The following is a 57,671-nucleotide window of genomic DNA, read 5'->3' on the forward strand; positions in this document are numbered from 1 at the left end:
CTTGGCGAAGTAGATTATCCGCATGCTATTACGCTGCGTACTTCCATTATAGGTCATGAGCTGGTAGGTAATAGAAGCTTAATCAATTGGTTTTTAAGTGCAGAAGGGCAGGTGAAAGGCTTTGAAAAAGCTATTTATTCAGGATTTCCGACAGTAGAGCTTGCAAGAATAATAAGGGATTTTGTATTACCGAATAAAGAACTGCATGGGCTTTATCATCTTGCATCAAAACCGATTAATAAGTTAGAATTGTTAAAATTAGTAGCGGAAATATATAATAAAGAAATCGATATTATTCCATCGGATGAGCTTGTGATAGATCGTTCTCTAGATGCTACTAGTTTTAACGAAGTGATGGGGTATACTCCGCCTGATTGGCGTGAGCTTGTAAAGCGTATGTGTGAGTTTGGGTAGTAAGGCCGTCATTGCGAATAGGCATTGCCGGCGGGGTACTAGAGGTTGTCATTGCGAAGCCACGAAGTGGCTGCGGCAATCTCATTAAATATCCTGAGATTGCCGCGTCGCTTCGCTCCTCGCAATGACGAGGTAAATAATAACAAAATAGGTACTAAATAAATAATGTTTGTAGATAAAACTTTAATGATTACAGGAGGCACCGGTTCGTTTGGTAATGCGGTGCTTTCTCGTTTTCTTAAATCCGATATTATTAATGATATTAAGGAAATTAGAATTTTTAGTAGAGATGAAAAAAAGCAAGAGGATATGCGTATTGCTTTAAATAACTCAAAACTTAAATTCTATATCGGGGATGTACGTAATTATAAAAGTATTGATGAGGCAATGCATGGTGTAGATTATGTATTTCATGCCTCCGCTTTAAAGCAAGTTCCGACTTGTGAGTTTTATCCTATGGAAGCAATCAATACTAACGTCTTAGGTGCTGAAAATGTTTTAAATGCTGCTATTAATAACAAAGTTACAAAAGTTATTGTACTGAGTACCGATAAGGCTGTATATCCAATTAATGCAATGGGATTATCTAAAGCATTAATGGAAAAGTTAGCAGTAGCAAAAGCTCGTATGCGTAGTCAAGGTGAGACCGTGCTTTGTGTCACTAGATACGGTAACGTTATGGCTTCCCGTGGTTCGGTAATTCCTCTTTTTGTCAATCAAATAAAACAAGGTAAGGAATTAACCATTACAGAACCGTCAATGACACGTTTTTTAATGTCGCTTATAGATTCCGTAGATTTAGTTTTATATGCGTTTGAGCATGGTCGTCAGGGTGATATTTTTGTACAAAAATCTCCGGCAAGTACAATCGAGGTACTTGCGAGAGCGTTACAAGAAATATTCGGTAGCAAAAATGAAATACGCTTTATCGGTACACGTCACGGAGAGAAGCATTATGAATCATTAGTATCATCGGAAGAAATGGCAAAAGCTGATGATTTAGGTGGTTATTACCGTATTCCTATGGATGGACGTGATCTTAATTATGCAAAATATTTTGTTGAAGGTGAAAAGAAAGTAGCTCTTTTAGAGGATTACAATTCTCATAATACAAAACGTTTAAATTTAGAAGAAGTAAAAGAGCTGTTACTAAATCTTGATTACGTACAAGAGGAGCTAAAAAATGCTTAAAGTAATGACGATTGTCGGTACTCGTCCTGAACTTATTAAACTATGCTGCGTGATTTCTGAGTTTGATAAATATACTAATCACATTCTAGTTCACACCGGTCAAAATTATGCATATGAATTAAATCAAGTTTTTTTTGATGATATGGGAATTAGAAAACCTGATTATTTCTTAGAAGTAGCGGCAGATAATACGGCAAAATCTATCGGACTTATTATCGAAAAAGTTGACGCAGTCCTTGAGAAAGAAAAGCCCGGTGCCGTTTTGTTTTACGGTGATACTAATTCGTGTTTATCGGCGATTGCTGCTAAACGCCGTAAAATTCCGATTTTTCATATGGAAGCAGGAAATCGTTGTTTTGATCAAAGAGTACCCGAAGAAATAAACCGTAAAATCATTGATCATATTAGCGACGTTAACATTACGTTAACCGAGCATGCAAGACGTTATTTAATTTCTGAAGGTTTACCGCCTGAGCTTATTTTTAAATCAGGCTCGCATATGCCTGAAGTTCTTGACCGTTTTATGCCTAAAATATTAAAGTCGGATATTTTAGATAAATTATCGTTAAAAGCAAAGCAGTATTTCTTAATTAGCTCACATCGTGAGGAAAATGTCGACGTCAAAAGTAATCTGAAAGAATTATTAAGTAGTTTACAAACGCTTATTAAAGAGTATAATTTCCCCGTAATCTTCTCAACACACCCAAGGACTAAAAAAAGACTTGAGGATTTAGAAGGGTTTAAGGAGCTTGGTGATAAAATAAGATTTTTGCCGGCTTTTGGTTTTACGGATTACGTCAAACTTCAGATGAATGCGTTTTGTATTTTATCCGATAGCGGCACTATTACTGAAGAAGCATCTATACTTAATTTACCTGCTTTAAATATTAGAGAAGCACATGAGCGTCCTGAAGGTATGGACGCCGGAACGCTTATTATGTCGGGCTTTAAGGCTGAACGGGTACTACAATCGGTGAAAGCTATTACGGAAGAACACGAGAATACTAAAAATACGCAAGAAATATACTCAAATGATTTGGAGAATTGGAATGTAAAACGAGGAGCGAGCACGCACAGCCTATACTTAATAGATGAGCATGCGAGTCCTCCGAAGTTTTGCAGAGACAATTCTTCAAAGCAGAAGAGTATTGTGTCGGATTATGCTGAAGCGGGTCTTGTATCAAAGAAAATATTGCGTATAGTTTTAAGTTATGTGGATTATGTTAACCGTACGGTGTGGTTTAAGAAGTAATCTTATTCATTATTATCACATATCAAAAACATGAAATTCTTTAAATTAATAAAACCTAACACTTTATTTTTAAGTGTTTTTTTACTAATAACTCTTATATCTTCTTTTTGCTATTCCAAAGAAAATTCTTATAAAAAAATAGTTTTTCTTGTTAGTACAGAGACATTCGGCGGCAAAGGCGTATACGCAATGTATAATGAGATGAAAAAAATAGGTCATGATGTCAAAATTGTAATAGTACCTCATCCTCATCCCAATATTCAAGGAGGAATAGATACCGAGTTTATTAGTAAATTTGATACACAAGATGTGATATATCCATGCGGTAAGTATGCTTCTTATTCAAATGTTAATACAAAATGTGAAATTTCTGAATTAAAAAATTATCAGCCGGATTTTATCTTTACGCAAAACCCTTACGAAAATTTTCAAGGCTATATATCAGAACCTTTTACGGCTGCTAATTTGTATAAGAGTTTTAGAGGAACTAAAACAAAAATTATGTATATAGTCTATGGTCCGCATATCTTTCATCAAAAAAATATTGATGATGATAAGTTATCAAGTTTCATAGAGACGGTATTTGTTGATTCAGAAAGTACAAAGGATATCTTTATTAGTAATTATAAATTTCCTAAGGATAGAGTTATTGTTTCAGGTTATCAACCATACTATGAAGTAAGAAATTATAATATTAAAGAAAAACCAAACTCGGAAACCATTTTATGGCTTCCTAGATGGGAATTATCGTTTAAAAATAGAGATTTATATGAAGGAGGTTCTACTTTCTTAAATTATCACTATTTTTTCTATAATTATGCATTACAACATCCTGATATTCATTTTATTATAAGACCGCATGTTACACTATTTACCTATGCGGTCGGTAAAAATTACTTAAGCCAAAGTGATATGGATAATATATTAAGTAGATTTAACTCTTTAAAGAATGTTACTGTTTCTGCACATGCATTCAGGTCGTTACTGGATGATATAATGGTGTCGGATATTGTAATAAGTGACGGTACTTCATCTCTTGCTGAAGTAGTAGTTGCCGATAAGCCTATAATTTACTTAAGTAATGGTTGGAATAATGAATTTAATAGCAATGCTCTATCTAAAGAATTAAAAAAATATATGTATTTTGCTTATGAGCCGCAAGATATTATTAACTATATAGAATTTATTAAGCAAAATCATTATTTACCTTATCATGAAAATAGTAGTGGCAGAAATCAATTTAAAAAGATGCTTGATCCTGTAGAAAACCCTGCTGCATTTATCGCCGAATATTTATTAAAGTTATAATAGTTTAAATAATTTATGTTAGAAGAAATTTATAATGATGGAGAAAGATTAATTCCTGGGGAAACTCATGATGTTTTAGAGGTAATTCGTCATAAAAGTAGTTATAAATTTTTTAAAAAAATTATAGAAGCCGATATACTTAATAGCCCATTAATGCTAAATCAAAAAATAAAAATTCTAGATATAGGTTGTGGAACAGGACACGGCACTTTCATGCTTAGCGATATATTAGGAGTAGAAATTACCGCAATAGATATCAGTAAAGAATCTATAATTTATGCTGAACAAAATTATAGAGCATCTAATATAAAATATATTAAATCTGATTTAGTTAGTTTTATTAAAAAGGCAGAAGAATATGATTATATTGTATCACGACATGCACTTGAGCATATTGAAGATGGGTTAAATCTAGCACTTAATCTTAAATGTAAAAAACGATTAATAGTAAATGTACCTTTTAATGAACCGGAAGGGAATATATATCATTTAGTTAATTGGATTACTGAAAAAGACTTTGAATCATATCAGAACAAAGAATTTTTATATGAAGGATTAGACGGTGTAACTAACGACACACATTCTGAAAAAAATCCTCCTAATTCTATAATCTGTATATCCAGTAACTCAGATTTAAAGCCTATAAAACAATTATTTAACTATCCAATCTCAGCTTGGGCTCCAGAATTTTTAGAAAAGCTAGGTTTGCAATTCCAAGATATATTAAAACAATTGCTGCAAACTAGAGATGCATTTAAAAATAGCGAAGAGAAAAACTTAAACTATGAAATTAAATTAAATAATACTGTAACAGAGCTAAATAATGCTTTAGAAGAAATAAAAATTCTTAAAAATAAACTAATTATTAGTGAAGAAGAAAAATCTATTTTTCTAAAGCTCTATAGAAAATTTAAACAATAAAGGCATTGCTAACTAAAGAGAGATGTCATACCGTGATTTGGGAACTAGATCTAGGAAAATAACTTAAAATACTAATAAATTTAGTATTTTTAACTGGCTCTAGTTCATAAATCACGGGATGACATCGAGCTTTTTATTATTATCTTTCTTTAGTTAGTAATGCCACAATAAAACTAAAATTTTATAAATTATTTCTAAAAGTTATGATAACTAAAAAAGATAAACCTTTAAATATTTATTGTCCTTTAGTTTCCATTATTATACCTGTCTATAATGGGGCTAATTATATGCGTGAAGCGATAGATAGTGCTTTAGCCCAAACATATGAAAATATTGAAATTGTAGTTGTTAATGATGGCTCTAAAGATAATGGAGAGACAGAAAATGTAGCATTATCATACGGTGATAAAATACGCTATTTTCATAAAGAAAACGGTGGTTGTGGTTCGGCTTTAAATTATGGTATAAAAAACATGAAAGGGGAGTATTTTTCATGGCTTAGCCATGATGATATATATTATCCTAATAAAATCGAGCATCAAGTTAACATATTAAATAAATTAGATAATAAAGATACTATCATTTATGGCGGTTATGAATTAATTGATGAAAAAGGAAATTCTCTACGTGATATTAAACCGGATAGTGTGCTACCTATAGATAAACTTAATATTTCTTTATTACCTTTATTACGAGGATTAATACATGGTTGTTCATTATTAATTCCTGCTAAATATTTTCATGAAATCGGTATATTTAATGAAGCTTTACCGACAACGCAAGATTATGATTTATGGTTTAAAATTTTCCGTGTTGCTCCTATTCATTTTGACGAGTCTATCCTAATTAAATCTCGTTTTCATTCAGAGCAAGGTAGTAAAAAAATATCAAATCATAACGAAGAATGTAATGTATTATGGTCATCGTTTCTTCACGAGTTAACAGAAGAAGAAATGATCAAAATGGAAGGTTCAACTTATTTATTTTTAACTCGTACCGCTACTTTTTTATCAAATAATACTACATATAAAAAAGCTTGTGATTTAGCAAATACTATGGCTAAGCAAGTACTACATGATACTAAAGTTAGTGTTATTATACCGGTATATAATAGAATAAATTGGGCAATTGAAGCTATAGAAAGTGTAGTTATTCAAACACACAAAAATTTTGAGATACTTATAATAGATGATGGATCGACTGATGATATATCAGAATTAACTTCAATATGCAAAAAAGATAAAAGAATAAGATATTTTCATAAAAAAAATGAAGGACCTGCTGCTGCACGTAACTTAGGTATTAAAAATGCTATAGGAAAATATATTGCTTTCCTTGATTCGGACGATTTATTTTATAAGGATAAAATAGAAATCCAATTAAAGTTTATGGAAGAAAATAATTTTATATTTTCTCATACTTCATATCAAAAAATAAATGAAAAAGGAAAATATATAGAATCTGTTCATTCTGGGTTTTTTAGTGGAAATGTTTTTCCTCAAGTTATACAAACTTGTCCAATAGCAATGCCGACAGTTATGGGAACTTTGACATTATTCCAAGAAAATTTATTTCCTGAAAATATAAGAAGCGGTGAAGATTGTTGTTTATGGATATCTATTGCTAGTAAAAACTCAATAGGCGGTATAGACAAAGAATTGTCTAAAGTACGAATTAGCGGTGGTACTAATACGTTTATGGACCCAAATAAATATTCAGTAGGTTTAATAAATATTACTTCTTATGTTCTTAATAATCCTTATTTAAGTAAATTTAGTCCGTTTACTATTAATTTGTTATTAGCGGCTGTTACACAATTAAGATTATTAGAAAATAAAAATAAAGACTATAAAAAAAGTAATATTTCTTTTTTCAACAATAATTATGTAATTCAAAAAATACGAACCTATTGCTTTGTAACAAAAATTTTGATTTTGTTAACTATTACTTCTATAAGGCAAGAAGGAATACGTGCAACAATCTCTAGAATACGTAGATGGCTTAGAAAGCATATATAAATAACTATTCCTCAAGTATCTTAACTTTTGAGCCGTCGCCGATTTTAGTCATACCTTCGGTAACGACTAAGTCGCCTTCTTTAATATCATTAGAGGTAATTTCAATTAGACCTTCTGTACGTGTGCCGATTTTTACATATAATTGTTTTACTGTATCACCGTCTATTTTATAAATAAAGTTACCTTGATTATTTCGTTGAATACAACTTTCAGGAACAGTTAGATTTTTGTGAGGATTAATTATAAGCCTAACATCTACAAAGCTATTATGCAGGATTTTTGTCCCCATAGGTAAAATAATTTTAGCTGTTAAAGTACCATTATCTGATAAGTAATGCGATACTGCCCCGATTGTACTTTTAATTTTTCCTGCAATTAAAACTTCAGTATCAACTCCAACTTTTCCGCTTAAAGACTCCGGCAATTCAATAAAAATACTTCGTGAGTTTTCTGTTCCGGTAATGCTAAAAAGATAGTCGCCTATTTTTACTTCATCACCGACCATAGACTTAATTACGCCTATTTTACCGGAGTAGGGTGCAGTAATTATCATGTCGTTATATGTTTTTAGAGCTTTGGAATAATTAAATTTAGCATCTTCAAGTTCGCTTTTTGACCTTTTATATTCCTCGTTGCTTACAAATTTTTTAGCAAATAAAGCTTCTTTTCTATTATAATCTTCTTGTTTTGTATTTAATAAAGCTGCTGCTCTAGATTTAGTGGTTTCTGCTATGTTTTTATCTATAACTAGCAATATATCTCCTTTTTTTACTATTTCTCCTTGATGTGCTGAGACTTTTTCAACTACTCCAGTGGCATTAGCATAATAATCACGGCTATTATCATTCTGGCATTGCCCTACAATATTAAATATGTCGTAAAGCTCGGCAATTTGTACTTTAGTTGCTTTTACTCCTGTAATTTTTTCTTCTTCCTTTTTACTTGCCATAGTAGAAAGGGAAATAAGTAAGGTAAAAAGAACAATAAGTTTTGCGGGCATAATATTTATACTCTAAGGTGAAATTCATCCACGCAACAATACCTCCAAGTTATGATAAAGTATGCTTTTTAAGTTCCTCATCCGTTAACCATTTATATTCTTTTTCTAGAATTTCAAATCTGATTTTTTCTAATTGTTCATCAAGATCAGGTTCAGGAACGATAGCAGAACCCATAAATTCAAATCCTTGATAGTTAATTTTTAGTTTCTTACAAATTTCTTGTAATGATAGTAAATTTTCTTCTATATCATCAATAAATATTATTGATTGCGGATAATAATCTGTTTTGCGTAATACATATTCAAGTACGCTTCCTTTATCATATTCCGCAGTATAAATTATGCCATCTTTTAATGTAGGTTTACCGTAACCGATATTAAAATCCTCGATTGTTATTTCATCTTCTAAAGGTGAAAATTCTTGAAAATTTACCTTTAATTCAGTGAGTTCACGAATTCTCCATTCGATCATATCTTCAATTACGCCGAATTTACCGGTAGGAAGTTTAGTAAGCCCCATTGCCGGAATATTTTTTTCTTTAAGTAGAGTAAATATTTTTAAAATATCTAAATTAACGAACCTAGATTTTTTTCCTTTAAGAATAACGCTAAGTAATAATTCACATTCTTTTCTAGTAAGTCTTTTTTCAATGTTCTTCATTAATTCTTTTCTATAATCATGTGTTAACCTAGATTCATCACTATCCATTACAATTACTTCATCTACATCAAAAAGCACCAAGCTAGTATTATCGGCTTGTTTTACCGCTTCTATAACTTCTTTAAAATCATGAACTTTATTTATTTTACTATACATATTCTTTATTTTTTTGTTTAATGCTATACAGCAAAAAGCATTATGATATTGACGCTAAATTTAAAAGTGAGCTTAACGGAGCGTATATTAATACGTGAGTATAAGCGAATCTTGCAAAATTTGGTGTCAAGAGCTTAATGTTTGAAGCTGTATTACTTCTTCTAAGGAATTTGTCATTACCTTTAAATCTTCTTCTCTAGATAAATTATGGTGACCGTCTTTAATTAGCTTCATTACTATTTGTTTACTTGTTATTTTTTCTAATAGTTTTACTGAAACATTATAAGGCACGTCTTCATCTAACATTCCATGAATTAGATGTACCGGTATATTTATATCAATCTGTTTCTTTGTCAATAATAAATGTTTTTTTGCATCTTCTATCAGTTTATAGCTTATAGGATATTTATGCTCACAATTTTTACCTCTTACTTCTAATATTCCCTCTTTTTGCATCTTATTTTGATCGTCTAGAGATATATTTTGCCAAATATCTTCAGTAAAATCGGAAGCGGGAGCTAAACACACAAGCCCTTTTATTTTATCAGGGAATTTTAAAGCTGCAAGAAGTGCTAGCCATCCTCCCATGCTCGAACCTACTAATATTGCCTCCGTATCAATTAATTTGTCTAAAATTAGTGATACTCCTTCTAACCAATCACTAATTGTTTGCTCCTCAAATTGTCCCGATGCGTTTCCATGGCCGAAATTATCAAAAACAATAAAATTATAATTGTTTTTTTTACAATAATCTATTAAATAGATAGCCTTAGTTGATTGCATACTAGACATCAAGCCGTATAAAAAAATTACAGATGGAATATTTGTATTAATTATTCTATAATTATCATAGACAATAAATTTGTCTTGTGTTTTATTATAAAGCTTGTGCATTTTAAATAATTATTTTAATAGATTGAGATTTAATGCCTTCATTAAAGTCAAGTAAACGATACAATAAATATACTATTTTGCAAGTAGTTCCTGCTCTAGTCTCGGGAGGGGTTGAAAGAGGTACTATAGAAGTTGCAAAATATCTTAAAATTCTCGGTCATACTCCTATCATAATTTCAGCAGGCGGTACTCTAGTTAAAGAGTTAGATAAGGAAGATATATTGCATATTGAAATGAATAGTAGCAGTAAAAATCCTTTTGTAATTCTGAATAATGCAAAATTGATAGCAGAAATAATCAAAAAATATAATGTTGATATAGTTCATACAAGATCAAGGGCACCGGCATGGAGTTCATATCTAGCAACAAAATGGACGAACGCTAAATTTCTGACTACTTTTCATGGGGTTTATAATATTCCGAATAGTTTTAAAAAATATTATAATAGCATAATGCTAAAAGGCGAGAAAGTTATTGCTGTATCCAATTTTGTAAAACAACATTTGCTTGAAAACTATAAAATTGATGAAGACAAAATAGTAGTAATTGAGCGTGGAGTAAATTGTGATTATTTTGATCCGGCAAATTTAACGCCTGAAAAACTTAAAAAATGTCGTGATAAATATGATGCATCGAGCAACGTGCCGATAATATTAATGCCTTCTAGAATGACAAGCTGGAAAGGACATCTTGTTCTAGTAGAAGCATTAAGTAAGTTAAAACATAGAGATTTTTATTGTTTAATGGTTGGTGATATATCTAGACATCCCAATTTTACTAATAGAGTCAAAGAGCTTATAGCTACTCTAAAACTTCAAAATAAAATTCAAATTTTCGGTAATGATTCGGATATAATAAACCTATACGGGATTTCCGATATTATCGTTTCTGCCTCAATCGAGCCTGAAGCTTTCGGACGTACTATTATAGAAGGGCAGGCGATGGAGAAGCTTGTTATTGCAACTAATATCGGCGGGGCAGTAGAAACGATAAATAATAATATAACCGGTTTCCACGTAGAACCAAATAATGCCGAAGCGTTAGCAGAGAAAATCGATTATTGTTTCTCGATTTTAGGTACTGATACTGCTAATAAAATCCAAGAAGCAGCAAGACATACGGTAATTAATAATTTCTCTCTTGATCTGATGCTTAGAAAAAATCTTGAAGTCTATAAAGAAATCTTAAAAAATTCCCATAATTGAACACCTAGATTTAGTATATACTCATGATAAATGAAAAGTAGAGTATATAGGGTTGAATAGAATAGCTATTCTCCTAATAATTTTATTTCAGCGTACAAATCTTCAAGATTTATATACTGATCATAAAAATTATTATAGTCATGAGATTTACCGTCATGATGTACTACAAGCATTAAAGTTTCCGGTAAAAATTCTTTTAAAGCTTGTTGTGCATTTTCTATAGATATTTTATCAAGATTGGCAAATACCTCGTCTAAAATTAATATTTTAGGGTTTGACATTATAGCTTTAATGATTCCAATTTTTTTCTTTTGACCGCCACTTGGTGCATTTATTACATCATAATTTTTATCACTTAAGTGCGTAATTAATGTACCTAGATCCAATTTTATAAATAATGTGTTAATTTTTTCTTCTAATGATTGTTTATTACTTTTAATGATTGATTGATCAAGACCTGAGGTTATTACTTCAAATAAAGTAGATTGAACCGGTATGTAACTATTCTGATCAATAAATATTATTTTTGGATTTTGATAATGGGTAGGTATGGAAATTTCACCAACGCTATGGCATGGGTCAGCAATACAATTTACTAAACTCTTTAAAAAAGTAGTTTTGCCTTTTCCTGAGGAAGCTGAAAGGAGATAATGTGCTCCTAATTTTAATACTAATTTTTCAAAACTCAAAATAGTTCTTTCTTCTATAATTAGGTTATAATCAGAAATTACAAGTTCATCATTTGTATCATTAGTAGACCATGTTATTCCTTTTTTATCCTCAGAAGAAATTGCCTCTATTAATTTTGTAATTCTTGCTTGTGATATAGCTGCTCCACTAAAGATTATTTTTAATGAGGAACTTGTTAAGAATGATTTTAAAGTTTCAAGCCAAGGATTAAGTAGTAGAGCTTGCTCAAGTGTAATTTCTCCATTTTTTACTTTATAAATATAGTAAAGTGATTTTATGAATTTATCTGAGATATCTAATATAGTAGTTATAGTATTTTTTGTGCTATCTAAAAACAACATTTTCTTTGATATTTCTTTTTTAGCTTTAAGTTGCTTGGCATATTGATTTTGTACAAATTGAGCAGAATCAGTTAACAAGATATTTGAAGTGTTAGAGGATATATTTCTTACTATAGAAGCTTTATTTTCGTTAATTTTCTCTGCTTCTTTCTTGTAAGAAATATCCAGTTGATATAATATATTTAAAAATCCTTGCTTAATATTTTCAAACTCATTAAATATAATAGCTCTTGGAACTAAATTCATTATATCTTGCAATGCAATAAGCTGTATAATTTTTTGAGTGGTTAAATTCCCTAATTGTAAAATTCCAATAGTAAAAGTATTATGAAGATCAATAAATAAATTATTAGTAATAGCTTCTATATCCTTTAATCCTAAGATTTTACTTTTATATTCCTCGTTTAGTAACAGTTCTAAAGCTTTTTGTTCAATTAAATCTTGAGTATTTTGTGTTAAAGAAGTTTTATATGATTGGAATAGTGTGCTTATTATATTTTTTCCACACCATAAAATACTGATTTTTGCTCCTTGAGAAATAAGAGGTCCTATAGCAGCATTAGGGTCCTGTATGAGTAAGGTCAATGCAATTAATGTATTGCCATCATTTCCGGTGTAGTTAATAAAACTACTATTTATACATGCTTCAATTAAATCTAAAACATTTGTTATAACCATATTTCTAATAATTGGATTATTAGAAATGTGATAAAATACTTGAGTTACATCTTTAATTTCATTTTTTGAATCATTTTTAAAATTGTTAGAAAGTATATTAGGGTCAATTACCCTAATATTAGGAGTTAAGTTTGTCTGAATTTCTTTTAAATTTTCCTGATAATTTAAGAAATCAGTCCCATAATATGTTAAGCTTAATATTGCAGCTGTAGAAGTTAAATAAATTGGTACTGAATAATTAGGAAAAGTTGTGATGAGATTTGTAGTGATAGGGTAGATTAAACTTCCTTTAAATGTGGCAGAAGTAAGATAATGTTTCTGAAAATACCCTTCGGTTATTAAGATTTCATCAGCAAGAGTTGCTGAAACAAAAATACTGCCTCCTTTTGTCCCATTTACAATAAAACCAGTTATACCGCTAATTATTAAATGCGTTCCATATGCTAACTTTTTGGAAAAGTTAGAAGCAGCATTATTTTTACTAAAATCTACTTTATTAGATGAAATTGTAGATATTATATCGTCTATATCAGAAGCCTAAGTTAGAAAAAGATTTTATTACCGGATTTTTACGAAATAAAAAAGAGAATACCATAATTATTAATTTTTATTAAAAATTATGGCATTATATGTTCTTAAAAATAATACGCAAGTAGAAACAATTATTATATATGGAGCTTTGTTTATTAAAAATAGATATCATCATTGCAAACGGGCATTGTTGCGTGGATACCGATGTCATTCCTGCGAAAGCAGGAATCCAGCATAAATCGAGCTTTTAATTTCAAAAATTTTCTGTATTTATACTTTTTTTCTAGATTCCCGCTTTTAGCTAAGAATGACATAAAGAGTCATTTACCGGTCCACGCAACAATACCTTTTGAGGAAGCTTTGTTGCATGGATCGGTAAAACCCACTATGTGTCACCCCGTGGCTTGCTAACTAGGTCCATAAAAACAATAAAAATACTAATAATTTTAGTATTTTTAACTGAATCCCGTAAGTCAAGCCACGGGATGACAGAGGTAAAATTGATCCACGCAACAATACCTTTCGAGCAACTGAAAGAAGCGTGTCAATCCATAATAATAATAAAAAAATACTAAAAATTAGCATTTTTATACTGTTTTGCTTCGTCAAAATTTACAGTTTTTTCTTTTTAGCTCAGACGTCAAATTCTTAACTAATCTATCTTTAATAAACGCTGCCGAATTAGGTGATAAGTTGTGTTATAGTATAAAGGAAAAATGTAGGTGTAGGGAAAGAAAGTAAAAAGGCAGATAAATAAAACCTGCCTTTTTGTAATTATTAACGAGAATATAACTCGATTACTAAATGAACTTCTGCTTCAAAAGGATATGGAACATCAGAAAGAGCAGGAACTCTTAAATATTTACCGGTTAATGAAGGTACATCAAATGATAAATACCCCGGTGTTGTTTGACCTTGTTTTGAAACGGATTCTTGGATAAGCGGTATTTGTTTTACGGATTCTTTAACTTCTATAACATCACCTTCCTTTAGTCGTATGCTTGCTATATCAGCTTTCTTACCGTTTAATTTAATGTGTCCGTGTGAAACTAATTGTCTTGCAGCAAAAATAGTTGGAGCTATATTCATTCTATAAACGACAGTATCAAGTCTGCTTTCAAGTAACCCAATGAAGTTTTCACCGGTATTACCTTTCATTTTTTGAGCGAGTGCAAAAATATTTCTAAATTGTTTTTCAGTGATACGACCGTAGTGGCATTTTAATCTTTGCTTAGCTTTTAAATGTAAACCATAATCTGAAGTTTTAATCATGGTATTTTGTCCATGCTGTCCGGGACGATAATTTCGTGTATTGAAAGCATCCTTGCTATCACCCCATAGACTTACTCCAAGTCTTCTACTAGCTTTATATTTAGAACGAACAATTTTTGTCACTGAGATAATATCCTTAACTTTATATTTGAATTACAAGAAAATATATACATTTCTTATATCAAAGTCAATCATTGATTTTTAACCTAAAACTTTTTATATTTAATTAAAAAATATTTCATATGAGTTCTTTAGTAAGGTCAATCAATTTAGATAAAATCAATTATTCACGGAGTACAGTTAAAGACTATATATTATTAATGAAACCGCGTGTGATGTCGCTTGTAATTTTTACGGGTTTTGTAGGTATGTGGCTTGCTCCTTATTCCATGCATCCTTTTATTGCCGGTATTGCAGTTGTTTGCATAGCTCTTGGTGCAGGTAGTGCAGGAGCAATTAATATGTGGTACGATAGAGATATCGATAGCTTAATGAAACGTACTCAAAAAAGACCTATCGTCAGAGGTGCTATAGAACCTGATGAGGCTTTATCTTTTGGTTTGATAACGGGATTTTTTGCAGTATTTTTTATGGCTTTATGTGTTAATCTATTTGCATCCTTTTTACTGCTATTCACTATTTTTTATTATATCTGTATTTATACTATTTGGTTAAAGCGTCGTTCTATACAAAATATTGTTATTGGCGGAGTATCGGGAGCATTACCTCCTGTGATAGGTTATGCAGCGGTAAGCAATACTATATCTCTAGAGTCAATTATATTATTTTTAATTATTTTTATTTGGACGCCGCCGCATTCATGGGCTCTTGCTTTATTCTGTAACGATGACTATAAAAACTGTAAAGTACCAATGATGCCTGCAGTAAAAGGGAATTTATATACTAAGAAACAAATTCTAATTTACAGCATTCTTTTATTTATTGTTTCGTTAATGCCTTTTTTTATCGGAATGAATAATTTTATATATTTAATAACTTCCGGTATTCTTGGGTTAGTATTTCTATATTATTCCGGTTCTTTATTCTATGACACCCCTGATAATAAACAAGCTAAACGATTTTTTGCCTATTCGATATTTTATTTGTTTTTTATATTTTTACTTTTGTCCTCAACTAGCACTATATCCACTATTAGTTGAGAGATAATAGTGTTGGGTTACTTTTATGGAAGATAAAATTGAAACCCAACGTGAAGAAACATATCATAAGTTTATTTTCATGCAAGTGATTTTTTATTTATAACTGTAATTTTTAAATAAGAAGAGTTAGAAGATATATCGGATTTGATTCCAAGGGAGTAACCTGTCATGCAACACACTCCATCGTTTGATAAAATTACTCTTAATACCGGCTTTATAACGTATAGCCTTGCCTCCATATTCACTTACTTTATTTTCCTGTATATTTGGTTGCCAAATTAAAGCTTCACTCTCTAATCTATTTGAAGCAATATTTCTTTCATGCTGTTTGTCGTTATGTGTTAAAAATATGCATTCCGCTTTTATAAACGGTTTATATTGGTTATTTATGTATTGATCTAAATCTTCAAATAACTTTGCATATTCGGTAAGCCAGCCTTCATAAGCAATAATAGGAGAAAAGTTTAGATGAACTTCGTAACCTGCTTCAATAAAAATATTCACCGCTTTTATTCTCTCGATAATCGGACTCGTTTTTGACTCTAATATCTCGCTTATCCTTGCCGGTATCAAACTAAATCTAATCCTTATTTTGCCTTCAGGATTAAAATTAAGCAGTTTAGGATTAACATATTTAGTAGCAAAAGTTGCTTTAGCACGTGGATGTTCTTTAAAGAAATTAAATATCTTTAGCCAATTAGTGTGTTTCCAATGCAAACTTACATCGGTAGAACAACCTATATCATATGTCCAATATTTAGAATCTGTTTGATTGGAAATTTTAGTCGGTAAACTTGCTACATGTTTATCTAATACGTCAAGTATTTTATCTATATTTTCATTTATATATAATGTTTCATAGTTGTGACGCATTACATAACAATAACTATTTCTACAACCTCCTGCACAGCCATATATAAAGTTAGGGGTTATGTAATCCGCTGATCTTCCATTAGGACGTACATGCAAAGTTTTCGTATTTTGTACTATTTTCTTAACCATACGATTTTAAATTAAAGTTTATTTAAAATACTTACTTAGCTTTACAAGCTTCAGATTTATTTACTTATATTGAAATTGTAGTTATAAATTATTAATTACAAATATATCATAAGTTATGGAAAAACCAAGCTATCTAAATTTTGATAATAAAAATTATAAATGGAAAAATGATATTGATTATCGTAAATGCCCGGAAAGCTATAGAGTAGGTAAAGGTGAACAAGGAGTATTAATTTGTCAACCATATAAAAATGAAATTTTGCCTTATTGGAAGTTTAAAACTCCTGAAATTGCTAAAGAAAGTAGTGAAAAAATATATGAAATATTTTTAAAATACTTAGAGGATAATGATTTTGTTGGAGCTGATATGGCTCGTAAATATTTGCAAATGGGTTTTACTAGAAGTAGACGTTATGCTAATTATAAAGGTGGGAAAAAATATGACAAAGAACATGATTATAAGAAATTAGAAAGAGGAGGGGGTGACCCAAAAAAGTAAAAAGTGCCGATATATTTTTCAAAAAATGGCAAGAGGCAGAAGATAATAAGAAATATAAAAAGATGAAAATAGAATGGAAAAAACAATATGGGTAAATATTAGCTTTACCGGTTTTTTATATTATAGTAGATTAATAGAGGATAGATTATGACTAAAGATGAAATTGCAGAGCTGTTTAAAAAATGTCTTGCTCTTCATAACAGATATCAATATCAAGAAGAAAAAGCCAATCTACGAAAATTCGTTGAAACTGATCCTGAAGAACTTTCAAATTTTATTGAAACTTATAATAAAACTGAAAAATATAACAATAGGGAAGCTGAAGTTTTTCATAGTTTAAGTTCTATTTTAATGGAAAAACAACAAGATAATGCAATTAAATCATTAAAGAAAGCTATTGAACTAGATCCAAGTAAAGCATACTACCACGAAGAGTTTTTTAATAAGTTACATAAAATAAATCCGGAGGAAGCACTAGCTTCTATCAAAAGAGCTATAGGGTTAAATCTAAATAAAAAATCATTATATGAAGATTTTATTATTTTGTTGAAAAAGGCAAATTATGATGAAGAAGCAGCAAAAATTACTGAAGCAATTCAAGATTTCCCTAAAAACATACCTAATTTGTTATTAGATACTGAGGAAATAATAGAAGTTTATCAATTGGGGGATGCCCTTAAATGCGAATAGTTGGTATTCCTAATTAAATATAGATGTCGTCATTGTAAGAAAGCGTTGTTGTATGGCTCAGAAAAAGCGTACAATATCATTCTTAGCAACGGCAGGAATCTAGTTTTTTTCTCTGTCATCCCGTGGTCAAGCCCATAGTACCGGACATTTTTTTAAAGATCTCGATGTCATCCTAGCTAAAAGCGGGGATCCAGACTAAAAAATCTTTAATTTTAAAGATTTTTTATTACATAGTTTTTTTTAAAGCTTTACTTTGCTGGATTCCCGCCTACGCGGGAATGACATAGAACAAAAACTGTCCGGTACTATAGGTCAAGCCACGAGGTGACATTAAGGATTACTGGATTCCCGCCTAAGTGGGAATGACATTGAGCCACACAACAAAGCCGAATAAATCACGGGATGACACAGAGAGAAATAATAAGTCATACAACACCCGTGGCGGTCACATTAAAACAGTTTCTTTAATCCTTTTTGTAGCAGCTTATTTACAGGGTCTGCTTGTTGGTTTTCCTGCGGAGGGCTGTTTTGTTCCTCTGTATTTGTATCTTTTTTCTTTCTAAGACCTAAAGCATCTTTAATAATATTTTCAGGCTTCTTCTCTCCGCTTTTTAAGTCCTTAATAACGCTATTAAATACATTTTTAACTAAATATGTTTGAAAGGCTTGAACATCTAATTTATGCTGCGGATTATTTATGAATCCGTATAATTTAACCGCTATAGGCGGTAAATCTCCAATAGTAACGCTTGCACTAATATCCATCATATATTGTGGTAAGTTAATTTGACCGCTTGCATTTGCTTTGGCAGGTGAAGCATCTAAACTACATTCATTTAAATTAAGCTTGCCACTAACTATATTCCCGCTTGCAATTAAATTTTTGAAAGATGTTGATCCGCCGCTAAAGGAGCTGTTAATAAGCCTTAATACTCCTTCGGTATTTTTAGCATTATTTACCGCATCTGTTATTTTGTTTAAATCAAATCCGCTTATTTTTCCGTTATCGCTATTTATGTTAAATTGTCCGCTTAGATTATTAACATATGTATAAACGCTATTACCGCGAGAAGTAAGATCGGCTTTAAAGCTTAGTCGTCCATCGGTTATTTTTATTTTACCCGATTGCGGAGTTAAACTTTTGAGATAGGCATTTTTTAAATCAATTTTAATTGCAGCGTTTTGATCTTTTCCTGAACTCACATAACCGGTGCTACTTAGTTTGCCACCGTAAATGCTCGCATTAACTGAAGTAATATTCAGCGTGCCACCGGTGATATTTAATTTTGCTTTTAAATTATTTATGATTAATGAGTCGTTAGTTAGTTTATCAATATTTGCGGATAATTGTCCTTCAATTTCATTTAAAAATCCTAGGTTAATAGGATTGTTTGACCAAGGAGAATTATTTTTAGCTGTAGGTATGTTTTGAGTAGCAGGACTACTAGTTTTACTTGGAACAGTAGTAGGGCTATTACTTGCAAGAATTTTATCCAAATTAACTAAAGTACTGTATAAGTTAAGATTAAAATTTGGCTTCTGAGCTGCTAAATTAATATCGCCTTTAATAGATATGTTAGTATTAAAAGCAGATATTTTATTATTAATATGGAAAGTATCTTTAATTTTTTGTACTTCCCCGTTTAACTGCAATACCCCAATCTTACTTAAATTACTTACTCCCATAAGAGACATAAACGACTCAAAATTATTAATTTTTAGATTATGAGAAATAGTTATATCTTGTGCTAAGTTTTTAAGCTCAATATCTCCGGTTAGATTACTATTCGCCGCCGATAAATTAATATTTTGTAATTTTATTGTTTGAGAATTACAAATTACATTAGAAGTAACATTCAGTTTCTGGTTAATAATAGGAGGTAATTTATCGGTCTTTAGCTTTAGAGCATCAAGTATAGGTTTTAAACTATCAGCTTGTAGCATAATATTTGTCTTATCTAAATTAGAGCTAATCTCAGTTGTAATGTTACCGGGATTGATAATAATATTTGATTTTAAGTTATTACGTTCTATATCATAATTTGCATTTGCTAGTAATTCTATATTTGGATAATTAAGTCTAGCATCTTTTATAGTTATATTTTTATTATCGGCAGTAATTGCCGTAGTTAGCTCATAGTCATTTTGTAAGTCAGCCGGCATACCTAAAGCTTTAGTATTGCCTTTAATATTTGCGTTACCTATAAAAGAATTATTTTCGCTATCAAATTTTCCTTCGATTTTAATTTTTTCACCGGCAAGATTAATATTAGCACTTAACGGAATTATCTTTCCGATTTCTTCAATATTTCCGTCTATATTAATCTGCCGTTCCAAAGCCTTTAAAGCTAAAGTAAAATCTATAGGACCTTTAAGGCTTTTAATTTTAGTATCTAAATTAATATCGTTAAATATTTTCTCACTATCTTTTTCTCTATATATTACTTTGCCGTTTATTATTTTAAAATGACTAATCAAAATAGGAAGTTCTAATTCACTATTAGTAGATTCTGTAGAACTAACGTTATTTTCTTTAGGCTTATTATTAGATGTAACGAACTGCCAATTTTTTTGTCCGTTATTCAAAACTTCTAGATTTATAATCGGTTTTTGCAGTTCTATAGAAGCTACTTCAATTGCTCCTCTAAAAAGAGGAAAAAGCTTTAATGACGCTTTAGCATTTTCAACAGAAATTAGATGAGGTTCTTTCGTGCCGTCTATTGATGATAATTTAATTTCTGATAGTGATACTGCCGGATTTGGTAATAAAGATAATTTTATATCGCCGTTAATAGTTAAATCTCTATTTGTAGCCTCTTTAACTTTATCTATTATTATTCCTTTATAATTATTTAAAGGAATAAAGAAAGGAATAATAATTAATAACAATATTATACTTATAAATATAATAAGTGAGTATTTTAAAGTTTTAGGCATAGAGTTTAACCTTCTATTTATATACATATATTGATTATAGTATTTAAGGCTTAATTGTCAAATTCATATAATTTACTCAATTAAAGATTGAAATAGCATTATTAATGTATTTATAGTATTATACATTAATAATATTTATGTCTAAAAAACTGAAACATGATAAAATTATTCGAAGTGCATTTGAAAATCCTTTCGTTGCTAGGGAGTTTTTTGAGATGCATATTTACCGCCTCATATCAAAGATTCACTCATATTTGAGACTCTTAAGATGGAAAAGGATAGTTTTATAGAGCCAAGTCTTAAAGAATCTATATTGGATATTCTATTTTCTGTTAAATTTGGCGGTGAAGACGGTTACTTATTTTTATTGCTAGAGCATCAAAGTAAACCTGATTATTATATGGCTTTTAGGTTATTCAGATATATGTTAAATATTGCGGAATATCATAGGAAATCTACAGGTAGCAAGAAATTTCCTTTCATATATCCTTTAGTATTTTATAATGGTATACAACAATATAATGCTCCTTTAAATTTATGGGAATTATTTGAAAATAGTGAATTAGTAAAGGCTACTTGGACTAATGATTATCAGCTAATTAATGTTCATGAAATTCCTGATGAAAAATTGAAAGAAAAGGCTTGGTCTGGAATTTTACAATTTTTTATGAAGCATATTCATGAACGAGATTTGTTAAAGAGATGGCAAGAAATAGCTAATCTTCTGCCTAATTTTGCTGAGGTTAATATTGGTATTAATTATATAGAATTAATTTTATGCTATACTTTGACCAAAATTAGTCAAAATGATATAATAGGAATAGAAAAAATACTTAAATCACATTTAAACCCTGAAGTAGAAGAGGAAATTATGGTAAGTATAGCACGTAGTTGGGAGCTAAAAGGCATAGAAAAAGGCAGGAAAGAAGGTAGGCAAGAAGGAATAAATATCGGTGAAATGAAATTAGCAGAGATGGCAAAAAGAATGTTAAGGAAAAATAAGCCTTTAGACGAAATTGTTGAATTTACCGGTTTTACAAAAAAAGCATTGAAGAATTACAAAAACAGCTTCAAAAATAAGAGATTGAAAAATTAAAGTACTCAAACTTCTCTTTGATAATTTAAAGTCACATAATCTTTAGTTATAACAGGAAAAAACTCTTTATTGAAAGGTAATAATTCAGTTGTTTGGTCTAAAAATTCTATTTCAATTATATCGCCGGCACCAAAGTTAAGAATATTTTTAATTTTGCCTATTTCTTTATGATTTTGGTCTAATACCGGTAAATGATTTAAATCCGCTATATAAAATTCATCTTCTTCCGGTTCCGGTAAGCTTGCTCTTAAGCAAAATATTTTATAGCCTTTTAAGTTTTCTGCTTCATTTCTAGTAGTTATATCATTAAATCTACAAATTAATTCTCCTTTGGCATTTTGGCTAATTAGCTTAATATGTATATCTTCTCCTGACTCATTTACTAAATTTCTTTCAAGTATTTTTGTAGCAGGTTCGGTAAAAGATTTTAAAATTACATGACCTTTAATTCCGTGACATGATTTTATTACACCGACTAAAATTAAATTTTCTAAAGAATTCATTAATTTGCCTTTAAATTTTGATAATTATATATAATAATATATTTAAAAACTTTTTTACAGACATGATAAAAAAAATAGCTGCCGGCATTATAATTTGTTTCTCATTATTGTTATTTATAATCTTTGGTGCATTATCTTTTGTTAACTATAATTCGGTTACCAATAATCTTACCAGTCATTTAGGAATTGCGAAAGAAAATATCGGCAAAATAAAGATGAATAAATTTCCTTTGCCCTATTTAATTATTGAGACGATAAAGGAAGAAGGAGAGTTAGATTTAGAGCAGATAAAAATTCATTTTTCGTTGTGGTCGCTTATAAAATTTAATCCTAAAATTAATAAAATAGACATATTAGATGCTAAATTTTATTCTAATTCTAATGTATTAAATATTTATAATCATGAAGAGTTAATAAAGAATTTCTTTAAATATAAATTACAAAATATAAATCTAAATGTTACTAATCTAAGTATTATTAATAAACAAGACTATTCTATTTTAAATTTTAATAATTGTATATTAAAAAAAGAAAATGCTTTATCGTCTAATTACATATTTAAAACTACAAGTAACTATATAGGTAAAATTTCAGGTTCAATTAATAAACGTGACGATATAGTAGATTTTAGTCTTGATATTGATAATAATGATTATGGTTTTAAGCTATCGCAAATTTACAAAGATTTTAAGCTTACTAGCGGTAGCGGTGAATATCAGATTAAAAATTTAGCATCAGTAATGTATAATATATTACCAGATTTAAATCATCTTTTTAATAAATTTAATCAAAATGAGGCAGTAAACGTTAAATTTAATATTTCAAATAATGAAGATGAAATAGAGCTAAAAGACATAGTAATAGCATCCTCTTTTATTACAGGTAATGGATTTGTTAACATTGCTAAAAATGATAATATTACTACTAATGTGAAATTAGATTTTCCTAAAATAGATCTAAGTTCGTTAATTTCTCCAAATGCAGAGGTAACATTTAATACTTCTTCTTCAAATATTAGATTTATTTTTGCTGACAAATTGCTTAAAGCAGAGGTAGCAATTAACGAAATAATTTTAAGTAGTAATGAAGCACTAGAAAAAATAGTCTTTTCTTCTAACTTATCAAAGGGTACTTTAAAGATAAATGAACTTTCAGGTAATATTAAGTCAGGTGGAGAATTTAAGCTTACAGGTAATGTAACACAGAATGCCGTTAGAAGTATGTTTGATGGACAGCTATATTTAAAGCACAATGATATAAATTCGTTACTGAATATTTTAGGCTTTAACGATGTTACTATTAAAGAAGCTATTCCTTTTAGCTTGTCGTCGGATTTAAAACTCACTTTAATAGATTTATTTTTTAATTTATTACTTAAAACGGATAATTTAAATTTATCAGGAAATTTTTCTAGTAAATTTATTGCTCAAACACCTCGTTTAGATGCTACGCTTAATATCTCTTCACTTGACTTAAGCGGTAGGACGTATCCGATAATTTCGCCTCTTATTGAATTTACAAAAAATTTAACTAAAGATATGAAAACTTTAGATTATCCAAGTAAATTTATTCCTATTAGAACAATAGGATATTTAGCTAATTTAGATATTTTGATAGATAGCGTTAAGTATAATGATCATGTATTTGACAAAATGAATTTGCTTGCTAAAATCGTACCGGCTAATATAAAAATTAGTAATTTAGATTTTAAAACCGCGGGCAGCTATTTATCAACTAGCTGGAACTTGGATGCTTCAAGTGTATTACCGTCTTTGACCATAGAAATTAAGGACGGTAATCTTACTACTGATTTATTATCACCGGCAGGAATGCTTAATTTAAGAAATAAATTAATAAATGATTATAGTTTAGATAAAGCTACATTGCAATTTTACGGGACATTATCAACATTATCACAGAATAATTTAATATTGAAAAATGTTAAATTTTATGTAGCAAATAATAATAATCTATTACAATTTAATAATATTGAAGCAGAATTATTAGGCGGCAAGCTTCAAGGTAGCGGCAATATTTTATTGGAACCTTATTCTATAAATTTCGTATATGCTTTAAATACAATAGATTTAGATAAAGTTTCGGCTCTTATGCCTAAAATATTTACTGCAAGTAGCGGAAAAGTAAGTATAAGCGGTAGTTTAGGGACTAACGGTAACACTCTTCAAAGCCAGCTATATAACCTTACTACAAAATCACAATTTGCTATAAACAATATAGATGTTAATAATTTTGCAATTGATTCTTTTATAGAAAAAATTAATACAGCTGATTATAAGGTACAAAATTTAGATAAAGATATAAATAGTGCTATAACCACAGGACAAGAAAATGTTAGAGGTATAAGCGGTGATATTGAACTACAAAAAGGTATTGCCCTTTTAAAGAAAGTAAAATTTGCAACACAATATAGTAGCGGTGCGGCCTCTTTTGCAGTTAATATATATAATTTTGATATGGATGCATCTAGTATTTTATCATTTTATGTACCGGCAAGGCTTGTTAAGTTAAATACCTCAAATACGAGTTCCGATAAAGATAGTTTGGCACATCTTAATATAAAAATGCAAGGGAGTATTTTTGCTCCTAAGAAAACTTTTGATAGTAGTGAGCTAAAAAAATTACTTATACCACAAACAACTGAAAACAAAACTACTATAGATAACCATTAAAAAATAAAAATAAATGACTAATACTAAAACTTTAGAAGAAAATATTAGCTTTGAAGAAGCTTTAAAAGAGCTTGAGGAAATTGTTAAAAAAATAGATAACGGACAAGAGAGTCTAGAGACGGCAGTTAATAGCTTTGAAAGAGGTATTTTACTTAAGAATCATTGTGAGAAAAAACTAAAAGAAGCTCGGTTAAAAATTGAGAAAATTACTAAACTTGCTGATTCTACGGTGGTCTTAGAAGAGACGGAAGTGTAGCTTGCAAGGCATTGCCTGTCTGAATACCTAGTCGTCATTGCGAGCAGGCATTGCCCGCGTGGATACTGAAGGTCGTCATTGCGAGGAGCGAAGCGACGTGGCAATCTAGAAAATAATTAAAAAAATTCTGTAAATCAGAATTTTTAACTGGATTGCTTCGTCAAAACTTACAGTTTCTCCTCGCAATGACGACCTTCAGTATCTACGCAACAACACCTTGCGAGCAGCCGTAGGCTGTGTGGCAATCTCATGAGATAATAACAAACTCCTGACATTGCGTACGTACAATTACTCCGTAATTTCCTCGCAATGACAAAAAAACTGATACACGCAAGCAAGCCTTTCGTGGGAATGACATAACGTAAAAATTACAATGCTTATGGTTAATCATATAATTGACTTCATCTATACCGTTCCTAATATTGTTTTATTCATCATAATAAATATTGTTTTGATGAGTTTTTGTGCGGGATTTATATTTAACAAAATACATTATTCCTAATAATTTTCAAAAAGAAGAGCTTGGAAGTCTTGGCGGGTTTTTATCAGGTGTAGTCGGTAGTATGTATGCGGTATCAACCGGTTTTGTATTAATTTATTTACTCGGTAATTTTAATAAAGCACAAGAAGGGGTGGCAGCAGAATCTATAGTGTTGATGAGGCTTGCAGATAGTGTAGGTTGGCTTCCTCATGAAATGAGACCTGCAATTTATCTAGATATTAAAAATTATACCAAAGATGTAATGCAGCGTGAATGGCAATTAATGAAAGACGGCAAGAAAATCGGTCATGAAGCTCTTATTTTCCTCCAAGATATTAATAAGCGACTACAAGCTTATAAAGCAAGCGAGCAAATGCAGCTATTTACTAAGCAGGAAATCATTGAGGAGATAAAAGAGCTTTATACCGTAAGGTATAACAGGATTAAAATGTCCTATTTTTCCTTAAATATTCAATATTGGATAGTTGTATGTATAATGACCGCTATTAATTTAATTTTTGTCTGTATGCTTGGCACCAAGCTTTATCTACATAAGATTTCGGTTGGTTTAGTTTGTATCACTTCATCATCAATGCTTTTTTTATTATTTATCCTTGATAAACCTTTCCGTGGTCCTTTTGCCGTTAATCAATATGACCTTATTAAGGCTATACTTATATTGAGAGATTAAATTAAGACTTCCTGCATAAGTCACTTCTAAAGGTAATTTGTACGTCGATCCGGTACTCGAATCCTCACGTACGCTTGTGTACGCTGCGGTTCTGCGTTCCGTGTCTCCTTCAAATTCCTCTTTATAAGATGACTTATGCAGGAAGTCTAATGATATCAGTAACAACATAACGCCATAATTTATCCGTGCCTTTAGTAATACCTATACGAGCAGTAGTAGAGTAGGGTAGCTTTAAGCCGATATCGCCGACAAAAAATTCGTTATTATTGATAAGATCGCATTTATTATGAGAAATATTAATTCCAAGGTATTTGCATAATTTACCCGGACCGTTTAGATATAGATTTTCAGGTGAAATAACATGTACGCCTCGAATTAAGGTCGCAGCCGGAAAGCCTTCAATGTCAGTTACGAAATTTAAACAATAATACATTCCGTAAATTAAATAGACATAGCTAAATCCGGCAGGACCAAACATTATATCTGTTCTTTTGGTACGCCCTCTTGCTGCATGGCAAGCAGGATCATCCTGTCCTATATAGCTTTCAGTTTCAGTAATGATAGCTGTTTTACCCTGAAAATAAAGAGCTTTACCGATTAACTCAGTGCTTACTACATTAGTATCTCTTGCAAAAAATTCACGAGGTAATAGGATTAATTTATTCATATTTTTTTAAAAAGATATTTAAATTTTTGTGCCATTTTGTAGGAGTGAATTCAGTAATTTCATATTCTGCTACATCATTAATGTAAAAGGGATCTTCTTTTAATATATCTTTAAGTTGACTTAGTTTTTCTATATTAGCTAAAATAATACCGCCAATTCTCGGGTGTATAGGACCTGATAAAATAAAATATCCCTTATCATAATATTTATCTAAAAATTTTCTATGTTCTGTAATAAATTTTTCAATGGAAGAAAGGTCTAAGCCTAAGGTATATTTAAGATTTACAATAAACATAATTTATATTTTCTTATTAAATGATTTGGAATTTTTTATAGAGAGTGGAACAGCATCATACCCACCATTACAAAACGGTTGGCATTTGATGATTCTTTTAAAGGTAAGCCACAAGCCTTTAAGTGTGCCGTGTGTTGTTATAGCTTCTTTAGCATATTCTGAACAAGTAGGATGAAAGCGGCAATTATTGCCAAGTAGCGGGGAAATGAAATATTGATAAAATCTAAGTAATAATAATAAGATTTTACTCATTTTGAAGCTTGTCTATTAGTTTTTCCATTTTTTCTTGAGTTAGATCTTCATAATAATCGTCATTGATTTGTACGACCGGAGCGTTAACGCATGCTCCTAAACATTCTATCTCGCTTAAAGTAAATTTTTGATCTTCAGTGGTTTCTTTGAGTTTTATACCTAATTTCTTTTCACAAATTTTCATGATATCATCACTACCGCGTAGCCAGCAAGGGGTAGTAGTACATACTTGAATATGATATTTACCAACTCGCTTTAAGTTAAACATAGTATAAAAAGTTGCAACTTCATAAGCCTGCATATAAGGCATTTCTAGCATATTTGCGACATATTCGATAGCAGGCACGGGTAGCCAACCGCCATTTTGACGTTGTGCTAAATCAAGCAGCGGTAATATAGCACTTCTTTTACCTTCCGGTGGATATTTTTTTATAATATCTTCTGCTAGATTTAAATTTTTCTTATCAAATGTAAAATTTGTACTCATATATTTTTTGTGTTGTTTTTGTGTGGCTCGATTTCATCGTCATTGCAAGAAGAATTACGTAGTAATTCGACGAAGCAATCTCGGGCTAAAATCCTGAGATTGCCACGCTCCTTGCAGTCGCTCGCAATGACGGCTTAATGTACACGCGGGCAATGCCCCCTCGCAATGACGAATCAACGATCAATCTCACCAAATACTATATCAAGCGTAGCTATAATAGTAATAACATCTGCCATTAAGTGACCTTTGGACATAAAATCAAGGCCCTGTAGATGAGCAAAGCCGGGTGCTTTAATGCGACACCTGTAAGGTTTGTTACCTCCTTGCGAGTATAAATACACACCAAACTCGCCTTTAGGGGCTTCTACGGCCTTGTAAGTTTCACCAGCTGGAACATCATATCCTTCCGTATAAAGCTTAAAATGATGAATCATTGCTTCCATAGATTCTTTCATTTTGGCTCTTGTCGGCGGTGTTAATTTAGGATCATCGGTTTTAACTTCACCTTTGGGCATTTTTTCTATACATTGCTTGATTATCTTAACAGACTCGTACATTTCAACCAGACGGACAAAATATCTGTCGTAACAATCACCGTTTTTGCCGATCGGTACTTTAAAATCCATCTCATCATATACGTCATAGGGGTTTGATTTACGCAAATCCCAAGCTATACCCGAGCCTCTAAGCATCGGTCCTGAAAACCCCCAATCCATTGCCTCTTTTTGAGACACAATGCCGATATCTACTAAACGTTGTTTCCATAATCTATTTTCATTTAGTAGGCTTTCAATATCATGAAGTTTAGGAGGAAACTGCTCTATAAACTTATCTATATCCTCAAGTAAACCTTTGGGTAAATCTTCTGCAACTCCGCCCGGTCTAAAGTAGTTTGAATGCATACGAGAGCCGGAAACACGCTCGTAAAATTCCATGATCTTTTCTCGCTCTTCAAAAAGCCATAATAAAGGAGTAGTAGCACCGATATCTAAAGCTTGGCTGCCAATATTCAAAGTATGGTTCAAAATTCTTGTTAGTTCTGAGAATAGTACCCTGATAAACTGAGCTCTTCGTGGGACTTCGCATTCTAATAACGACTCGACTGCCAAAGCAAACGCATGTTCTTGGCACATTGGCGAAACATAATCAAGGCGATCAAAATAAGGTATAGCCTGCAAATATGTTTTATGCTCAATAAGCTTTTCCGTACCACGATGCAGTAACCCAATATGAGGATCGGCGTTATTTACTACTTCCCCGTCCATCTCAAGAATTAACCTTAAAACTCCATGAGTTGCCGGATGCTGCGGACCAAGATTTAGAGTTATAGTTTTAGTGTTGTTAGTCATAATGTTTTTTGTTGTTTATTTTTGGATTCCTGCACTTCTATGTCATTCCCCTAGCTAAAAGCGGGAATCCAGTACTCTAAAGTTTTTTAAAAGCTCGATTTATCTCGCTTTACTCTGGATTCCCGCTTTCGCGGGAATGACATAAAATGATCCACGCAGCCTATGGCTGCTCGCAATGACGTTGTTACTTCCTTGCCTTCTCATCCCCTGGTAGTACATAACTCGGGCTATGCCAGTGAGAGCTAAAATCAAACTCACGATATTCTATGTCTAAATCGACCGGCTCATAAGCCACTTTCTTTAGTTTCTCATCATATTTAACCTGCGTATAACCGGTTAACGGGAAATCTTTACGTAATGGATGTCCCTCGAATTCGTAATCAGTTAGTATTCGTCTTTTATCGTCATTGCCATCGAAATTTACCCCGTACATATCGTAAACTTCATGCTCATACCAACAAGCGGCACTAAATATATTCATTGCCGAAGGTATAGTTTCTTTTTCAGATATATATACTTTTATTATAAGACGCTTATTTAATTTTAGGCTTAGTAAGTTGTAAACTACTTCAAATCTTTTATCTCTTTCAGGAAAATCAGCTCCAAATAAATCAGTAAGTACGGTAAAACGTAATTCTTCCGATTCTTTTAAAGCTTTTAAAAACGGTAATAAAAAATTCGGCTCGATTTTATAAGCTAAGTAATCCTTAACTATAATAGGTGTTATTAAAATGCTAGATTTAGCTGCAAGTTTTTCAATGAGTTTGTCTAGCGTCATACTTAAAACCTGTAGTGCGTTTAATTTTTTTCTGTAACTGCATAAGTCCATAAATTAATGCTTCGGCGGTAGGAGGGCAGCCAGGGACATATACGTCAACCGGTACGATTCTATCACAGCCACGCACTACCGAATAAGAGAAATGATAATAGCCGCCGCCATTAGCACAGCTACCCATTGAAAGCACCCATTTAGGCTCAGCCATCTGATCATATACTTTACGTAGAGCCGGTGCCATTTTGTTAGTAAGCGTTCCTGCAACTATCATAAGGTCGGACTGTCTTGGACTTGGTCTAAATAACATACCGAAGCGATCCATATCATATCTACTTGCTGCTGCCTGCATCATCTCAACAGCACAACAAGCAAGCCCAAAAGTCATGGGCCATAAGGAATTAGCTCTCGCCCAGCCTATAACGTCGTCAACTTTAGTGAGTAAGAATCCTCTATTAGAAAGCTCATTATTTAATAATTCGTCTTCTTGATAAAAACTGTGTTTCATATAATTACCAGTCTAAAGCTCCTTTCTTCCATTCATATATGAACCCGATAGTAAGTACGAATAAGAAAAATATCATTGAGAAAAAGCCTATTTTACCTATCATATTAAGGCTAATAGCCCAAGGCACTAAAAATGCGATTTCAAGGTCAAAGATAATAAATAAAATAGCAACTAAGTAAAAACGTATGTCAAATTTTGACCTTGCATCACTAAAAGGTTCAAAACCACACTCATAAGGCTCTAGCTTATCTTTATTATATTTCTTTGTCGATAATAGGTTAGGTAGAATCATTATTAAGCCGGAAACCAATACCGCAATACCGAAAAATATAGCAATCGGTAGATATTCTTGTAAAAGCCCTGAGTTTTGTAGCATATGTTTTTATTGTTTTTCGTCATTGCGAGGAGAGGTATCCGTGTGGATACCCAAATCGTCATTGCGAGGAGCGAAGCGACGCGACAATCCATTTAAATAATTAAAAAAATTCTGTAAATCAGAATTTTTTACTGGATTGCTTCGTCGAATTACTACGTAATTCTTCTCGCAATGACGAAAAACCGATCCACGTGGGTAATGCCTGTTCGCAATGACGTAGATTTCACTTACTTCTATATCTATACCAAATAGCATCAATTATCAACGACAATATCAGGTTTAACTAGTAACTTTATTAAAACTAGTACCCAAATACCGCTTGATATCCACCATATTTGCCAAATATTATATGAAATCATGCCGATAATATAGTAATTTATAAAACATGCATAGGAAATTGCTTTGAAATTATTATTTTCGAGATTACTAATTTGTTTGAGATATTTATAAACTAAGCATAAAAATAATATTAAACCTATTATACCGAGTTCAAGAGTAATTTGTAATATATTATTATGAGGGTGTAGCGGCAAAGGATGCCATTTTTCTCCGTTGTAATTGATCATTTTACTATTATTGACTTTGATATATTTAGAAGAAGCAAAGCCATAGCCTAAAATCGGTTTTAGGGTGATTTTATTTGCAACAAAATGCCAAATAAATAAACGATGAGCAGCGGAAGGTTGTGTAGCTAAATATTTTTCAGATAAATCTCGTGGTTCTATTTGTGTAGCTATAACAGGAAATAGTAACGAGCCGGTAATTAAACTTATTGCAATTAATTTGAAAAATATCGGTTTTATAAGTCTTGCTAAAATAAATATTACTCCGCCTATACTGAAGCCTAAAAAACTTGCTAAACTATCGGAAATACTTAATAAATAAAGCACTAATATATATAGCATTAATGCGTGTCTTCTTTTACCGCTAGAGAGTAAAATTATAATCGCTACCCAAGAAGTAATTGAAAGTAAAGCACAACCACGATCTAGCATATATAAGCCAAAACTAGCTTTGAATGTTCTTGTTAAAAAACCATGAGAAGAATATTCAATGAAGAATAATAATATTGCCGTGAGAATTCCGAGTATTAAAGCTTTTTTGAGCTGCAAGCGATTCCCGAAAGGAGCAGAATTACTAACTATAAATCCAAGAAATAAAAGTATGAAAACTTGAGTGAATTTAAATAAGTTCGTTAGTGAACAAGATATTAAACACCAGGCGGCGAATAATAATTCGATTTTTATCGTCATTGCGAGGAAAAACTGTAAGTTTTGACGAAGCAATCTCAGGAGCCCTGCTTTATGAGATTGCCATGCTCCTTATAGTCGCTCGCAATGACGATTAATACCTCGCAGGAATAATATTAGCAAAAAAATTGTTACAGTAGCTGCAACCGATAAGCCCGCTACCATCCCAAGACTTGGAATTAGGAATATTAAAGTTGAAGTTAAATAATTTATCATTTCAATTAAAAACAATCTTTAGCAAAAATTTCGTAGATTGGGTGTTCAAACGTTGAAAGTGAAATGCTTGAAGAAATCATCCATCCTTGAAAGAGTAAATTAGGATCTTCGTCTATTTTATATTCCGTTATGGTCATCAGCAAATAATTATCTTGATTATACGGATCAAGGTTTTTTATACATTTGTGCAATTTGATTTTTATATTACCGAAATATTTCTCTTCCCCGACTTTAAAATTAATTTCTTCAGAAGTGGCAGTAATTTTATTTAGAGCAATAATTTTACCGTTTGTATAGCTCTTAAACTCGGAACTATCATTAATGTTATCGTTTGAGTTTAAAACAGGATGATTTTCATCAAGAGGGATAAATACGTCATTTTCAGTATCTTCAGTTGTAGTAACCGACTCTAAATTTTCTGCAAATATAGAAGAGTAAGTACATATGATCGTGATAAAAACAATTCGTAGTAACTTCATAAATAAACATATTATTTTTCAAAATTATATACTATAGGGGATTAATGGCAATGATAATTTGTGATAAGGTTTTAACGTCATTGCGAGCGACTGAAAGGAGCGTGGCAATCTCATAAAGCAAGACTCCTGAGATTGCTTCGTCAAAATTTTCAATTTTTCCTCGCAATGACGATGTAGGTACAAAATGCTCCACTCTAAAGAACTCTTAAATTCTATTTTACGGCAGGATTTTCATAGCTTTATCATTAAGGTATTTAATACTATTAATCCGGGAGCAGAGTATTACCCAAGTAAACATATAAGAATAATTACCGATTATTTAAATGCCGTGCAAAGCGGTGATATTAATCGTTTAATAATCAATATACCGCCAAGGAGCTTAAAATCTATTTGTGTTAGTGTTGCTTGGCCTGCTTATCTACTTGGGGTTAAACCTACCAAAAGGATTATGATTGCTAGCTATTCTCAAATACTTAGCATTAAACACTCACTAGATTGTCGGTTTATTTTAAATTCCGATTGGTATAAGGAACTTTTCCCGAATACTATCCTTAGTAAAACCCATAATCAAAAAAGTAAATTTTTAACGACAGCTAACGGCTTTAGATTTGCAACATCGGTTGGAGGATCGGCAACAGGTGAGGGCGGTGATATCTTAATTATCGATGATCCTCATAATCCTACGCAAATTCATTCTTATAAAATACGTAAGAAAGTTTATAGATTGGTTTGAGCAAACTTTTGTTAGCAGACTAAATAATCATAATAAGGGAGCGATAGTTCTAGTTATGCAGCGTCTTCATAGTGATGATTTATCCAGTTATCTACTTAATAGTAGTAATTCATGGCATCATTTGAAAATTCCAGCTATTAGCATTCAAGATTACTCCTTTAAATTAATGAATAAAGAATATCAATACCTTAGCGGTGAGATTTTAGATAGCTATAAAGAACCTCCTGATTGCTTAGCAAAGTTAGAGCAGGAAATAGGTAGCTATAATTATAATGCTCAATATTTACAAGAACCTATAGCTAGGGGGGCATCTTTGCTTAATATGGAGGATATTAGCTTTTATGAAACTCTATCTGAGAAGTTTGATTATTTTGTGCAAAGCTGGGATACGGCAATTAAAATTTCTGAAAATTCCGATTATAGTGTTTGTACTATATGGGGATTCTTGAGCAGAAATATTATCTAGTATCATTAGTACGGAAAAAAATTAATTATCCTGAGCTTAAAAATATAACGGAAAAATTGGCTAGAGAATATCAGCCAAAATTTATATTAATCGAGGATAAAGCAAGCGGTCAACAATTAATTCAAGATATAGGGTTTTTAGGCGATAATATTAGAGTGATTGGGATTAAGCCAAGGCTCGATAAAGTTACAAGATTCGCCTCGGTAGTTCTTTTATTTCAATCAGCTAGTGTTTTAATACCCAAACAATCAAGCATAATTTTAAAGGAATTACTGAATTTTCCCCATATTAAAAATGACGATATAGTGGATTCCGTTAGCCAGTTCCTGAATTTTATGAAGGATAAATCGTTTAAATATCCTGCACGGATTAGGAGTTTAGTATAAAAATAGTTGCTTTTTGTATGGATGTTGGTAGTATTACCGTGTTTTGAAAACGTCATTGCGAGCGACCATAGGGAGCGTGGCAATCTTATGAAATAATAACAAACTCCTGAGATTGCCACGTCGAGGCTTTGCCTCTCCTCGCAATGACGATACCTAGGCTGGGTAGCAAAGTGGTAATGCCGTGGACTGCAAATCCTCTATTCGTCGGTTCGATTCCGACCCTGGCCTCCATTATAGAAATTAAAAAATCTTATGGAATTTATTTCGCAATTCCTAGAAATGCTCTTAGCCGAGCGAGCATTATCAAAAAATTCTATACTTAGCTATAAGCGTGACCTATTCGATTTTCAAAACTATCTTGCTAAACAAAGATTATCCGAATTAAATATTACCACAGAAAATATTAGAGATTGGATTGAGTATCTAGCAAGTAATGATTTACAAGCACGCTCAATCAACAGAAAAATCTCAACTATAAAAAGCTATTATGAGTTTTTAATTAGCGAAAATCATACTGCCTTTAATCCGGTTCTTAACGTAGATTTACCGAAATACCAAAATAAACTTCCTGAAATATTGTCTATAGATCAAATTAAATCGCTACTTGAATATTGCTCGCAAGATAATTCTCCTGAAGGTATACGGCTTAATGCTATGATTCATTTGCTTTATGCTAGCGGTCTTAGAGTCTCAGAACTTGTTAGTCTTAAGCTTACTGATATTCTGACTAATAAAACTTCTAAAGGAGAAGTAAGAAAAATATTTTCGGTGCTTGGTAAAGGTAATAAGGAAAGAGTCATAGTAATAAATGAACAGGCAGTTATCTCTATTGCTAAATATCTTGCAATTAGAGATATTTTTGTGAATAAAGCTAAACCAAAAAATCTAATTTATTTATTTCCCTCATCAGCTTTAGCAGGTTATATGACTAGGCAAAATTTTGCAATTCTGTTAAAATCTGCTGCTCTTTATGCCAATCTTAACCCTGAACATATTTCTCCTCATATATTACGCCACAGCTTTGCAAGTCATTTACTTGAGGGCGGAGCAGACTTAAGAGTAATTCAAGAGCTACTCGGTCATGCTGATATATCAACTACCCAAATATATACTCATCTTCAAGCTAATCATCTAAAAAAAGCATTATTGCATCACCCTCTTAACAAAAATTAATTTACCTTAATCTTTTATAAAGTACTTGTTAATATTTTTTAACTAAATATAATAGGCCTTTTTAATTTAAGGGAAATTATATGAAGCTAAAAGAAATTATGCTCTCTTGTATTAATAAACCTAGAGAAATTGAAGAAAAATATCTTAGATTAGCTCAAGAGAAAGAATCAGGGTTCAATGTTTATTCCGGGTTAGGTCAAAAAAACTTAGAAAGAGAAGAATTATGTGATGAAGCATCACATAATTTAGCAAGTTTAGTTATCCAAGAAATAGATAACGAAAATTTTGATTTTGGGATTTTACAAAAAATGCAGCAGGCTTTTAGCATTGCAAGTAAGCAAAAACAAAGAAAAGCTTTTATAAGTTTTTTAGATAAAGAGCTTAATAAAGAGCAATTACATAAACTCAGTCAAGCAATAATGGAAAATGCAGATGAATTAATGCCGGATGATGATCCTAATTTCGTTTGTCGTACTCCTAATAATAAAGTTTTTCAAGAAATATTATTATTGCAAGCAAAAAGAAACAATTTTGCTGTAGAAGTTGATAAAAAAGGAACTTTAAAAATTAACTTTCCTAGCAAGATACTTGAACTTTACAAGTTATTAGTAGATAATTTTTATTTGAAAAACTTTGAAAAAGAGGAATTGCAGAAAAAATTATATCAGGAATTGTTCCCTGATTGTCAAATTCCTTTTGAAGAACTAATTGAAAAAGAGGAATTGCAGAAAAAATTATATCAAGAATTGTTCCCTGATTGTCAAATTCCTTTTGAAGAATTAATTGAAGAAGTAAGTTTTTTTGAAAATTTTATTGAATGCTTAAAAGAATTTTACATTAAAAGTAGCTTAGCACAAAGCATAATGTTTTTACTTGTAAGTAAATATATCGAAGAACATGATGTAGCAAAAGAATTATTTAGGTCAGAGAGGTTTAAAAAAGTAAGTGAATTAGAAAAATTTAAACCATACTATGATATTAATAAGGGCGATGAAGTAGATAGTTATGTATTTAATTCTATATTAAATGATGTAAAAGGTGTTTATATTAGCAATTTAGCATCTTCAAATATATTAGAGCTAGTAAATCATACTCAACCAGATGGTGAGATAGTATCAATAGAAATTCTAGGAAATAGTGAAAGTCCAGTATGACTTTCTAGATACTGTCTTAAAGTTTTGATTATAAATATAGTAAAAACCTCTAGAAATTAATTTAATCTATCATTAATATTAAAATAATTATAAGTTAGATTAATATTAAATATGGCTACAAAAAATAAAAAAGAAACAGTGAATACTGAAACAAAAAATTTAGCAAATTTAGTTATCAAAGAAATAGGTAACGAAAATTTTGATTTTGATGTGTTGCAAAAGATGCAGCAGGCTTTTAGTACTGCAAGTAAGCAAAAACAAAGGGAAGCTTTTATAAGTTTTTTAGATAAAAAGCTTAATAAGGAGCAATTACATAAGCTCAATCAAGCAATAATGGAAAATGCAAATGAATTAATGCCGGATAATGATCCTAATTTTGTTTGTCGTACTCCTAATAATAAAGTTTTTCAAGAAATATTATTATTGGAAGCAAAACGCTCAGGTATGAAAGCAAAATTTAATGATAAAGGAGAATTACAATCTCTTGATATAAAAGATATAACACCGGAAATATTAGATCACTATCGTATTTTACAAGAAAAATTTTATCCTAAAAGAAATTCTAAAGATTTAGTAGATAGTAGAATAGCTCAAAGTATTAATTTTTTATTATATGCTCCACTTTTTCGAGAATCAGAAATATATGAGAAAATATATAAAAAATCACCGGAAGAAGCATTGAAAATAGAAGGAGGAATAGCTGCTCCTAACGGTAAGTATGTTAAACAATTAGTAGATGCTAAAATAGGAACCAATATACATTTTAATACCAAAGAAAATTTAGAAAATAAAGCAAATGAAGGAAAAGAGACTAAGATATCTTTAATAATTGAAAAAGCAATAACAACACTCGAGAAAGACAAAAAGGTAAGTATTGAAGATAAGAGACGAGAAGAAATAAAAAGGCATTTATCTAAATCTTTAGAAGGAGCTTCTGATTATATATTAACATTCAAAAAAAATGATTTAGTAGATATAATACATCAAGAATTAGATAAAAGACAAACTTGGTGGTCAAAGATTGTTAATTATATAAGTATAAAATCATATTCCATTTCTAAAGAAAATCTTGAGAAAATAGGAAAAATAGTAAATAGTGAAATTAAAAATTCTCATACTCCTTTAAAAGTAGAAGTACAAGAACAGTTAAAACAAATCTCAAAAGAGTTAAATAGATTAAATAATCCGGCATTGCCGTCAGAAGCTAAAAAGGTTCAGGCAAAATCCAAAAAACCGCCTGTTCCTCCAAAACCTGAACATCTCAAAAAAAGAAATCATGGATTGTGATGTCATTCCCGCGAAAGCGGGAATCCAGAAAAAAAGCGAAATTATTTGAGCTTTTAATTTTAAAATTTAGTACATTTATATTTTTTAATGACTGGATTCCCGCCTACGCGGGAAGGCATTGTTGCGTGGATACCGATGTCATTCCTGCGAAAGCAGGAATCCAGCATAAATCGAGCTTTTAATTTCAAAAATTTTCTGTATTTATACTTTTTTTCTGGATTTCCGCTTTCGCGGGAATGACATAAAGAGCATTTACCGGTCCACGCAACAATGCCACGCGGGAATGACATCGAACACGGTTAATGATCCATGCAATAATAATTTATAATTTATTACTTCCCATAATATTGTAACCGCAATCTACATAATGAATTTCACCGGTAACACCTTTAGATAAATTACTAAATAAATATACTGCTGCTCCTCCTACATCTTCTTGGGTAGTATTACGTTTTAATGGTGCGGTTGCAGCGTGAGATTTAAGCATAGTACTAAAATCACCTATTGCACTAGATGCTAGAGTTTTGATAGGTCCCGCCGAAATAGCGTTTACTCTAATATTATTTTCTCCCAAATCGTTTGCTAGATATTTTACACTAGCCTCAAGTGCAGCTTTAGAAATCCCCATTACATTATAATTAGGTATAACTTTTTCAGCACCGTAGTAAGTTAACGTCACAATGCTTCCGCCGTCATGCATTAAGGCTTCTGCGGACCTTGAGAGTTCTAAAAGAGAGTAACATGATATATGTAAAGAATTATGAAAATTTTCTAAGCTAGTATCAACATAATGTCCTTTTAATTCATTTTTATCGGCAAAAGCCATACCGTGAAGTAAGAAATCGAAGCTACCCCATTTCTCTTTTATATCATCAAATAAATTACTAATTGATTTTGGATTCGTAACATCGAGTTCGCTAACAAAATTACAACCTATCTCCTCAGCGAGTGGTTTAACTCGTTTTTCTAGTACTTCCGATTGATAAGTAAACCATAGCTCTGCTCCGTGTTTTTTAGCAAGCTGTGCAATCGCCCACGATATTGACATATTATTTGCAATGCCTGTAATTAAGCCTTTTTTTCCTTGTAGTAATCCTGTAGTCATTTATTTACTCATTATATTAAAACTTGCTGAAATGATAGCATGATGTATTATTTTGTAAACAAATAATCGATAAAAATGTATAAACCTAAAATCATATGTTTACTGCTAGGGATGTTAAGCGGTTTAGTTTTTGCTCCGACTTTCTTTATACCGGCATTATTAACGTTATCTTACTTATGTTATATAGTTCAAAAATCCGAAAATTGGCAAGAAGCCGCAAAATTTGGTTATTTATTCGGTTTTGGGCATTTTTTAAGTGGAATATATTGGATAAGTATCGGTGTTAGCGTTTATATTGCGGATTTTTGGTGGGCAATTCCTTTTGCGTTATTTGGGCTACCTATAGTTTTAGCTTTCTTTATATCGGCAAGCTGCATGCTTAGTTTTTTTGCTAAAAATAATAAATATTACCAATTTATATTCTGTTTATGTTGGGTATTATTTGAGTGGATACGTTCATGGATTTTTACCGGTCTTCCTTGGAATTTGATCGGCTATGCTTTCTCGTTTTCAGATATTTTAATACAGCCTTTAAGTATAATAGGGATATATGGACTTAGTTTTATAGTTATATATATTTCTACATCAGCTTATCCTTTATTTAGCAAGCAATTTACTCAGTTAAAAATATTACTAGCTAGTTCAGTCCTAATATTAATCGTAATTGTCATTTACGGAGCAGTAAGGCTAAGTAATAACCTTACAAATTTCACTGATATAAAAGTACGATTAGTGCAGCCTTCAATACCTCAAACCGAAAAATGGAATGAAGAAGAATTTTGGCATAATTTAATGCTACATATTAATTTATCAGAAAATTCCGAACCCATCGATTTAATTATTTGGTCTGAAGCAGCATTAGTAGTACCTGATGATATACCGCAAGTTAAATCAGAATTATTAAAAATGCTAAATTCTACAAATGCTATTTTGATAACAGGAGGGATCTCGGATAATAAAAAACAAGGTGATGAGTTTGAACTTTACTCAGCTATGTATGCTCTTGATAAAAATGATCATAAATTATTTGAATATCATAAATCACATTTAGTACCTTTCGGTGAGTATATGCCTCTTAAAAAGATACTACCGTTTAAAAAATTAACTCACGGTTTAATTGATTATAAAGAAGGAGATGGAGGGCTTGTTTATCTTGAAAAATATAATCTTAAAATTAAACCTTTAATTTGTTATGAATCTATTTTTCCTGATTTTGTACGGACGAATAATGAAATAGCCGATGTAATAATTAATATTACAAATGATGCGTGGTATGGTAAATCAAGCGGTCCATATCAGCATTTTCATATTAGTAGAAGTAGAGCCGTAGAGAACGGTTTACCTATGATTAGAGTAGCAAATAACGGTATTTCAGCTATAGTAGATCCTTTTGGTAGAACAACAAAAAAACTAAATCTAAATGAAATAAATTATACTCAAGGTTTAATTCCTAAAAAACTAACCTCTCCTACTATATTCTCGCAATTTGGTAATTTTACTATTCTATTACTCATCGTTTTTATACTTTTAATTAATTATTTATTAGTCTTGATTCTTGATAACTAAAGGGTTTTAGCATTATTATATTAAATTTTTAATAAAGTTGCTTGATTAAATATAAAGTAATATACTACATTTAAAGTTGAATAGACTTTATTAATAATTAAAGCTTATTGTTAAAATGAATGATTCAATAAAACATCCGGACAAACTCGCAAGTGAACGTTTAAAAGAACGACGTCTTGCTGTAGGTATTAGCCAAAAAGAATTAGGGCAAGCTTTAGATATTAGTACTCTCCAAGTTAAAAAATATGAAGAAGGTTTAAGTAATATACCTATAAGTAGGTTATATGTTTTTGCAAAAGTTTTAAATACGCCTTTAAAGTATTTCTTTAATAGTTTTGAAGAAGAAAAGTTAAAAACTGACGATGAAAATACTTCTAATAATAAAATTGAATATCTATTCAAAGAAATAGAAAGTGATTTCTTAAATAATATTGCTGAAGAAGAAGGGCAATATGAAAATGACGTCTCTTTTGATTATAAAGAATTATCAAGGACTATGGAAAGAGAACTTTTATCTTTAACTAGAGCATTTACTAGAGTACAAAATCCAAATATTAGAAAAATAATAATTGACCTTGTCAGATCAGTATCTATACCTTGTGAATAATATTAAATTTTCATTGACTTAGCATTGCTAAAGTATTAATTTTTGTTAAGATTGATGATCGTTATGATACCGGTTTAACAGGTGAAGAGCCACTAGTAAGCTGGACTGCAGGTCAAGATGTTCTATCGCAATTAATAGGGCAAACGGTATTAGAACAAACAGGAAATACAGAGTTTAAGAAATGAATTTCTTTTTCATTTTGCAAGCCTTGCTGCATAAGTACTGAATCGTCATTGCGAGCGGGCATTGCCTGCGTGGATATCTGAACCGTCATTGCAAGGAGCGAAGCGACGCGGCAATCCAGAAAAAATAATAAAAAAATTCTGTAAATCAGAATTTTTAACTGGATTACTTCGTAATTTCCTTGCAATGACGGGAAAACCGGTCCACGCAACAATGCCTTGCGAGGAGCGGTAAAACCCACTGTGTCACCTAGTTCGCTTGACCACGTGGTCCATAAAAACAATAAAAATACTAATAATTTTAGTATTTTTAACTAGATCCCGTGGTCAAGCCCATAGTACCGGACATTTTTTTAAAGATCTCGATGTCATCCTAGCTAAAAGCGGGGATCCAGACTAAAAAATCTTTAATTTTAAAGATTTTTTATTACATAGTTTTTTTTAAGCTTTACTTTACTGGATTCTCGCCTACGCGGGAATGACCTAGAACAAAAACTGTCTCGGTACTATAAGGTCAAGCCACGGGATGACAGAGGTACAATCGATCCACGCAGCAACTTTATGTAATAATAACTTTTCGCAGAAGCGGTAATAACACCGAGGTATAGGCTATCTCAGGCAATTCTTTTAGGTAATACTATTTATTGGTTATTGACATAATCTTAAAATGGTGCTAAACATTAAAAATTAAGAGACCATCTGTAAATAAGTTTAATTAGTAGTTAAAGAGCTTTTTTAGCAAAAATTGATAAGATTTTTGAAAGAATATTATTTGTATTTCAAAAAAATCTTACTATTTGCAGCAAAAAATAATTTAATTAGCCTTAAAATTTATTTACAGATAGCCTCTAAGGTAGAGCTTTCTTGACTATTTAGCTTCTAGTCAAAGAAAGATAAGTTTTTTATCTTTACTTTATATTTCTACAGTTAAAAATATTTATGATATCTTTAAAGGTTAATAGTTTAATACAAAATTGGCGTTGGCGTAGATAATTTTTTGCGTTTATATGTTTGCTATATGCAAATTTAGATTTTGATTATTAAATTATAACTTATGACAGGATATTAAAATGTTTATCTCTAATATTTTTCAAAAATTCTTTTCTTTTTGTTTTATTTATCACAGCTGCAATTTATGCGGGTCAAAAAAAAGTAGCAATTATTGTTCCGCTTGAACATGCTGCAATGACCGAGATTATATTGGGAATTAAAGAGTCGCTAAAAGATATAGATGCAGAAATTATAGTTAAAAATGCTCATGCTGATTCTAATATTTTACTTGCTATTATAAAGCAAATAAAAGATCAGGATATTGATGTAATAATTCCAATAGGCACGACAGTCAGCCAAACTGTTATTTCTCATATAACAAATAAACCGATTGTTTGTGCTGCTGCTATGATTAACAGTAAAAACCTACCTTTAGTTACCGGTGTTAACGATGAGATAAAAATCACCGACACCATTAGTAAATTACCTTTTTTACAGAATATCACTTTAATTTATAGCAGTAGCAAGAAAGTTATACCTGAAGTAGAAATGTTAAAATTATATACTGGAAAAAACAATATTTCTCTGCACACGGTAATGATACAAAATTTAAATGATATGCCGGTCGCTGTAAAAAATGCTCCTGAAAATACGCAGAGTTTTGTAATTCTGAAAGATCATTTGGTAGTTAGCGGAATTAATATTTTAAAGCAAGAAGCATTTAAACGCCGTATTCCTATCATTGCTTCCGATGAAGGGTCAGTAATTAGCGGGGCAACTATTGCCGTAGGAGTGCAAGAAAAGCAAATAGGCGTAGAAGCGGGGTTAATGGCAAAAAAAATCTTGCAAGGAATAGCACCAAAAGATATTCTGTTTGGGGATATGCAAGACTTAACTTTGTTTATTAATCTTCAATCTCTATCAAAGCAAGATATTCTAACTAAAGAAAATTTATCCGTACTTCCTTTCGCTCATAAAGAACTCGAAGAGTAGTATACTAAGATAGAACTTCAAAAATTGGCTACGTCGTTCTGCAAGTACTACGGTACTCACGTATTAAGTAACGGCTTCCGTTCCTCGTCTTGTGAACCGATTACTCTTTTTGAAGTTGATCTTCGTATACTGTTTTTCATTAAATATAAAGTATAATAATATGAACATTTTAGTTACTGCTCTTGAGCAATCCTTAATAATGTTGCCGCTTATTTTAGGGATGTATATAATATCGAATCTTGAAAATTACCGATCTTACCGTAGACGGTACTTATGTACTAGGAGCTGCCGTATTTGCCCGCAGCCTTTCGTTTGGGTTATTTCTTGCATTAATATTTGCCGTAATAGCAGGAGGAATTATCGGCAGCATAGTTAGTTTTATGCAGAAGAATAACCGCATTAACGGGCTTATAGCCGGAATACTTGCAAGTTTTATGCTTTATTCCGTTAACTTGCAAATTATGCAGCGTCCTAATATATCGGTTCTTGGTATGCCGACTCTGCTATCTATATTAGATCTCGAAAATTGGTTAGTGCCTTTAATAATAATTAATTGTCTTATTATATTTGCTGTTATAATTTTATTGAAAGGTAAGCTCGGTTTATTCCTTCGAGCTTTTGGTTTTAATAAAGATTTATTGATTAATTTAGGAAAACCTGCCGAGCTTTATCGCATGCTTGGTCTTAGCATAAGCAACTGCCTAGCTGCTTTAACAGGTACTTTATCGGCACAAATAAACGGTTTTGCCGATATTAATATGGGTTTTGGAGTGGCATTAGTTGGTATCGGTGCGATTGTTATAGGGCGGTATATTTTTTAATCCATGCTAATAATTTTAATGCGTTTAAAAGTAAAATAATATACCTATAAAAAGAGATATTTTCTTGTTTTATAGGTATATTATTTTACTTTATTGCTTTGAGCGTTTTACTCCGAATTGGCATCGATCCTATAAACCTTAAGCTTATTTTAGGGATAGTATTGTTTATTTCGCTCAGTACGGTGGGTAAGAAATAATACTTGTAATGTCATTCCCGTGTGGCATTGCCCGCGTGGATACCTGAACCGTCATTGCGAGGAGCGAAGCGACGTGGCAATCTAGAAAAATAATAAAAAAATGCTATGCATTTTTAACTGGATTACTTCGTCAATTACTTCGTAATTTTCCTCGCAATGACGGAAAAAACGAGTACATTTTCGATTAAAAAGACAAAATTATGAAACCTTATTTATATGCAGAAAAAATAGAGTGCAGAAAAAATAGAGTTCAAAGTTAAGGAAAGAACCACGCCTATAATTACGGAAACTACTCTAAATATTGCTAAAGAAGAGTTTGTTGTAATACTCGGGGCTAACGGTAGCGGTAAGTCTACTTTAGCTAAAATACTTGCCGGTTATTTAAAGCCGACTAGCGGGAAAGTATTTTTAGATCAAATCAGAATCGATAAAATACCTAAAGGTCAGAAAGCTCGTACGCTGGTTACATTAACGCAAAAGGCTGAAGAGAGGCTGTTTACCGAGCTAATGCTTGAGGAAAATATTATTCTGTGGGAAAGTAGATTCCCTAGTAATGAACGGTTAACTTCTAGCGAGGTGCTAGAGCTTACAGGTTCGCCTAAACGCTTTGGGTCTTTACTTTCACAGTCGCTCAGTAAATTTTCCGGCGGCGAAAAGCAGATTATACTGCTGGCACTTAGTATAGCTCATCCGCCTAAAATATTATTTCTAGATGAACATACTGCAAATTTAGACCCGAAAGCTTCGCATGCAGTGATGAAAAAAACAGCAGAAATTATAGAGAAACATAAGATAACTTCCGTTATGATCACGCATAATTTGGAAGATGCCGTAAATTACGGCAAAAGGATTATAGTCTTAGATAGTGGTAAGGTAGTACTAGACTACTTAAAACCACCGAATTTTTCTTTAAAAGAGTTGAAAGAGATGTTAAATTAGAAGTGAATATCTGATGTATTGATCGAAAAACCTACTCGATGTCATTCCCGCGTGGCATTGTTGCGTGGATACTGAAGGTCGTCATTGCGAGGAGCGAAGCGACGCGGCAATCCAGGAAATAATTAAAAAAATTCTGTAAATCAGAATTTTTTACTGGATTGCTTCGTCAATTACTTCGTAATTTCCTCGCAATGACGGATAAACAGGTCCACGCAACAATGCCTTCCCGCGTAGGCGGGAATCCAGAAAAAAGTATAAATACAGCAAATTTTTGAAATTAAAAGCTCGATAGCTTCTATATTTCCATCAAGTACTGAAGAATATAAAGGAGTAAAACCGTGATCGTTCTTTATTTCTAAGTCAATATTAGCAGCATTTTGAAGTAAAAATTCCATTTTATCTATAGAATTAGATAATACGAGTTTATATAAAATCGTTTGTCCGTAATTATCCTGAATATTAGGACTAGCATTATATTCAAGTAATAATTTAGCTCTTTTTAAGTCTCCCAAAAATAATGCATGAAATAATGCTGTGTCTCCATACTCATTTTTGTGTTCGTCAATATTGACTTCACTTTTTAATAAAGCTTGAACTTCACTAAGATCGCCATAAGCTAGTTTTGTAAATAAATTGTTGTTATTATCATTTATCATGGTTTTTTCTCTTGTTAAAATTAGTTAAAATAATTATTTTCATATAATTTTTATATCATTCTTAATTTTTTAAGAATGATATAAAAATAATGAAGTGATATTATACACAATATTTTTAATCTTTGCAAGTTAATAGTTAATTTTTTAATTACTTATTAGATTTTGGATAAAACCAAACTAGGAGTAAACAGATTAGAAGACCGATATTTAAGAGTAGATTATACTCTGTCATAGAAATACCGAAGATTTTGATTGCGGGTTTCGTGCAGGAAGTGATTGGCTGAGAGTAGAACATTTGCTTGATATGTTGTATAGACAAGCCTTTCGGGATACGGATCATCGATGAGCAAAGAGCGCTTGGTTGTACTATCCCTCTTTCTACGAAGCTATGATATGTTGATAATATGCAAGAGCTAAGGATAGTTAGGAGAATGAATATTAAAGTATATTTGCTTAATTGTCTGATGATTAAAGCAGTTAAGCAAATTTTGATTAGCGTTAAATAGGGAAACCTTTCGTAAACGCATAAAGGGCAGGGTGTATAATGGAATATATATTCAGCAATATAAGCGGTAGCAAGTGCTATTATAGAAATTGCAATTAGTCCTAAATGTAGAACTTTATAGCTATCTTTTCTGATGTAATTTATAATAGTAGTAAATGGCATGGTTTTTGAGGTTTTTGATTCTTTTTTAAATGTCATTGCGAGGAGAGGCAAAGCCTCGACGCGGCAATCTCAGGAAGTTTGACGAGATTGCAGCAAAGCTTCGCTCCTCGCAATGACGTTAATTTGATATTTTACAAATAAATAAATTTAGTATATTGTCACTGATTATTAATTAAAGTGCAAGAAAAATAAATGTCAGAAATTTGGGAAGATGCTATTAAGTCAAACGCTTGGCCTTTTGTCGAAGCTAAGAAGATATTAGACAGCTTAAACGGTAAAGCTCCTGAAAAAAATTATGTATTATTTGAAACGGGTTATGGTCCTTCAGGTTTACCTCATATCGGTACTTTTGGTGAGAATGCTCGTATGGTGATGGTGCAGAAAGCGTTTGAGCAATTGTCCGATATTCCTACTAAGCTAATTTGCTTTTCTGATGATATGGACGGACTTCGTAAAGTTCCTAGTAATATCCCAAATCCTGAAATGGTAGCACAATATATGGATATGCCGCTTACTTCTATCCCTGATCCGTTCGGTGAATGTGAAAGTTATGGGCATTATATGAATGCAAAGCTTCGCTCATTTCTTGATAAATTCGGCTTTGAGTATAAATTTTATAGCAGTACTAACTGTTATAAGGCGGGTATGTTTGATGAAATGCTGATAAGAGTGCTAGAGAAATATGACGAAATAATGGAGCTGATGCTACCGACTTTTAGAGAAGAGCGAAAGGCTACCTATTCACCTTTCATGCCTATATGCCCGAAAACAGGTAAGGTACTGCAAGTACCTATAGAGAAATGGGATGCTAAAGCAGGTACTGTTACGTATAAAGACGAGGACGGTAATTATGTAGAAGTACCGGTAACGGGAGGGCATTGTAAATTACAGTGGAAGCCGGATTTTGGTATGCGTTGGGCTGCTCTTAAAGTCGATTATGAAATGTACGGCAAAGACCATCTAGCAAATGCTCGACTTTATTCAGAAATTTGCCGAATCCTAGGAGGCAAGCCGCCGGTGCAGCTATGTTATGAGCTATTTTTAGATGAAAACGGTGAGAAAATATCAAAATCAAAAGGTAATAGTATTAGCGTCGATGATTGGCTTAAATATGCTCCCGTTGAAAGTATAGCATTATTTATGTACCAAAATCCGACTAGAGCTAAGCGTTTGTTTTTTGATGTAATACCTAAAAATGTTGATGAATATATTACTTTTAATCAGAAATATCATTTAGAAGAGGATAGGGCAAAGCGTTTTGCAAATCCAGTTTATCACATACATCACGGGAATGTACCAAAAATTGAGACTTTTGGTATTACCTATGCGTTGCTTTTAAATCTTACTTCTGTGTGTAATCCTTCCGATAAATCGGTACTTTGGGGATTTATTAGCAAATATGAGCCAAAAGCAACTCCAAAGACTAGTCCTTATCTTGACCACTTAGCAGAATTTGCTATAAGATATTATAATGACTTTATTAAAGCACATAAATCATATTTAGCTCCTTCTGAAAAGCATAAGGTTATTTTACAAGATATATTAGACATGTTATCTAGCATATCTGATCAAACAGAGGCGGAAAGTATTCAGAAAGCAATATATGATATAGGAATGAAAGCAGGATATGAAAATCTGCGTGATTACTTTAAAGATTTATATCAGATATTGCTAGGACAGAATGAAGGTCCAAGACTTGGGACTTTCATAAAGCTTTACGGGGTGCAGGAAATGAAGAAGCTGGTTGAAGGAAAGTTGTAGGGTAAAGGGCTTTAAAATCGTCATTGCGAGCGACTGCAAGGAGCGTGGCAATCTCAGGATATTTGACGAGATTGCCGTGTCGCTTCGCTCCTCGCAATGACGTTAAAATAAAAACTATTAACAAATGAATGAAATTTTTTGTAGTACGTTACCTATTTTTTTAATTACGCTTCTTGGTAGTATTATCAAAAATAAATGGTTAACTTCAGAAGAATTTTGGCGTGATATTGAGAAATTATCGTATTTTGTACTATTTCCTGCCATGCTGTTTAATTACGTATCTACTGCCGACTTAAGCGTTGCATCGATAATTAAGTTAGTAGTGGCTCTTATTATTTCCACTATCCTTGTATCAATTGGTCTTATAATTTACCAAAAAAAATACAACATAGATAAAATCCAATTTACTTCCATTTTTCAAGGATCAATTCGTTATAATAGCTACATTTTTTTTGGAGTAAGTAGCCCTCTGCTTGGTCCTAGTGGGCTTTCTATTGTCGCCGTTATTTCTTCTTATATGATTATTTTTACCAATATTTTATCGGTAATGATTTTCGCTTATTATATCCCTAATAAATCCGTTACTAATACTATTAGAACTAGTTTTGTTTTAATGATGAAATTAATTGTGCGTAACCCGTTAATTATCGCAAGTTTAGTAGGGTTCGTTTTTAATTACTCAAATCTTGAATTACATTTAGGGCTTAAGAAAACACTAGATAGTCTTTCTAATGCTGCTTTAGCTATTGGTATGTTAAATGTTGGAGCAGGGCTTAATTTTACTATTAGGCGAGAGCTTTTACACAATGTAATGTTTACAAGCTTTATTAAATTAGTTGCATTTCCTCTAGTTAGCGTAATAGTATTATGGTTAATGTCAATTGAGGGGATAGATAGATCGGTAGGAATATTATATAGCTGTCTTCCATGTGCAAGTACGGCTTATATTCTATCTCGTCAGCTTGACGGTGATCCTGATTCTATGGCGTCGATTATAACATTTACTACTTTTTTCTCAGTGGTTACTATATCAATTATTATGTATATAATGGGGTGAATTTACCACGTCATTGCGAGGAGCGAAGCGACGTGGCAATCTCGTTAAACCTCCTGAGATTGCTTCGTCGAATTACTACGTAATTCTTCTCGCAATGACGAAAAACCAAAACAAACAAAACAGGAATTTCTAAAATGGATGAAATGAATAAAATAAATTATGCTGAAGCCCTTGAATATCATGAAAAAGATAAACCGGGTAAAATCACTATTTCTGCAACAAAGTCTTTAGTTACTCAGCAAGATTTATCGCTTGCGTATTCACCGGGTGTAGCTGCTCCTTGCCTTGAAATTGCTAAAAATTTAGAGGATGTATATAAATATACCGCCCGCGGTAATTTAGTTGCCGTAATCTCTAACGGTACTGCCGTACTTGGGCTTGGTAATTTAGGAGCGGCTGCTTCAAAACCGGTAATGGAAGGAAAAGCCGTACTATTCAAAAAATTTGCCGATATTGATGCAATTGACTTGGAAGTGAATACGGAAGACCCTGAAGAATTTATTAATGCCGTGAAATATCTCAGTTATAGTTTTGGGGGTATTAATCTTGAAGATATTAAAGCTCCTGAATGTTTTATTATAGAAGAAAAATTAAAATCTTTAATGGATATACCGGTCTTTCATGACGATCAGCATGGAACGGCGATTATTACCGCCGCAGGGCTAATAAATGCAGCATATCTTACTAACCGCAAGCTTGAAGATTTAAAAATCGTAGTTAACGGAGCAGGGGCTGCAGCCATTGCTTGTATTGATTTATTAATTGCTCTTGGAGTCGGTAAATCAAAGATTATTTTATGTGATACTAAAGGCGTTGTTTACAAAGGACGCCTAGAAGGTATGAATAAATGGAAAGAGCTATATGCAAGCGATACTAAGGTTAGAACCTTAGCAGAAAGCTTAAATAATGCAGATGTATTTATAGGGTTATCGGTAAAAGGGGCGGTAACTAAAGAGATGGTGAAAGGGATGGCAAATAATCCGATTATTTTTGCTATGGCTAACCCTGATCCGGAAATTACTCCTGAAGATATAAAGCTTGTGCGGGATGATGCAATTATAGCAACAGGGCGATCTGATTATAATAATCAGATTAATAATGTTATGGGATTTCCTTATATTTTTAGAGGAGCATTAGACGTAAGAGCAAGGACCATTAATACAGAAATGAAAATAGCAGCAGCAAAAGCTATTGCAGATTTAGCCCGTAGACCTGTACCGGAAGAGGTGTATAAAGCTTACTCAGGGCGTAAGATGGTTTTCGGTAAGGAATACATCATTCCCGTACCGTTTGATCCTCGTTTAATTACCGTAGTAGCAGCGGCGATTGCCGTTGCTGCAATAGAAAGCGGCGTTGCTAGGGTTAAAGATTTTAGTATAGGTAAATATAGGAAAGAATTGGGGAGTAGATTAAACCCTACTGCTAACTATATGAATTTCTTAGCTGAAAAAATTCATAATGCACCGCTTAAGCGGATTGTTTTTGCTGAAGGTGAAGAAGAAGAAGTAATTTCTGCCGCCCTTATGATGCGAGACGAGAAATACGGTCATCCGATTATAATCGGTCGTGTTGAGCGAATTGAGGCTACGTTAAAAAAGATAGGTCAAGATATTAGCTTAGACGGAATTCAAATAATGAATGCAGCTTTAACTGATAGTTTAGAGAAATATATTGATTATTTATATAAAAGACTTCAGAGAAAAGGCTATTTATATCGTGATTGTGCTAAACTTGTTAAAACAGATAAGAATATTTTTGCTGCTTGTATGGTAGCTTGCGGTGACGGTGATGCTCTTTTAACCGGTGTTACTAAAAGCTATATCGATAGTTTAGAAGATATCATGAAAGTAATTTCGCCAAAACCTAATCGTAGAATCCTTGGCTATTCAATTATGATTGCTAAAGACAATAATATTATTATTTCTGATAATTGTATTGCTGAATATCCAAACAGCTTAGAGCTTGCTCAAATAGCAACACAAACGGCAGAAATTGCTAAAAATATGGGGATTACCCCAAGAGTTGCTCTTCTTTCTTTTTCCAGCTTCGGTAATGCTTTTAAGGAAAAAACAGCTCGTATTCGTGAAGCAGTAAATATACTAGATAATTTTAGTAAAGACAAAGAAGAGCTAAGCGGCATGAAAGTAGATTTTGAATATGATGGAGAGATGTCGGTTAAGGTAGCTTTAGACGGTGATTTATGTAAATTATATAAATTTTGTAGATTATCAGGATCTGCAAATGTATTAATTATGCCTGGTTTAAATTCAGCGGCTATTTCTACTGAATTATTACAAGAATTTTCATCTAATAGCTTCATAGGTCCTATAACAAACGGTTTTGAAAAACCCGTTCAAATACTTCAAGCTACAGCAACAGCTAATGAAATACTAAAAATAGCAACTTTTGCTTGCGTTGAGGCTATAAAAGAGGTTTAAGAGGCTATCTATAAATAAATTTTAACCGATAATTTAATTTTTTTTGCTGCGAATTATAAGATTTTTTTGAAATATGAATAACTATTCTTGCAAAAATCTTATCTAATTAGCCTCTAAAATTATATTGTTTGTTAATATCAATTTCTGAATAAAATCTTACAAGCCACAGTAACAGATAGTAAAATATTAAAAATTGCGGCTTTTACATTTAATTAATTTGTGAGGGATAAAATGGACTCATTAGTAAAAAACGAAGTAATTAAACTTTTTAATGATAAGCCAAAAAGCGGAATTGTAAGAATTAAAAAATGGTGTGCTGATAATAATAAAGATTTTGCAGAAGAAACTGCTAAATTTTTTTATGAGGAAAAAAGTAATCTAAATTTAGAGTTTGTAGGAGATTATCTTGGAACAGCTGGAGGCGATAATAAAAAAGTATTAGAGAGTTTTACTAAGCAATTTGATTTTAAAGAAAAAGATTATTTAGAAAGTTTACGTGGGTTTTTACAATCATTTAAATTACCGGGCGAAGCTCAAAAAATAGATAGGTTAGTCGAAAGTTTTGGGACAAACTATTATGAACAAAATTTAAACGGTGAAATAAAAAGTAAGGATGCCGCATATATACTAGCTTACCAAACAATTATGCTTAATACCGACTTGCATAATCCTAGTATTGCCGAACCAAAAAAAATGACTTTTGAGCAATTAAAGAATAATTTAAAGGGTACTAATGAAAGTCAAAATTTTAATGATAATTTTTTGAAAAAGATATATGACGGAATAAAAGCCAAACCTTTCGTACTAAATTTTGTAGATAGTAGTCCTGGTTATGAGATAGATAATATAAGTTCGCAAAATGATCAAACTTTTAAAAAATTAAGTAAATTCTTAGAAGAAAAAAGAAATATTCAAGACATCTTTCCTAAATTACAAAATAATAATTTAACGGCAGAATTTAAAAATCCTAAAACATTGCTTAATAAGTTTACCGGTTATGAAGGGAGTGTAATAGTTAAAGATGAGAAAGGCGGTAAAGCAGAAATTCAAGTCTATAAACCAAGTGTATTTTCAAGATGGTTTTCAGGAGAAAAGTCTAAAATCATAATTCAGCCTTTAAGTGAAGAAGGAAAGCAGCCTTCAGAACAATCATTAAAATTAGCAGCACAAATTACCGCAAGCTTTGAAACTAAAGTAACATCTATTAAAGCAACTTATGATTATTTAAAGGAAGATTTAAAGAGTCGGTATGAGAACATTAGAAATCCTAAAAAAGAATTAGAAAGAGCTAGTTCTATTGCAGAACTACATAAAAATATTAAAGAAATTACAGAAATTGTACAGCAAACAAATCAACAAATACCTGAAAAACCTTTGGCTTCTAAAGAGAGTTTTGAAGATCTCACACAAGCAGAGATAGGAATAAAGCCGGTAGAAATACTAATAAAGAGTTCATCTCAACCAGTAGAAAAGCCAAAATTTAATTCTTTTATAGAAGAGTTAGCATGGAAGAATGCACAAAGAAAGCAAAGTGTTGATACTCCAATAAGTCAAAATAAAGAACCTAAAATCCAAACAGATAATCATGCAAAAATTTTAGAAGAATTAAAGCAAAAACAGAAAGAATTAGAAGATAAGAAAAAGGGGCTTGAAGAAAAAAAAGCTAATTCTAATATTACTAGAGAAGAAAGATGGAAAATTGTTGCAGAATTGGAATCTATTAATAATCAATTTAAAGCTATAGAAAAAGAATATAATACTATTAATAGTGCTTCAGATAGAGAAAAAAAGTTTGATAATAAAAATAATCCCTCATCGCCTACGAAAGGAGAACCGACAGCTGCAGATTTACAGCAACAAGGAGCATTAGCAGCTATAAAACGTATGAAAGAAGAGAAGATAAAGCAGCAGCAAGCAGAAGCTACTAATCAACCTTCAAAAAATACTTCAACTATGCCTAGTGGTACTATACCGGTGCCGCCTCCAATGCCTGGGAGTGGTCTTTCTGTCCCACCACCACCTCCGCCACCGCCACCACCTCCTCCGTCAATTCCAAATATTGTAAAAAAAGAGGCGAAAGATATTGGTAAACAAATACCTCAGGAAGGAGATAAGCATAAAGAAGGACTGGCAAAAGCTATGGAAGCACAAAGAAAAAAAATAGAAAAGCAAAACTCAGGAAGAGGAATGTAATTATTATAGTATCATAATGGAAATTTAATCTAAAATAAGCTATTAACGAATTAGAATGATTTTACAATTTAATTGCAGTTTAGCCCAGATTTTATCTGCAGTATATATAGGATATCCTGTAATTAATCCTAGACTAATACAAGCTCTATCGCCAAGAGATAAACCAAATTGTTCTGTTTCTTTCTTTAAGTGTCCAATTCTATAGCTTGATCAAAATCTAAGGCTACAATTTTGTTTATTGAAGCTGAGATCATTTCTTTACTTTGAATAAAAGATATATTCAATTTTTTATCTAGTTCAGCCACTACTTCTGCTATATTTACTGTAGACATAATAGATAACGGTAATAATTCTTCGACCTTGTCACTACCGGTTTCTGAGTTAAATAATGCAAGTAAAGCAGATGAATCTAAAATATATTTATTCATTATTAAATTTTATTTTTTAGAGGAATCAATGTTAATTCTTTACCAAGTATTAGCATTAACTGATCTCCTGAAGAAAGATGTAATTGATCACGAATTTTTGCAGGAATATTTATTCTGCCATTTTCAGATATAGTAACTTTATATTCTAAGTGCATATTTTTAAAATGGTTAAAAATTGAATATATACCAAATATAAAATATTATAGTTAAAACTACAATAGTAAAATATATTAAATTAATTTTCTTTCACACAGCCTAAAGAGTTTGTATCATATGATGTTGTCACCAAAAGAAAATATTATATGTCTAATTCAGCTTTTTTAGTTGCATTTTTTACAACGATTATCCGTTATTATGATTATGCTCTATTCGGTTTATCGGCTAGTATTCTTGCACAAAATTTCTTACCTGATATAGAGCAGGATAAACAACTACTCGGTTTTTTTGCCATTCTTAGTGCAGCCGTTATAGTACGATCTTTAGGGTCTTTAATTTTTGGATTTATCGGAGATAAATACGGGCGTACTAAATCTATTAAGATATCAATGTTCATGAGTAGCATTTCTACCGGATTAATTGCTATTACTCCTTCCTTTGAGATGATAGGTATTTTTGCTACGGTAATACTAACATTATGTCGAATGGTTTTTTTAGCAAGCCTTGCCGGAGAAGTTGACGGGATAAAAATTTATGTAGCTGAAAAAACAGGATATAATCGGAAAAATTTAAATATAGGAATAGTTTCATGCTGTAGCCAAATAGGTGCATTACTTGCGGCTATAGCTTATTATTACGCTAGTAATTCTAGTATCTGGTATTTATGGCGTTTAAATTTCTTTATCGGTGCAATATTTGGTTTATTTGCTATTTTGATGGGAAATTTTTTTAAAGAAAGTAGTGAATTTTTATATTATAAAAATAAACCTTCATCAAAAAGTACCATACGACAAATTATAAAAGATAATAAACTATCTTTTATAATAGCATTACTAATAAACGGTGCTATTGGAGGAGTGTATCATTTTTTAGTAATTTTCTTAGGAGTTTTTTTAACAAAAATAGCTTTTGTAAATCATCCTGAAATAAGATTTATGAATATAGCTCTTACTACTACCTATGGAATATCAGCCGTTTTTGCAGGGCTGCTTGCCGATAAAATAAACCCTTTAAGACAGATTACATGGGCTTTATTTGTCAGCATTATTGCTGCTTTAGGAATGCAAATAATGTTATACAAACAAATATTTAATATTCTCTGTCCCGTTATATTAATAGGACTTGCAGCATTTTATGCAGTACCGCTACAAATTATTGTTCAATCTTTGTTTAAGACTAATGTTAAAATGAGGCTTTATAGTCTATCTCATTCTTTTGGCGGTATTATTCTATCCTCAACTACTCCTTTCTTTAGTATGTTGTTGTGGCAAAATTTTAAGTCACTATCTCTAACTTTAAGCTTTTTCATATTTTTGCTTATAATATTAATGAGTACAGTGTTAGTTTTACGTAAGATGTTATCCTTACATGGATACTAAATCGTCGTTGCAAGTGGGTATTGTTGCGTGGATACACGAACCGATTGCTTCGTCGAATTACTGTGTAATTCTTCTCGCAATGACGGAAAACCCATCCACGCAACAATGCCTTGCGAGTGACTAAAGGCTTTGTTGCATGGCTCAATTTCATCTCTGTCATCCCGTGGCTTGACCACGGGATCCAGTTAAAAATACTAATAATTTTAGTATTTTTTATTGTTTTTGCGGGAATGACATAAATGAGCCATGCAACAGACTCAAAAACAAGAATAACATCAATTGTCTTAGATAACTCTTCCGTCTTTACTGCGACCTGTAGGTTTTATGCTAGGGCTACTTGAAGGTTTGGAGTTTTGCTGTGCCTGTGTTCCAATTTTCTTCGCTTCTTTTGCTAAGTTTTCAAATTTGTCTTTTAAGCTTTTTGTATTGCCTTCTTTTATATGTGTATTTTCACTAGCTTCTATATAACTCTTAGTTTGCCTTTTAGGTGCATTATCTTTAGATTGAGCATGCTTAGAATGTTCTATTAAAAATTTTGTACGAGGTCTTATTAGTTCATTCTCTTTCCCTGTACCTTTCTGTTTTTCTTCCTCCCATTTATCCCATTCCTCCGGTGATGTCCAGTATCTTGTTATTTTACTATCAAAGCCTTTTTCAAATTTGTTTATTAAATTTTTGGTGCTATTCTCTTTAATTTCTTTACCTCGATTTTCAAACTCAAAATTTTTCTTAGGAGTTATATAGTCAGATTGAGTATTTTCATGTTGTTTTTCTACAGTCTGTTTCTTTTCTTCTGTCCAGTATTTTTCGATTTTGCTGTCAGAGTCTGCTTCAAATTTTGTTATTCTATCTTTTATACCGGTAACTTCTCCTGTAGATATTTTAGGTTGTTCTTGGGTTGATTGCTTAGTATGTTTCGGATATGTATTTTTAGATAATTCATAAGTAAAAGATTCTAAACGAGATAAATTCTTTTGAACTTTTTCTATATTGGAATTTAAATATTCTATTTCGGGTCCTTTATATTCTATTATATTTTTTAATGTGGTATTAATTTCTACAAAAGATTCTTTAATCTCTTTATTAAACTTATCATCACTATTACTTATCTTACTACAATTAGTAGAAATTTTTTGAAGCTTATCTAAT

General features: G+C 31.6%; 48 protein-coding genes, 1 tRNA gene and 15 pseudogenes (2 of these 64 only partly in view). 35 read left to right on the forward strand and 29 right to left on the reverse strand.

Translation table 11 applies throughout. The annotated features are described in order from the left end of the window. The 6 genes and pseudogenes from BN1174_RS06605 to BN1174_RS06630 all read left to right on the forward strand — a co-directional run. A protein-coding gene (locus tag BN1174_RS06605) for a dTDP-4-dehydrorhamnose reductase family protein (protein WP_040257491.1) crosses the window boundary here: on the forward strand, positions 1-414 show its 3' portion. It extends 441 nt beyond the left edge of the window; the window shows 414 of its 855 coding nt (coding positions 442-855); its start codon lies off the left edge, out of view; it ends in the stop codon at positions 412-414. A 165-nt stretch (positions 415-579) separates the two neighbouring features. After that, positions 580-1,605, forward strand: coding sequence for a UDP-glucose 4-epimerase (gene capD, locus BN1174_RS06610; protein ID WP_040257492.1), 1,026 nt, complete (start codon positions 580-582; stop codon positions 1,603-1,605). Further along, entirely contained in the window at positions 1,598-2,857 is a 1,260-nt protein-coding gene (gene wecB / locus BN1174_RS06615) for a non-hydrolyzing UDP-N-acetylglucosamine 2-epimerase (RefSeq protein ID WP_040257493.1), read from the forward strand. Before capD ends, wecB begins: the two co-directional genes overlap by 8 nt. Beyond that, a pseudogene (locus BN1174_RS06620) lies at positions 2,817-4,165 on the forward strand (hypothetical protein). The gene wecB and the pseudogene BN1174_RS06620 overlap by 41 nt, the downstream one beginning before the upstream one ends. A 15-nt stretch (positions 4,166-4,180) precedes the next feature. Continuing rightward, positions 4,181-4,663 (forward strand): annotated as a pseudogene (locus BN1174_RS11935) (class I SAM-dependent methyltransferase); the annotation flags it as partial. Positions 4,664-5,289: 626 nt separating this feature from the next. Then, positions 5,290-7,104, forward strand: a complete 1,815-nt coding sequence (locus tag BN1174_RS06630; RefSeq protein WP_040257496.1) for a glycosyltransferase family 2 protein — start codon at positions 5,290-5,292, stop codon at positions 7,102-7,104. Positions 7,105-7,108: 4 nt separating this feature from the next. Here the strand turns inward: BN1174_RS06630 and BN1174_RS06635 are convergent, their stop codons facing one another. The 3 genes from BN1174_RS06635 to BN1174_RS06645 all read right to left on the reverse strand — a co-directional run bounded on the left by BN1174_RS06635 (position 7,109) and on the right by BN1174_RS06645 (position 9,815). Beyond that, positions 7,109-8,107 carry an efflux RND transporter periplasmic adaptor subunit gene (locus BN1174_RS06635; RefSeq protein WP_197062087.1) on the reverse strand — a complete coding sequence of 333 codons (999 nt, stop codon included), beginning with the start codon at positions 8,105-8,107 and terminating at the stop codon, positions 7,109-7,111. A gap of 46 nt (positions 8,108-8,153) precedes the next feature. Next, complete coding sequence (locus tag BN1174_RS06640) at positions 8,154-8,921, reverse strand: DUF2608 domain-containing protein (RefSeq protein ID WP_040257499.1); 768 nt, start codon at positions 8,919-8,921, stop codon at positions 8,154-8,156. Positions 8,922-9,047: 126 nt separating this feature from the next. After that, positions 9,048-9,815 (reverse strand): alpha/beta hydrolase, encoded by a 768-nt coding sequence (locus BN1174_RS06645; RefSeq protein ID WP_040257500.1) that lies wholly within the window; start codon positions 9,813-9,815, stop codon positions 9,048-9,050. A 32-nt stretch (positions 9,816-9,847) separates the two neighbouring features. On the opposite strand from BN1174_RS06645, the gene BN1174_RS06650 reads away from it, so the two are divergent. Next, a complete protein-coding gene (locus tag BN1174_RS06650; RefSeq protein WP_040257502.1) occupies positions 9,848-11,020 on the forward strand; it encodes a glycosyltransferase family 4 protein in 1,173 nt (390 codons plus the stop codon). A 65-nt stretch (positions 11,021-11,085) separates the two neighbouring features. Here BN1174_RS06650 and BN1174_RS11940 read toward each other — a convergent pair whose 3' ends face one another. Continuing rightward, complete coding sequence (locus BN1174_RS11940; RefSeq protein ID WP_082022323.1) at positions 11,086-12,729, reverse strand: ATP-binding cassette domain-containing protein; 1,644 nt, start codon at positions 12,727-12,729, stop codon at positions 11,086-11,088. A 1,308-nt stretch (positions 12,730-14,037) separates the two neighbouring features. Further along, entirely contained in the window at positions 14,038-14,655 is a 618-nt protein-coding gene (gene rpsD, locus BN1174_RS06665) for a 30S ribosomal protein S4 (RefSeq protein WP_040257504.1), read from the reverse strand. Between the two features lie 119 nt (positions 14,656-14,774). On the opposite strand from rpsD, the gene cyoE reads away from it, so the two are divergent. Further along, the gene (gene cyoE / locus BN1174_RS06670) at positions 14,775-15,692 is read left to right on the forward strand and encodes a heme o synthase (protein WP_040257506.1); all 918 of its coding nucleotides are present in this window, start codon (positions 14,775-14,777) and stop codon (positions 15,690-15,692) included. Positions 15,693-15,818: 126 nt separating this feature from the next. Here cyoE and BN1174_RS06675 read toward each other — a convergent pair whose 3' ends face one another. Continuing rightward, on the reverse strand, positions 15,819-16,694 hold the full coding sequence (locus BN1174_RS06675) for an SPL family radical SAM protein (RefSeq protein WP_082022324.1): 876 nt from the start codon (positions 16,692-16,694) through the stop codon (positions 15,819-15,821). A 115-nt stretch (positions 16,695-16,809) separates the two neighbouring features. Here BN1174_RS06675 and BN1174_RS06680 point away from each other — a divergent pair, with 115 nt between their 5' ends. Both BN1174_RS06680 and BN1174_RS12760 read left to right on the forward strand, forming a co-directional pair. Next, a complete protein-coding gene (locus BN1174_RS06680; RefSeq protein WP_197062059.1) occupies positions 16,810-17,193 on the forward strand; it encodes a DUF4385 domain-containing protein in 384 nt (127 codons plus the stop codon). Between the two features lie 351 nt (positions 17,194-17,544). Continuing rightward, on the forward strand, positions 17,545-17,883 hold the full coding sequence (locus BN1174_RS12760; RefSeq protein WP_040258102.1) for a hypothetical protein: 339 nt from the start codon (positions 17,545-17,547) through the stop codon (positions 17,881-17,883). 450 nt (positions 17,884-18,333) lie between these two features. Here the strand turns inward: BN1174_RS12760 and BN1174_RS06695 are convergent, their stop codons facing one another. Further along, complete coding sequence (locus BN1174_RS06695) at positions 18,334-20,820, reverse strand: AsmA family protein (RefSeq protein WP_040258103.1); 2,487 nt, start codon at positions 20,818-20,820, stop codon at positions 18,334-18,336. A 137-nt stretch (positions 20,821-20,957) separates the two neighbouring features. On the opposite strand from BN1174_RS06695, the pseudogene BN1174_RS06700 reads away from it, so the two are divergent. Then, positions 20,958-21,916: pseudogene (locus BN1174_RS06700) on the forward strand (Rpn family recombination-promoting nuclease/putative transposase). 5 nt (positions 21,917-21,921) lie between these two features. Here the strand turns inward: BN1174_RS06700 and rimM are convergent. After that, the gene (gene rimM / locus BN1174_RS06705) at positions 21,922-22,419 is read right to left on the reverse strand and encodes a ribosome maturation factor RimM (protein ID WP_040257508.1); all 498 of its coding nucleotides are present in this window, start codon (positions 22,417-22,419) and stop codon (positions 21,922-21,924) included. Positions 22,420-22,481: 62 nt separating this feature from the next. On the opposite strand from rimM, the gene BN1174_RS06710 reads away from it, so the two are divergent. The 3 genes and pseudogenes from BN1174_RS06710 to BN1174_RS06720 all read left to right on the forward strand — a co-directional run bounded on the left by BN1174_RS06710 (position 22,482) and on the right by BN1174_RS06720 (position 26,542). Beyond that, entirely contained in the window at positions 22,482-25,109 is a 2,628-nt protein-coding gene (locus tag BN1174_RS06710; protein WP_040257510.1) for an AsmA-like C-terminal region-containing protein, read from the forward strand. Positions 25,110-25,122: 13 nt separating this feature from the next. Further along, on the forward strand, positions 25,123-25,365 hold the full coding sequence (locus tag BN1174_RS06715) for an exodeoxyribonuclease VII small subunit (RefSeq protein WP_008580037.1): 243 nt from the start codon (positions 25,123-25,125) through the stop codon (positions 25,363-25,365). 454 nt (positions 25,366-25,819) lie between these two features. Then, a pseudogene (locus tag BN1174_RS06720) lies at positions 25,820-26,542 on the forward strand (bestrophin-like domain). On the opposite strand, the pseudogene BN1174_RS13215 reads toward BN1174_RS06720, so the two are convergent. The 5 genes and pseudogenes from BN1174_RS13215 to nuoE all read right to left on the reverse strand — a co-directional run. Continuing rightward, positions 26,534-26,705: pseudogene (locus BN1174_RS13215) on the reverse strand (palindromic element RPE1 domain-containing protein); the annotation flags it as partial. The pseudogenes BN1174_RS06720 and BN1174_RS13215 sit on opposite strands and share 9 nt — an antisense overlap. Then, positions 26,671-27,204, reverse strand: coding sequence for a DNA-3-methyladenine glycosylase (locus tag BN1174_RS06725; RefSeq protein WP_040257516.1), 534 nt, complete (start codon positions 27,202-27,204; stop codon positions 26,671-26,673). The pseudogene BN1174_RS13215 and the gene BN1174_RS06725, both read right to left, overlap by 35 nt. Further along, entirely contained in the window at positions 27,197-27,499 is a 303-nt protein-coding gene (locus BN1174_RS06730) for a YciI family protein (RefSeq protein WP_040257518.1), read from the reverse strand. Before BN1174_RS06730 ends, BN1174_RS06725 begins: the two co-directional genes overlap by 8 nt. Before the next feature lie 3 nt (positions 27,500-27,502). Beyond that, on the reverse strand, positions 27,503-27,751 hold the full coding sequence (gene yidD, locus BN1174_RS09185) for a membrane protein insertion efficiency factor YidD (protein WP_045812501.1): 249 nt from the start codon (positions 27,749-27,751) through the stop codon (positions 27,503-27,505). Beyond that, entirely contained in the window at positions 27,744-28,238 is a 495-nt protein-coding gene (gene nuoE / locus BN1174_RS06735; RefSeq protein ID WP_040257520.1) for an NADH-quinone oxidoreductase subunit NuoE, read from the reverse strand. The genes yidD and nuoE overlap by 8 nt, the downstream gene beginning before the upstream one ends. A 9-nt stretch (positions 28,239-28,247) precedes the next feature. Between nuoE and BN1174_RS12385 the strand changes: the two genes are divergently transcribed. Beyond that, positions 28,248-28,376 carry a hypothetical protein gene (locus tag BN1174_RS12385; RefSeq protein WP_269379089.1) on the forward strand — a complete coding sequence of 43 codons (129 nt, stop codon included), beginning with the start codon at positions 28,248-28,250 and terminating at the stop codon, positions 28,374-28,376. A 35-nt stretch (positions 28,377-28,411) separates the two neighbouring features. Here BN1174_RS12385 and nuoD read toward each other — a convergent pair whose 3' ends face one another. The 7 genes and pseudogenes from nuoD to BN1174_RS06765 all read right to left on the reverse strand — a co-directional run bounded on the left by nuoD (position 28,412) and on the right by BN1174_RS06765 (position 33,188). Next, positions 28,412-29,587, reverse strand: coding sequence for an NADH dehydrogenase (quinone) subunit D (gene nuoD, locus BN1174_RS06740; protein WP_040257521.1), 1,176 nt, complete (start codon positions 29,585-29,587; stop codon positions 28,412-28,414). A gap of 184 nt (positions 29,588-29,771) precedes the next feature. Next, positions 29,772-30,365 carry an NADH-quinone oxidoreductase subunit C gene (locus tag BN1174_RS06745; RefSeq protein WP_040257528.1) on the reverse strand — a complete coding sequence of 198 codons (594 nt, stop codon included), beginning with the start codon at positions 30,363-30,365 and terminating at the stop codon, positions 29,772-29,774. After that, a complete protein-coding gene (locus tag BN1174_RS06750; RefSeq protein WP_011270898.1) occupies positions 30,343-30,867 on the reverse strand; it encodes a NuoB/complex I 20 kDa subunit family protein in 525 nt (174 codons plus the stop codon). The genes BN1174_RS06745 and BN1174_RS06750 overlap by 23 nt, the downstream gene beginning before the upstream one ends. A gap of 4 nt (positions 30,868-30,871) precedes the next feature. Then, positions 30,872-31,243: an NADH-quinone oxidoreductase subunit A gene (locus tag BN1174_RS06755; protein WP_040257531.1), complete on the reverse strand. Its 372-nt coding sequence runs from the start codon at positions 31,241-31,243 to the stop codon at positions 30,872-30,874. A gap of 6 nt (positions 31,244-31,249) precedes the next feature. Then, positions 31,250-31,498, reverse strand: a complete 249-nt coding sequence (locus BN1174_RS10255) for a hypothetical protein (RefSeq protein WP_231555834.1) — start codon at positions 31,496-31,498, stop codon at positions 31,250-31,252. Continuing rightward, a pseudogene (locus tag BN1174_RS06760) lies at positions 31,498-32,706 on the reverse strand (O-antigen ligase family protein). Before BN1174_RS06760 ends, BN1174_RS10255 begins: the two are co-directional and overlap by 1 nt. An 8-nt stretch (positions 32,707-32,714) precedes the next feature. Then, complete coding sequence (locus BN1174_RS06765; RefSeq protein ID WP_040257533.1) at positions 32,715-33,188, reverse strand: DUF2155 domain-containing protein; 474 nt, start codon at positions 33,186-33,188, stop codon at positions 32,715-32,717. A 90-nt stretch (positions 33,189-33,278) separates the two neighbouring features. Between BN1174_RS06765 and BN1174_RS13220 the strand changes: the two are divergent. The 8 genes and pseudogenes from BN1174_RS13220 to BN1174_RS06800 form a co-directional block, all read left to right on the forward strand. After that, positions 33,279-33,359, forward strand: a pseudogene (locus BN1174_RS13220) (octaprenyl-diphosphate synthase); the annotation flags it as partial. Positions 33,360-33,372: 13 nt separating this feature from the next. Continuing rightward, on the forward strand, positions 33,373-33,921 hold the full coding sequence (locus tag BN1174_RS11950; RefSeq protein ID WP_040257540.1) for a hypothetical protein: 549 nt from the start codon (positions 33,373-33,375) through the stop codon (positions 33,919-33,921). Positions 33,922-33,976: 55 nt separating this feature from the next. Then, the gene (locus BN1174_RS11955; RefSeq protein WP_231555835.1) at positions 33,977-34,387 is read left to right on the forward strand and encodes a hypothetical protein; all 411 of its coding nucleotides are present in this window, start codon (positions 33,977-33,979) and stop codon (positions 34,385-34,387) included. Further along, positions 34,357-34,773: a phage terminase large subunit gene (gene terL / locus BN1174_RS11960; RefSeq protein WP_231555836.1), complete on the forward strand. Its 417-nt coding sequence runs from the start codon at positions 34,357-34,359 to the stop codon at positions 34,771-34,773. The genes BN1174_RS11955 and terL overlap by 31 nt, the downstream gene beginning before the upstream one ends. Before the next feature lie 156 nt (positions 34,774-34,929). Beyond that, positions 34,930-35,004: transfer RNA gene (locus tag BN1174_RS06785), tRNA-Cys, on the forward strand. Between the two features lie 21 nt (positions 35,005-35,025). Beyond that, on the forward strand, positions 35,026-35,946 hold the full coding sequence (gene xerD / locus BN1174_RS06790; RefSeq protein WP_040257542.1) for a site-specific tyrosine recombinase XerD: 921 nt from the start codon (positions 35,026-35,028) through the stop codon (positions 35,944-35,946). Between the two features lie 80 nt (positions 35,947-36,026). Then, a complete protein-coding gene (locus tag BN1174_RS06795) occupies positions 36,027-37,100 on the forward strand; it encodes a DUF5410 family protein (RefSeq protein ID WP_040257544.1) in 1,074 nt (357 codons plus the stop codon). Between the two features lie 111 nt (positions 37,101-37,211). Then, positions 37,212-38,387, forward strand: coding sequence for a DUF5410 domain-containing protein (locus BN1174_RS06800; protein ID WP_040257545.1), 1,176 nt, complete (start codon positions 37,212-37,214; stop codon positions 38,385-38,387). Between the two features lie 322 nt (positions 38,388-38,709). Here BN1174_RS06800 and fabI read toward each other — a convergent pair whose 3' ends face one another. Continuing rightward, complete coding sequence (gene fabI / locus BN1174_RS06805; protein WP_040257548.1) at positions 38,710-39,492, reverse strand: enoyl-ACP reductase FabI; 783 nt, start codon at positions 39,490-39,492, stop codon at positions 38,710-38,712. Positions 39,493-39,567: 75 nt separating this feature from the next. Here fabI and lnt point away from each other — a divergent pair, with 75 nt between their 5' ends. From lnt to BN1174_RS06830, 7 genes and pseudogenes are all read left to right on the forward strand, one after another. Continuing rightward, positions 39,568-41,058, forward strand: a complete 1,491-nt coding sequence (gene lnt / locus BN1174_RS06810; RefSeq protein ID WP_040257550.1) for an apolipoprotein N-acyltransferase — start codon at positions 39,568-39,570, stop codon at positions 41,056-41,058. Positions 41,059-41,173: 115 nt separating this feature from the next. After that, a complete protein-coding gene (locus BN1174_RS06815) occupies positions 41,174-41,665 on the forward strand; it encodes a helix-turn-helix domain-containing protein (RefSeq protein ID WP_040257552.1) in 492 nt (163 codons plus the stop codon). 53 nt (positions 41,666-41,718) lie between these two features. Further along, positions 41,719-41,850, forward strand: a pseudogene (locus BN1174_RS09195) (negative regulator of beta-lactamase); the annotation flags it as partial. Between the two features lie 1,067 nt (positions 41,851-42,917). Continuing rightward, positions 42,918-43,830: pseudogene (locus BN1174_RS06820) on the forward strand (ABC transporter substrate binding protein). A gap of 160 nt (positions 43,831-43,990) precedes the next feature. Continuing rightward, a pseudogene (locus tag BN1174_RS06825) lies at positions 43,991-44,848 on the forward strand (ABC transporter permease). 53 nt (positions 44,849-44,901) lie between these two features. Beyond that, positions 44,902-45,015 (forward strand): annotated as a pseudogene (locus BN1174_RS12770) (lytic transglycosylase domain-containing protein); the annotation flags it as partial. A 76-nt stretch (positions 45,016-45,091) separates the two neighbouring features. After that, positions 45,092-45,787, forward strand: coding sequence for an ATP-binding cassette domain-containing protein (locus BN1174_RS06830; RefSeq protein WP_408005896.1), 696 nt, complete (start codon positions 45,092-45,094; stop codon positions 45,785-45,787). Positions 45,788-45,957: 170 nt separating this feature from the next. On the opposite strand, the gene BN1174_RS06835 is transcribed toward BN1174_RS06830, so the two are convergent. Both BN1174_RS06835 and BN1174_RS09205 read right to left on the reverse strand, forming a co-directional pair. Further along, positions 45,958-46,443, reverse strand: coding sequence for an ankyrin repeat domain-containing protein (locus BN1174_RS06835; protein WP_040257556.1), 486 nt, complete (start codon positions 46,441-46,443; stop codon positions 45,958-45,960). Between the two features lie 148 nt (positions 46,444-46,591). Further along, positions 46,592-47,110: a disulfide bond formation protein B gene (locus BN1174_RS09205; protein ID WP_082022325.1), complete on the reverse strand. Its 519-nt coding sequence runs from the start codon at positions 47,108-47,110 to the stop codon at positions 46,592-46,594. Positions 47,111-47,302: 192 nt separating this feature from the next. On the opposite strand from BN1174_RS09205, the gene BN1174_RS06840 reads away from it, so the two are divergent. The 4 genes from BN1174_RS06840 to ralF all read left to right on the forward strand — a co-directional run bounded on the left by BN1174_RS06840 (position 47,303) and on the right by ralF (position 54,559). Next, the gene (locus BN1174_RS06840; protein ID WP_040257558.1) at positions 47,303-48,871 is read left to right on the forward strand and encodes a lysine--tRNA ligase; all 1,569 of its coding nucleotides are present in this window, start codon (positions 47,303-47,305) and stop codon (positions 48,869-48,871) included. A 124-nt stretch (positions 48,872-48,995) separates the two neighbouring features. Continuing rightward, a complete protein-coding gene (locus BN1174_RS06845; protein ID WP_040257560.1) occupies positions 48,996-49,928 on the forward strand; it encodes an AEC family transporter in 933 nt (310 codons plus the stop codon). A gap of 134 nt (positions 49,929-50,062) precedes the next feature. After that, positions 50,063-52,366 (forward strand): NADP-dependent malic enzyme, encoded by a 2,304-nt coding sequence (locus tag BN1174_RS06850; protein WP_040257562.1) that lies wholly within the window; start codon positions 50,063-50,065, stop codon positions 52,364-52,366. A 231-nt stretch (positions 52,367-52,597) separates the two neighbouring features. Further along, a complete protein-coding gene (ralF, locus tag BN1174_RS06855) occupies positions 52,598-54,559 on the forward strand; it encodes a T4SS guanine nucleotide exchange effector RalF (RefSeq protein ID WP_040257564.1) in 1,962 nt (653 codons plus the stop codon). Between the two features lie 42 nt (positions 54,560-54,601). Here the strand turns inward: ralF and BN1174_RS06860 are convergent. Both BN1174_RS06860 and BN1174_RS06865 read right to left on the reverse strand, forming a co-directional pair. Beyond that, positions 54,602-54,987: pseudogene (locus tag BN1174_RS06860) on the reverse strand (type II toxin-antitoxin system VapC family toxin). A gap of 5 nt (positions 54,988-54,992) precedes the next feature. Next, a pseudogene (locus tag BN1174_RS06865) lies at positions 54,993-55,142 on the reverse strand (AbrB/MazE/SpoVT family DNA-binding domain-containing protein); the annotation flags it as partial. Positions 55,143-55,289: 147 nt separating this feature from the next. Here BN1174_RS06865 and BN1174_RS06870 point away from each other — a divergent pair. Further along, entirely contained in the window at positions 55,290-56,522 is a 1,233-nt protein-coding gene (locus BN1174_RS06870) for an MFS transporter (RefSeq protein ID WP_040257566.1), read from the forward strand. Here the strand turns inward: BN1174_RS06870 and BN1174_RS10275 are convergent. The 4 genes and pseudogenes from BN1174_RS10275 to BN1174_RS12785 all read right to left on the reverse strand — a co-directional run. Next, positions 56,519-56,698 (reverse strand): hypothetical protein, encoded by a 180-nt coding sequence (locus tag BN1174_RS10275; protein WP_156138534.1) that lies wholly within the window; start codon positions 56,696-56,698, stop codon positions 56,519-56,521. The genes BN1174_RS06870 and BN1174_RS10275 overlap by 4 nt on opposite strands. A gap of 108 nt (positions 56,699-56,806) precedes the next feature. Then, positions 56,807-56,986 carry a hypothetical protein gene (locus tag BN1174_RS12775; RefSeq protein ID WP_082022377.1) on the reverse strand — a complete coding sequence of 60 codons (180 nt, stop codon included), beginning with the start codon at positions 56,984-56,986 and terminating at the stop codon, positions 56,807-56,809. 147 nt (positions 56,987-57,133) lie between these two features. Further along, positions 57,134-57,511: pseudogene (locus BN1174_RS12780) on the reverse strand (hypothetical protein); the annotation flags it as partial. Then, positions 57,500-57,671: pseudogene (locus BN1174_RS12785) on the reverse strand (hypothetical protein); its annotated part runs 41 nt beyond the window's last position; the annotation flags it as partial. The pseudogenes BN1174_RS12780 and BN1174_RS12785, both read right to left, overlap by 12 nt.

Origin of the sequence: Rickettsia hoogstraalii (assembly GCF_000825685.1) — a bacterium.
Taxonomy (GTDB): domain Bacteria; phylum Pseudomonadota; class Alphaproteobacteria; order Rickettsiales; family Rickettsiaceae; genus Rickettsia; species Rickettsia hoogstraalii.

What these genes read in the sequence shown, in the direction of transcription:
- capD (WP_040257492.1), top strand. Translation starts at nt 580, where the DNA reads ATGTTTGTAGATAAAACTTTAATGATTACAGGAGGCACCGGTTCGTTT.
- wecB (WP_040257493.1), top strand. Translation starts at nt 1,598, where the DNA reads ATGCTTAAAGTAATGACGATTGTCGGTACTCGTCCTGAACTTATTAAA.
- BN1174_RS06630 (WP_040257496.1), top strand. Translation starts at nt 5,290, where the DNA reads ATGATAACTAAAAAAGATAAACCTTTAAATATTTATTGTCCTTTAGTT.
- BN1174_RS06640 (WP_040257499.1), bottom strand. Translation starts at nt 8,921, where the DNA reads ATGTATAGTAAAATAAATAAAGTTCATGATTTTAAAGAAGTTATAGAA.
- BN1174_RS06645 (WP_040257500.1), bottom strand. Translation starts at nt 9,815, where the DNA reads ATGCACAAGCTTTATAATAAAACACAAGACAAATTTATTGTCTATGAT.
- BN1174_RS06650 (WP_040257502.1), top strand. Translation starts at nt 9,848, where the DNA reads ATGCCTTCATTAAAGTCAAGTAAACGATACAATAAATATACTATTTTG.
- BN1174_RS11940 (WP_082022323.1), bottom strand. Translation starts at nt 12,729, where the DNA reads ATGGTTATAACAAATGTTTTAGATTTAATTGAAGCATGTATAAATAGT.
- cyoE (WP_040257506.1), top strand. Translation starts at nt 14,775, where the DNA reads ATGAGTTCTTTAGTAAGGTCAATCAATTTAGATAAAATCAATTATTCA.
- BN1174_RS06675 (WP_082022324.1), bottom strand. Translation starts at nt 16,694, where the DNA reads ATGGTTAAGAAAATAGTACAAAATACGAAAACTTTGCATGTACGTCCT.
- BN1174_RS06680 (WP_197062059.1), top strand. Translation starts at nt 16,810, where the DNA reads ATGGAAAAACCAAGCTATCTAAATTTTGATAATAAAAATTATAAATGG.
- BN1174_RS12760 (WP_040258102.1), top strand. Translation starts at nt 17,545, where the DNA reads ATGGAAAAACAACAAGATAATGCAATTAAATCATTAAAGAAAGCTATT.
- BN1174_RS06695 (WP_040258103.1), bottom strand. Translation starts at nt 20,820, where the DNA reads ATGCCTAAAACTTTAAAATACTCACTTATTATATTTATAAGTATAATA.
- rimM (WP_040257508.1), bottom strand. Translation starts at nt 22,419, where the DNA reads ATGAATTCTTTAGAAAATTTAATTTTAGTCGGTGTAATAAAATCATGT.
- BN1174_RS06710 (WP_040257510.1), top strand. Translation starts at nt 22,482, where the DNA reads ATGATAAAAAAAATAGCTGCCGGCATTATAATTTGTTTCTCATTATTG.
- BN1174_RS06715 (WP_008580037.1), top strand. Translation starts at nt 25,123, where the DNA reads ATGACTAATACTAAAACTTTAGAAGAAAATATTAGCTTTGAAGAAGCT.
- BN1174_RS06725 (WP_040257516.1), bottom strand. Translation starts at nt 27,204, where the DNA reads ATGAATAAATTAATCCTATTACCTCGTGAATTTTTTGCAAGAGATACT.
- BN1174_RS06730 (WP_040257518.1), bottom strand. Translation starts at nt 27,499, where the DNA reads ATGTTTATTGTAAATCTTAAATATACCTTAGGCTTAGACCTTTCTTCC.
- yidD (WP_045812501.1), bottom strand. Translation starts at nt 27,751, where the DNA reads ATGAGTAAAATCTTATTATTATTACTTAGATTTTATCAATATTTCATT.
- nuoE (WP_040257520.1), bottom strand. Translation starts at nt 28,238, where the DNA reads ATGAGTACAAATTTTACATTTGATAAGAAAAATTTAAATCTAGCAGAA.
- nuoD (WP_040257521.1), bottom strand. Translation starts at nt 29,587, where the DNA reads ATGACTAACAACACTAAAACTATAACTCTAAATCTTGGTCCGCAGCAT.
- BN1174_RS06745 (WP_040257528.1), bottom strand. Translation starts at nt 30,365, where the DNA reads ATGACGCTAGACAAACTCATTGAAAAACTTGCAGCTAAATCTAGCATT.
- BN1174_RS06750 (WP_011270898.1), bottom strand. Translation starts at nt 30,867, where the DNA reads ATGAAACACAGTTTTTATCAAGAAGACGAATTATTAAATAATGAGCTT.
- BN1174_RS06755 (WP_040257531.1), bottom strand. Translation starts at nt 31,243, where the DNA reads ATGCTACAAAACTCAGGGCTTTTACAAGAATATCTACCGATTGCTATA.
- BN1174_RS10255 (WP_231555834.1), bottom strand. Translation starts at nt 31,498, where the DNA reads ATGCTATTTGGTATAGATATAGAAGTAAGTGAAATCTACGTCATTGCG.
- BN1174_RS06765 (WP_040257533.1), bottom strand. Translation starts at nt 33,188, where the DNA reads ATGAAGTTACTACGAATTGTTTTTATCACGATCATATGTACTTACTCT.
- BN1174_RS11950 (WP_040257540.1), top strand. Translation starts at nt 33,373, where the DNA reads ATGCTCCACTCTAAAGAACTCTTAAATTCTATTTTACGGCAGGATTTT.
- BN1174_RS11955 (WP_231555835.1), top strand. Translation starts at nt 33,977, where the DNA reads ATGCAGCGTCTTCATAGTGATGATTTATCCAGTTATCTACTTAATAGT.
- terL (WP_231555836.1), top strand. Translation starts at nt 34,357, where the DNA reads ATGGGGATTCTTGAGCAGAAATATTATCTAGTATCATTAGTACGGAAA.
- xerD (WP_040257542.1), top strand. Translation starts at nt 35,026, where the DNA reads ATGGAATTTATTTCGCAATTCCTAGAAATGCTCTTAGCCGAGCGAGCA.
- BN1174_RS06795 (WP_040257544.1), top strand. Translation starts at nt 36,027, where the DNA reads ATGAAGCTAAAAGAAATTATGCTCTCTTGTATTAATAAACCTAGAGAA.
- BN1174_RS06800 (WP_040257545.1), top strand. Translation starts at nt 37,212, where the DNA reads ATGGCTACAAAAAATAAAAAAGAAACAGTGAATACTGAAACAAAAAAT.
- fabI (WP_040257548.1), bottom strand. Translation starts at nt 39,492, where the DNA reads ATGACTACAGGATTACTACAAGGAAAAAAAGGCTTAATTACAGGCATT.
- lnt (WP_040257550.1), top strand. Translation starts at nt 39,568, where the DNA reads ATGTATAAACCTAAAATCATATGTTTACTGCTAGGGATGTTAAGCGGT.
- BN1174_RS06815 (WP_040257552.1), top strand. Translation starts at nt 41,174, where the DNA reads ATGAATGATTCAATAAAACATCCGGACAAACTCGCAAGTGAACGTTTA.
- BN1174_RS06835 (WP_040257556.1), bottom strand. Translation starts at nt 46,443, where the DNA reads ATGATAAATGATAATAACAACAATTTATTTACAAAACTAGCTTATGGC.
- BN1174_RS09205 (WP_082022325.1), bottom strand. Translation starts at nt 47,110, where the DNA reads ATGCCATTTACTACTATTATAAATTACATCAGAAAAGATAGCTATAAA.
- BN1174_RS06840 (WP_040257558.1), top strand. Translation starts at nt 47,303, where the DNA reads ATGTCAGAAATTTGGGAAGATGCTATTAAGTCAAACGCTTGGCCTTTT.
- BN1174_RS06845 (WP_040257560.1), top strand. Translation starts at nt 48,996, where the DNA reads ATGAATGAAATTTTTTGTAGTACGTTACCTATTTTTTTAATTACGCTT.
- BN1174_RS06850 (WP_040257562.1), top strand. Translation starts at nt 50,063, where the DNA reads ATGGATGAAATGAATAAAATAAATTATGCTGAAGCCCTTGAATATCAT.
- ralF (WP_040257564.1), top strand. Translation starts at nt 52,598, where the DNA reads ATGGACTCATTAGTAAAAAACGAAGTAATTAAACTTTTTAATGATAAG.
- BN1174_RS06870 (WP_040257566.1), top strand. Translation starts at nt 55,290, where the DNA reads ATGTCTAATTCAGCTTTTTTAGTTGCATTTTTTACAACGATTATCCGT.